The following is a 57,671-nucleotide window of genomic DNA, read 5'->3' as shown; positions in this document are numbered from 1 at the left end:
ATCACCTTGAAGTAATAGTTTTTTGTATTGCTCCTTGTAATCTTGAAGTGGGTTTGAGTTTTGAATAACTTTCTCTTCATTCTTGTAAAATTCTATCGAATCGTTTAGAAACTTTCTCGCAACCTTAGCAATACCCTCTCCAAATGTATCGTTAATAACAGACAAAATGTAGTTCAAACTTATAACATAACTTTCAAAAGATATTCCCAAACTCTTGAACAATTCGAAGACCCATTTTGTGTAGTCTTCGAATAGAGGTTTTGAATCTAAGTTTATCGCTTGAATGAGAAAGGATGTGTGATAGTACACATCCTTTCTACATAACTCAACCTTTTCGTCGTTTAGATTTTCAAAGAGATGCTTTTCATTTTTGTAAAGTTCTTCAAACGCCCGTTTCGACATTTCGAATGCACTATTAAGGTCTAACTTCACACTTTCCATATTATCAGCCTCCATGGACTATCTCCAACTTGCCTTTGATAGTATTTTACCACTTTTTACTTTGAAAAGAGTAACCAATTTTAACACATTTATTTTCTACAGCAAACAAGAAAACAGTTTTCTAAACCTGTGGTTATTGTTTGATCAAAGTATCTTCCACGTAGTTAAAGAGAACGGTAATACATGATGCCGCACCTATCAAGTCACTCCTACTAAGTATCCCATCGATAGTTCTGTACCACTGAATGCTCTAAACTTAATGCTCCAAACCCAGAGAGTGAAAAATGTACTGAAAAAAATCAGCAGGGGCATTCGCCCCTGCTTTTCTAATCTTTCAACACCTTTATTAACTTATCCTTTTCAACAACACAACACTTTCCACATGGTAAGTCTGCGGGAACATATCGAAAGGCTGAACAGAGAGTATTTCATACTTCTCTTTCAGCATAGCAAGGTCTCTTGCAAGTGTTGATGGGTCACAGGAAATGTACACTATCTTTTCTGGACTTATCCTAAGTATCTCTTCGCACACCTTTTTGCCTGCACCGCCTCTTGGCGGATCGAGGACTACAACATCTGCCTTGCCTTCGAAAGAGGATATGAACTCCTCTACATCCGCCTCCTCAAACTTTACATTCCTCAGGTTGTTTATATTCCCATTTGCCCTGCCTGCTTTTACAGAAATGTGAGAACTTTCGACGGCTGTAACGTATTTTGAAAGCATCGCAAGTCGCATTGTAAATGTTCCAACACCAGCGTATAAGTCTAACACATGCTCGTTTCCGTTTAGTTCAAGGCTTTTCGTCACGTATTCAATCATCTTTGAAGCAACATGATAGTTGTTTTGGAAAAACGCTGTTGGCGGAATTTGAAACTTTTCGTAATCCATTTCGACTTCGAGTACGCCAGAACCGTAGAGCGTCTTGTACGGTCCGCGCAAAACAACGTTGTCAGAAGAATTCATAACATGGATTATCGAATTAATCTGAGGAACTCTTTTAAGTAATTCTGAGCGTATGATTTTGCCTTCTTCAAACTTTTCCGTTTTCGTGACAAATATCGCCATTGTTTGATTGTTTGAATGAGAGTATCTCATAACTAAGTGTTTAAGTGTGCCCGTTCTCGACCTCGGATTGTATATCTTCGCTTTGCTGATTTCAACTATCTCAGCTACATTCTCCAATGCTTTATTAAAAGATGCGGGCGAAATCGGACATTCATCGATATCTACAACCTTGTTGCTGTTTCTCATTTTAAGCCCAAGTTCAACCTTTCCTGCATAGTAGAATGCAAACTCCATCTTGTTTCTGTATCCGAATTCAAGGTCACTGCCGATAGCACTTTTTACTTCAACTTCAATCTTTCCAATTCTTCTCAGTTGGTCTTTCACTATCTGCGACTTCAACTCGAGCTGTTTTTCATATACTACGTCCATCATGTGACAACCGCCACATGTACCAAAATACTTGCATTTTGCAGGTCTTCTAATCGGTGATCTTTCAAGAATATTCTCAGCTCTTCCAAACGCCACATCACTCTTTTCTTGCATTATTTCAACTTCTACGAGGTCCCCAGGATACACGCCTTCGACAAGAACGAGCTTACCTCCCGGCAATTTACCAAGTCCGTAGCCACCGTACGCATATCGTTCTATATATACCGTTTGTAAATTCTCTCTGCTTGTCTCCATAGCACTCTCCTCCCTGTGCTCTTTCCAAATTTCGGCACAATTTTACCATAACATGTCACTTCGTGTCGAATTTCTGGATAATGCCAAAATAAATCGCCGCAAGAAGTGTTACAGGAACGACTAAGCTTAAGGAGAGTACTATGTTATTTCCAAAAATGGAATTATACCCAGTCGCTATAAAATCACCTATAGACCACGCAAATCCCATTGCAACAGATGAAGCAAGGGCTTTCCTATTAGGTAGTATTTTTTGAGCCTGAACAACGTTCGCAGACATAAGAAGAAATCCGCAGAAATCAAAGAGGACAAAAGAAGCAAAAATAGAAGGTAAATTTTTTGATGACAATAGCAAGAAGATAGACAAACCCATGCCAATGAAGGCAACAAGGTCTTGTTTTTTCGCACCTATTCTCTCCATCAATATAACACCAATGTAGTTAGCAACAACACCAGCAATCATTCCAGAAGTTATAAGTGCACCTGAGACTGTCAAATCATATCCTCGAACGTTCGTAACAAAAAGAGGGGTGTATGCATGTACAACCGACATTGCAAAACTTCTGACACTAACAACAAACAAAATTGGTAATAGAACGAGTGCCTCTTTTAGTTGAAATTTGTTTCTTTGTACAGTCCGCTCTGGCAGATTAACTCTAAGTAGTAGTATCGCAAGTACAATCGCCGGTAAAGATACTATCCATAAAGCACTTAAGTTGAACCTACTGACATAAAGAGAAACGAAGACAGGACCAAATGCGGCACCGAGCGTACCGGAGATGGAGAAGAAAGCGACAACTCTTCCACTTTTCTCACCAGCCATCGCTGCACCAAGCGGGTGAAACGCAGAGTTCGCTATCCTGATTATAAATATGGACATCACAAGCATCCAAAAGTTCGTCGAAAAACCTATCAATGCTATGCCAATAGCTTCCATTATGTACATCGTAAAAAGCAAACTCTTAGTTTGCTTAATTCTATCAAATAGAAATCCAAAAAATATCTGAAGCAAACTTGCCATGGCTGCTGAAAGTGCTAAAAAAGAGGTGAATAACCTCACCTCAATTCCGAATTTCTGAATCAAGAATGGTCCAAGTGGATTGAAAAACGAAACAAAGAAATCCAATAAGAAGTGCGAAAAAATAGACATTATGCTCATCATTGAACCCAATTTCAGCATCTCCCTTTGTCCGATAATTGTTAGTAACGCGAACATGTTTCTTGGTAATATTTTAGCATATGGACTATATTCTCACAATAGTTATTTTGTGATAAAATAAGTTAAAGTAATCGGGTTATTTTCCTGAAACGGTTAAGGAGGTGGCATAATGCCAAGTCTGCATAAGTTACTCACCGGAGAATGGGTGGATCCAATCACGCGTTTGCCGAATAAAGAATTTGCACAAATGGTATTGCAGGAACTTAAGGAAAACAATGAACTCTTTTATGTTATGCACTTGAAACTTGATTTTCAAGTTTCCAATAACGATATCTGGAATTTTGTTATGTCAAGGGTGTCTTCAGTTATTAAGCATAGCGTGCGAATCCCAAAGGATTTTGTCTGCAAATTGGATAACAACGATTTCTGTATAGTTCTTCACGGTATTCAGGACGCTGAAGTTAAGAAGATTGCAGACAGAATAAGAGACTCTCTACACTATTTACTTCTAACTTACGGCCCAGAAAAGATAAAAATCGATTGTCAAATAGAAATTACAACTGTTGGAGGTGCACAGGATGGAGATAGGAACACGTTATGAACCACAGAATATCGAGATGAAGTGGTACAAGCAATGGTTCGAAAAGAAATATTTCACTCCAAAAGGAGCAGGACCAAAGTACAGTATAGTAATCCCACCGCCAAATATAACTGGAAGAATCCATATGGGACACGCACTCAATATAACTATTCAAGATATACTTAGCAGGTACAAGAGAATGCAGGGTTTTGACGTGCTCTGGCTTCCAGGCGAAGACCACGCAGGTATAGCCACACAAACAGCCGTTGAGAAATACATTGCAACACAAGGTAAGAGCAGAAGGGATTATTCGCGGGAAGAATTCCTCGAAATCGTGTGGGACTGGGCAAATAAGTACAGAAATGAGATTAAAAAGCAGATAATGTCAATCGGTGCTTCTGTTGACTGGACAAGAGAAAGATTCACGTTAGACGAAGGATTATCAAAAGCTGTCAGAAAGGTCTTTGTTGATTTGTACAAGAAAGGGTTAATATACAAAGGCAAATACATAGTGAACTGGTGTCACAGGTGCGGTACGGTGCTTTCGGATGAAGAAGTTGACTATCACGAAGAAGAAGGCGCGCTTTACCACGTCAAGTATCCAATAAAAGGTGAAGATGATTACTTGGTCATAGCCACAACAAGACCAGAAACGATGCTTGGCGATACAGCTGTGGCTGTTCATCCATCAGACGAGAGGTATAAAAAATACATCGGAAAGACCGCAATTCTACCGATCGTTGGCAGAGAACTGCCTATTATCGCGGACAATTACGTTGATCCATCGTTCGGTACCGGTGCTTTGAAGGTCACACCTGCCCACGACCCAAACGACTATCTGATAGGTCAAAGACACAACTTGCCATTTGTTGACATATTCGATGAACACATTGTCATAAACGAAAATGGTGGAAAATTCAAAGGAATGAAAGCAGAGGAAGCACGAAAAGCGGTTGTTGAAGAACTCGAAGCGTTGGGTTATCTTGTGAAAATCGAAAAACTCAAACATTCGGTTGGCAGATGTTACAGATGCGACACAGTTGTCGAACCAAGGCTTATGGATCAGTGGTTCGTGAGCATGAAACCGCTCGCAAAGAGAGCTATCGAAGCGGTTGAAAATGGAGAAGTGAAATTCGTTCCTGAAAGGTGGAAAAAGGTATATCTCAATTGGATGTACGAAATAAGGGACTGGTGTATAAGCAGACAACTATGGTGGGGACACAGGATTCCTGTCTGGAAGTGTGAAGAGTGCGGCCACTACAACGTCTCAGAAGAAGAGGTAAGAGCGTGTGAAAAATGCGGTAGTGCGCATCTTGTTCAGGATGAAGACGTCCTCGATACTTGGTTCAGCTCAGCGCTTTGGCCATTCAGCACTATGGGTTGGCCCGAGAAGACACCTGATCTTGGAAGATACTATCCAACAGATGTCTTGGTAACCGGATTTGACATAATCTTCTTCTGGGTTGCCAGGATGATCATGATGGGATATGAATTCATGGATGACAAGCCGTTTAGCGAAGTGTATATCCACCAACTCGTAAGAGACAAATTTGGTAGGAAGATGAGCAAGTCTCTTGGCAATGGCATTGATCCACTGGAAGTCATAGACGAATACGGGGCAGACCCGATGAGATTCACCCTTGCTATCTTAGCTGCTCAGGGAAGAGATTTGAAACTTGACGTTAGGTTTTTCGACACTTACAAGAAGTTCGCTAATAAGATATGGAACGCAACAAGGTTTGTACTCATGAACCTTGAAGACTTCGAAAAACAGCCGATCGAAGCGAGCCAACTCAAACTTGTCGATAAATGGATTCTTTCAAGATTGCAGAAGGTTATTCAGAAAGTCACAGAAGCTCTTGATAACTACGACTTCAACATAGCTGCGAGCGAAATCTACAACTTCTTCTGGGATGAACTCTGTGATTGGTATATCGAAGCAGTGAAGAGCAGACTTAAGACAGAGGAGAGAAAGACCGTCCAAAACGTACTTGTCTATGTGCTCGATATGAGCTTGAGACTCTTGCATCCATTCATGCCGTTCTTGACAGAAGAACTTTGGACCAAGTTGCCAACTACTACGGAATCGTTGGTCATCGCTGAATGGCCTAAGGTATTTGGTGAGTACATCGACGAAGAATCCGAGAAGAGATTTGAACAGATAATGGAAATTATAAGAGGCGTGAGAAACGTTAGAGCGGAAGTCAACGTTCCTCAGTCTACAAAGGTTAAGACATATGCTAAGGGTAACCTGTCCCAAGAAGAGCAAGAATACATAAAATTCCTTGGAAATGTTGAAGATATTGAATTCGTTCAGGGAAGGCCGCAGATGTGTGCTACCGCGTACGTCTCTCCAAACCTTGAGACCTATGTATCGCTTGGCACACTGATAGATGTCAAAGCTGAGGTTGCAAGGTTGAAGAAAAAGGTCGAAAAACTGAGAACAGACCTTGAGAAATTCGCCAAGAAACTTGAAGACGAAAACTTCTTGAAAAACGCACCAGAAGACATTGTCGAGGAAACAAGGGAAAAACAGAAGATGTTTAACGAGCAAATTTCTAAAATCGAGCAGATAATTCACGACTTGGAGGAAAACAGATGAGCAACTCTGGACTTTTTATAGACACCTTAAAATACTTGTATTTTACTCGTCCATACAACACGATGAAGTTAGGTCTTTTTAGAATAGAAGGTTTGCTTTCCAGAATGGGTAATCCCCATTCTGGAATTAAATTCTTCCACGTAACAGGCTCAAACGGGAAAGGTAGCGTGACAACGTTCCTCGAGTACTTGACTTATCACCACGGCCATAGCGTTACTGGTTTTTATTCACCTCACCTGTCAACTATACTTGAGAGATTTCATTACAACACATCGAACATCGGAGAAGATGAGTTTGTTGAAGCAGCAAATGAAGTAAGAAAACATGCTGAGGAAATGGACAGACTTGGCGAAGAGTTTTCTCCAAGCTTTTTTGAATACATGACAGCTATGTACTTTTACATAACGAAGATGAAAAATGTCGAGTACGGAAGTGTGGAAGTCGGACTCGGTGGCAGGTTCGATTCAACAAATGTGCTAACACCGGAAGTATCGGTCATATGCACTATCTCTCTCGAGCATACGAACGTCTTGGGAAACACAGTGGAAGAGATAGCATTTGAGAAGGCAGGAATTGTTAAGGAAGGAAAACCTGTCGTTTTAGGTATGATGCCAGAAGGAGCATTAAATGTTATAAAGCAGGTAGCAAAGGAAAAGAATTCTAAAGTCTACGAGTTCGGTAAGGATTTTGTTGTAGAGCCTGTAAAATATTCTTTTAATGAAAATGTGTATAATTACTATGGTGAGAATACAATAAAGAACATACCTGTCAAGCTGAACGGAACTCACCAGCTTTACAACGTTGGTATAGCACTAAAATCGTTCGAACTGGCACACAAACTTGATGAAGAAGCTGTAAAAAGTGCATTTGAACGTGCTTTTATTCCCGGCAGATTTGAAATAGTAAACGGAGTTGTACTTGATGGTTCACACAATCCACAAGCTGCTGAAAAGTTTGCTGAAAACATAGAACTTTACTTTCCAAATAAAAGCAGGGCAGGGGTATTCGGTATAGTTGATGACAAGGATAAAGAGAATGTACTCAGAGCGATAGGTCCGAAATTCGACACACTGATAATAACAAGACCACCGTCAAAACGTGCACAGAAATTCCAAGAGACTTACGAAATCGCCAAGAAATACTGTAAGGATGTCATTCTTGAACCCGAACCGTTAATCGCAGTCGATAAGCTTAGAGAACTCAAACATGAAGCCAAGTTCGTCACTGGTTCGTTCTATCTTGTCGGATATGTTAGAGATTACTTAGTAAATGGAAGAATAAACGAAGAACTGAATCTGGGAGGTGCTTAAGAGTTGAGTGAAAAAAGCGTAAAAGAATCTTTCGATTTGACCGAAATCTTAAAAAAATTAATGAATGTACTCGAAAAGAAGGAAGCGATAGATCCAGTTATACTGAACATGTCGAAGACAAGGCTGCTCACTGATTATTTTGTTGTTTGTACCGCAAACAGTAATATACACATGAAGAGCTTAAGAGACGAGGTTGTCGATTTCTTCAATGATATTGGAAAAGATATCATATATTACGATCGCGGTGAAGGATACGACTGGATGTTGATCGATGCAGGTGAAATAGTTGTTCACATATTTACAAAAAGCGCAAGAGAATTCTATGATCTGGAACACCTTTGGTTAGATGCGGAGAGGGTTGTGCTTTAATGGTAATAAAGAACGTTCTTGTTCTAATAAACGGGAAACTTGAAAGATTGGACATTCGTATTTTAAACGGTTACATAAACTCGCTTGGCGAGACAATCATTTCACAAGACAGGGAAGAAACTATAGATTTTTCAGGAAAGATAATCACGCCTGGCTTTGTAAACACTCATACCCACGTTGGTATGTCCGTTCTCAGGGGTTATGCCGAGGATATCCCTTTCAACACCTGGCTTTTTGAAAGAATCCTGCCTGCTGAAGAACGCTTGACACCTGAAGCAATATACTACGGTTCAATAGTGTCCATGATGGAAATGGCATCTCATGGTGTTGTTGCTTTTTGCGATATGTATTTTCACGAGGAAATGGTCGCACAGGCGGTTGCAGATTTTGGCATGAAAGCTGTTATTACAAGAGGACTCGTAGATAGCAATGGCGATGACAACGGCAGGTTAGACGAGAATATTAAGCTGTATGAAAAATGGCATGGGTATGATGACAGAATCTATGTTGGTCTTGGTCCTCACGCACCATACAGCTGCTCGAGAGAATATCTTCTGAGAATATTAGATGTTGCAAAATCAAACGACATGCTGGTAACGATGCACTTTTTTGAGAACGCTTGGGAGTACGAAAGATATTCACCAGAAGAGATTATAAACCTTGGGTTTGATAAAATTCACTTCATACCGGTACATTGTACCCAACTGAGGGATGAGCACTTAGAAATTCTAAAAAATTCATACCCTTCCATCAATACCGTCAGTAACATGAAATTGGGAAACGGTATTCCGCCGATTGTGGAAATGTTGAAGAAAGGTATAAAAATAACAATAGGAACTGACGGTCCCGCGAGTAATAATTCGCAAAACGTTCTTTTTGATTTAAGAACAACGGTACTCTCTCAAAAGGTGAAATCTCCTGAAAATTTCAACATATATGAAGCGTTCAATTCTATTACAAAGAACGGTTACGAGGCTCTAAGACTCTCGGGTGGTGAAATAGCCGTCGACATGCCAGCTGACCTTGTCATTTTCGATAGCAACCATATCCAGCTGCAACCTAAACATAAATTCTTAGAGAATTTAGTTCATTCATTTACAGACAGCGTTTACGCAACGATGGTGAATGGAAAATTCGTCTATATAGATGGTAAATATCCAACAATAGATGCTGAGGAGGTGCTTTCAAGATTTTCGATTTTCTCGAAGAAGGTTACAGGTATAGAAAGCTGAGCATTGAACTGAAGAAGAAATATGGTGAAAAGGTTCAAAGGCTACCAATTAACGCAGGTTTTACGTGTCCAAATAGGACTTACGGAAGGCCCGGATGTTTATTTTGTGACGAAACGGGAAGCGGTTTTACAACTTTCGGGGGGTTTAGTATAAAAGAACAACTCGAAAAAATGAAAGAACGTTACAAGAAGAAGGGCATCAAAAAGTTCATAGCTTATTTTCAGAATTATACCAATACCTACGCACCAATCGATGTTCTGAGAAAAACATATATTCAGGCAATTGATGAAGACATAGTCCAGCTTGATATAGCAACAAGGCCTGATTGTATAGACGAAAACGTGCTGAATCTGGTGGATGAAATAAAGAGAGAATACAATATCGAGATATCTTTCGACATTGGTTTGCAAAGTGCCAATTACCATACGTTGCTGAAAATAAACCGAGGCCACACGTTAGCCGAATACATATATGCCGTCAATTTGATTAAGAAATACAATTTTGAAGTTGTTTCTCACGTGATACTCAATTTACCTGGTGACAACATCGTAGACGTTATAGAGAGTGCAAAACTTTTAAGTGCGCTTAGAGTCGATGGAGTGAAGATACATTCATTGTACATCGTTGAAGGTTCAATCTTTGGTGAAATGTATAAAACCGGGAAACTGGAAGTCGGAACATTGGATAGCTATGTTGAAAGATGCGTCACATTCTTAGAAAATCTATCACCCAAGATTACCATTCACAGACTAGTTGCTGATCCTCCGCATTCGGGAACGTTATTCGGAAATTGGGGTAAGACAAAGACAGAAATAGTAAACCTAATAGAGAACACACTCAAAACGAAAGACACTTACCAAGGAAAGAGAACCAAAATTTCGTAACCTTATATGAATAACTAAAAAAGCCGCTGGTTTCCCAGCGGCTTTTAATTTCATTACTGATTATTGTTGTTTGTAAACTGTGTAGAAGTCCATACCGGGTCTCATTGGGTTGTCAAACCAACCTTTGACCCATGTTCTCTGGACGCGTACTCCAACTGGTTGATAAACTGGTACGCTTATACAGTTGTCAACAACGAACTTTTGAATTTGTGCGTACAACTTGCCTCTGACTGCTGGATCAGTTTCTGCTGCGGCTTCCTCGATAAGTTCATCAAGGCTCTTTCCGCCAAGTTCTTTTCTTGGGGTGCTTACGAATTTTCTGAAGTTCTCACCTTGTCTTGATGAGTAGTCACCGTTGCTGTGGTAGTATGTAAAGATGAAGTTATCTGGGTCTGGGAAGTCAGCAAGCCATCCGAGTATAAACACTGGCAGTTCGCCGCGTTTCGTTGCATCCAAGAATGTTGGCCACTGGAGTGGTTGGACATCGATCTTGACTTTTCCAGGTGCTGCCATTTCCATATACATCTTAACCATTTCAGCGACTCTTTGTCTTGCTGTGTTTCCTTGGTTATAAGCAACGCTGAACTTAATTCCTTTTGTCCATGCTTGACCATTCCATGCTTTCTTAAGGTAGTCTTGGACTGATTTAACGTTGAACTTGTAAAGTGGCAGTGATGGATCAAATCCAAGGAGTCCTTCTGGCAATGCTGTTGGTATTCTCTTACCAAAACCTTTGAGAACGTCTCTGATAAGAGCATCGTAGTTAATTGCCGATGCCACTGCTTTTCTCGCGTTCACATCGTTGAAGAAATCAACCGGTATTCCGTTTCCGTCAAGTTTTCCACTGCCTATGTATTTGCTTGATGGGTTGACTGACCAGTTGAATGCAAGAACCGTAACAGACATTGTTGGAATGTTTTCGATAATTTGTATGTTCTTATTACCTCTCAACTGGTCAAGGTATTCGAGAACGACTGCTATGGAATCTGCGTCGCCTTTCTCAAGCATTGCTTTTCTTGTTGACCATTCATCGATACCCCAAATTATAACTTTCTTTATCTTCGCTGGTTCTCTCCAGTAGTTTTCATTTGCAACGAGTGTAATTTTCTGTTGTTTTCTGTCCCATTCGACGAATTTGTATGGACCTGTACCCATTGCCGTTCCGTAAAGTGGTGATTCTTCTTTTTCCATATCTTTGTACTTCCACCATGTTTCTGCTTTTCCATCCCAGAGTCCAAGTTTTATACAGTACTCTTTGTCAAGTATCGCTGCCCAGTGGGCACTTTGTGCAATGATGTTCATGAATGGTGCGTATGCTCTCTTGAGTTTAATCACAACATTGTCACCTTGAACTTCGATTGCTGGATCAACAACTTGTTTGTAGAAATCGATGAGTTTCTGCTTGTACTCGGGCTTCGGCTCACCGCTCTTGTCATAAATCTCATCAACTGGTTTTCCTACAAACTCTTCAAGAGCTTCATCTCTTGAATGTGTTCCGAAAATCGCGTACCAGAGCACCCACATTGGACCGCCTTCTGGGTCGTAAAGAAGTCCGCGTTCGAATGAGTATTCAACATCTTCTGGTGTAAGCGGGTTACCGTTGTGGAACTTTACTCCTTTTCTGATTGGGAAAACGTATGTCTTCCCACCGTCTTTAATGAGTCCGTTTTTCACAGATGGAACTTCTGTTGCAAGTCTCGGTTCGAACTCGCTAACGCTTCTGCCTTTGTAAGCAATAAGGTTTTCATAAACGTTGTAAAGAACTTCACCGCTGGCTGTGTCGTAAGCAAGGTGTGGGTCGAGTGTGTCAGGTTCGCCAATGGTTGCTTCGACGTAAACCGTAGGATCAAAAGCCGCAAGAGCAAGGACTGCCACAAAAAGACTGACAAGAAGTACTAACCACTTTTTCACAAAAATCCCCCCTTCAAAAGGATGTGATGGTTTGCATTAATAAGTGCTCAGGTACAGATATATTATAACACACTTTACGGAAAAGTTGCAAATGTTTTTTGAACTTTAATTATTACTCCTTAGATGAAAATATTTCGGAATACTTATCATTTTCTGTCTCTAACTATTCATTTTCAACGATAGTAACCATATTAAATGCATGAATGGTTTTCGTTTATAAAAAAGTGTTGACACACAAAATTATATTTGGTATAATTTTATTTGTAAACTGATTTTATACAAAGGAGTGGTTATATGTTAAAAGTTGGAATGGGTACACCAGATTTTGAATTAGTTGATCACGAATTGAACAAGGTTCGGTTGTCATCGATTAAAGGGAAAGTTGTTCTTGTATTTTACCCAGGAGCTTTCACCAGTGTATGTGAGAAAGAACTATGCACTTTTAGGGATATGATTGCAAAGTTTAACAACTTAAACGCTACAATATTCGGAATCAGTATTGATAGTCCTTTTGCAAACAAGGCTTTTGCTGAGAAGAATAGAATTAATTTCAGACTGCTATCAGATTTTGGTGGGTTAGTTTCAAAAGAATACGGCGGAGTACACGAAAATTTTATAGGTATACCGAATTATACAGTCGCAAAGCGTGCTGTGTTTGTCGTTGAAGATGGTAAAGTTCTCTATGCATGGGTAACGGAAGATCCAAGGGTAGAACCACCATATGAAGAAGTTGAAAAAGTTCTTTAATTAGGAAAAGTAAAACTATAGGAGGGATTATGATGAGCGAAAAAGTTTTCAACGCTTTAAACGAACAAGTTGGGAAGGAGATATTTTCTTCTTATCTATATTTATCGATGGCAACATACTTTGATGCAAATGATTTACCCGGATTTGCAAAGTGGATGAAGGTCCAGGCCAAAGAAGAACTTGGACACGCAATGAAGATTTACGAATTCCTTTACGAAAGAGGTTCAAGAGTTGAACTCCCAGCACTTGAGAAACCAAAGTCAGATTGGAAGAGTCCATTAGATGCATTCGAAGCCGCTTACGAGCATGAGAAATTTATAACCAAAAGCATTAATACCATTCTTGAAATTGCCAAAGAAGAGAAAGATTATGCCACGGAACAATTCCTACAATGGTTCATAAAGGAGCAGGTTGAGGAAGAAGCTCAGACTGACTTGATTGTCAGAAAGCTCAAAAAGCTACAAGATTCCCCGACAGGACTTTACATGCTCGATAAAGAGTTGGGAAATAGAGAATAATTCGACAATCTAAAAAATAGAGAAAGCGCCGGTTTTCCGGCGCTTTGTTGTTATCGGTAATCATCTGAGTTTGACGTTATCTTCTTCCAAATCTATGCATCATTAGAGTTGGGAAACATTGAGTTGCCATGCCGAATTGTTGCATAAGATAAGCCCTTGGCTCTAATTTGTATGTTTTCCCATCAATTGTTATACTTTCTTTGACCTCGATTGTTCTTTTTAACCCTGTAAAAGTGATTTTCGTTCCTTGTTTCAAATTCTTCCAGAATGGTATGATGGCAGCCGGTAGTCTGTATTCTTTATTATTCTCATCAACAATAACAATGGTTACTGCCGTTTTTGTAATTTCGATATTCTTTATGGTTCCATTTACAGCCATTGTTTCAACACCTTGAGGTACCTTCCGTCTCAAGATCAATTTGTATCCATCAGCTTCAAGACTTGTTGGAACGAACACTATGTACTTTGTTCCTTTTATGTCTATCTTAGTTCCGACTTTCAAAGTTGATAGATTAAGAAACATCCCTGGTAATTTGACTTCAGTTGCTTCCGTTGTAAGAACCACGTAACCAGCACCACGAGGACCTACAACTATTTCTTTTACTGTTCCAGAGGTTTCATATGATGTCTTATCCAAGATGAAGTTTTTTAGATAGTCTTGCATCTGAAATGGTTTAATAGCTCCAATGGATATAACTGTAAATATCAAGATAAAAACGAGTCCAAGATATCTCTTCATACAAACACCTCCTCTCATAGAATTTGTGGATTTTCATGATGAATTTTATAAAGGTAACCTTAAAAAATCCTTAGAATTTTGTAATATTGTACGGTTGAAGAAAGCAGTCATCATGAAAGGAGAGTTACAATCCAGATTGGAATAATTTATAGATGATAGGATGGTGAGGGGTAATAATTATATTCCTGACTTCAACTTTTGTGAGTAATAATGAGCTAATCGCACCGGTTCAGGTAATTTGTATCCCTTAATCAAGCGCTTGACTATACTCAGTGCAGAATCAGCATCACACTTATGCCCTGGAGAAATAATGATTGGCTTTGTTTTAGGTTTCGACATGTAGCAATAGCCTATTTTTTCTCCTCTCTCATTTCTTAATACTGTCGCTTCGCCAACTTGCTTTGGCTGTTCACAATAACCATGTAGTCTACTTTTTGCGACCCCAATCGTTGGAATACCGAGCAAAACCCCGACATGACTCGCTATTCCAAGACCGCGCGGGTGTGCTATACCTTGTCCGTCGAAGACAGCTAAGTCAGGCAGTTTTTCAAGTTGCTCGAAACATTTCAAAATAACCGGTGCTTCTCTGAATGCCAAGAATCCCGGTATGTATGGAAAGTTAACCCTTTCTCGGTGGGAAAGAACTTGGATGAGGTTAAGTTCTCTATCAAGCAGAACAACTATACCTAAGGCCTCTTCATCGATGTAGCTAACATCGATACCGGCAATAGTCTCAAGTTCATCGAAATCCAAAAAGTTAAGCTCCACTTTTTCGCGGAGCTTGTTTTGTACGTCCATTAAATCCGAAAATTCAAAAGCTTCACTGCACCCGTTCGTGATTCTGTCGATATCAGCTACTTTCCTTTTCATAACCTGCACTAAGTTAAATAATCCTTAGCAAGATTATCGAGTAAATGTTTGAGATGACCAAACTTATGAATACAACAGGTATTGCATATCTTAAGAATTTCCCAAACGTAATTTCAGTATCTTTGTATTTCTTTAAAAGTGTCAAGCCTACAACGTTTGCAGAAGCACCAACCGGTGTCAAATTACCACCAAGACATGCACCAAGTGCCAAAGCATACCACAAAGGTGTTATATTTGAAAAATTAGGATTAATGTTCGGAAGTCCTTTAATAACCGGTATCATAGTTGCTGCAAATGGGATGTTGTCAACAAATCCAGAAACTATTCCAGATGCCCAAACTATAACGGATGAAAGAATTGTCATCGAACCACTTGAAAGTTTCACAAGTAATGTAGCTATATCTTTCATAATGCCAACATGTTCCATTGCTCCAGTTATAATGAAAAGTCCGAAGAAAAAGAATATTACTTCCCATTCAACCTTTTCTAAAAATGGCGTGATCTCCTGGCGTTCGAACAACAATAATCCAAAAAAACCAGCCGTCAAACCTATTATTGAACTTTCCAACTTAAGTTGCTTCTGCAGTAAGAATAATGTTATTATAAGAATCATAAAGACGGCAGAGTTAAAAAATTTCTTTTTACTTGTTACAACCCTTTTTTCGTCAAGCCCTTTTATGAATTCAGCTGGAAATTTCTTCTTGAAATTCTCCCCACCAACTACTATCAAAACCAAGTCAGCTAAAGCTAAGATCAATAAATTTATAGGAACCATGTATTTTGCAAACTCTGTGAACGGTATTCTTGCTGCGGAAGTGATAAGGATATTCGGTGGATCTCCAATAGGCGTCATAGTACCACCGATGTTCGATGCAAATATCTCTCCCACTATGAATGGTACAGGATCTATTTCCAAAATATCAGTAATCGCAAATGTAATAGGAACAAATATCAAGATGGTTGTCACGTTATCTATAAAGGCCGAAACAGCCGCAACGACAAACGTGAGAGCTAAAAAGAGAGAGCGAACATTCTTGCCAGCCAGCTTCACAGTTTTTATACCTATGTATTCAAATATGCCCGAGGTTTCCATTACTCTTACAAAGATCATCATTCCAACAAGGAAGAATATAGTATTAATATCTAAAGATTTCTCTAATCCTTCGAACGGATCCGGAAAAACTCGAATAAACAGCAAAACTAATCCACCGGCCATTGCTGCTATTGTCTTGTTTATTTTATTGGTTATGACAAAATACAAAACGATTGCAAATACAGCGGCAACGACAATTTTCACAACAGCCACCTCCAAGCAAAAGCAAATCAAATACCAAACCACCAGAATACGATCAAAAAGACACTTGAGATTATACCACCAGATAAAACTGGCTTCAACATTCTTTTGGTGAACTCTTTGAATGACAATGTTTCGTTTTTCATATTTCTAAAAAGATTATTGCCTACTATATTACACATAGATGAAATTGGGGTGAGGTTTCCACCGACACCAATCCCGAGTGCAAGAGCCCAGTAGAGTTCATTACCAGCTCCTAACCTTATTAAAGTTTTTATCAACGAGAGGTAAAGAAGTGTAACAGGAAGTGCGCTGAGGAATCCGCTCACAAACATGGAAGACCAGAGAATAAACAAAGGAAGAAATACTGAATTAGCAAGAGGAGAAAGCACAGCTAATAAAGGTTTTGTTATGTTAATTTGCTCGATTGAATAGTTGAGAAGATACAACCCTGATATGAGAAATATAGAATCCCACTCGATATCATCACCTATAGAGTGGATATTCATGTCTTCAACAAACAAGATTGTGAAAGCATAAATTATAGAAATAACTCCAAGTTCCAATCCAAGCGCTTCGTGAAATGCCATGAATAAAACGACACCTGTGAAGGCAATAAAATAGTAAAGCCATTTCTGATTTTCAGAACGCTTGGATGCTTCGATATTTATACCAATACCGGTTCTTGGGTACCTGACATTTTTGCCGAGAAAATATAACTGAAAAAGCATGATAAGTATCCCAGGGGGCATGAGGTGAGTTATGAAAGAAATAAAACTTAACTTAGAAACGCTGTATATTACTATATTCGGTGGGTCACCTATCGCTGTTGTCATACCGCCTAAGTTTGAAAAAAGGATTGCGTTTGTTAAAAGTGGTTTTGGGTCCAATTCCAATGATTCAGCAGTATAAAACAATATAGGTACAAAGATGATAATTGTTGTCACGTTATCTAAGAAAGCGGATAAAAAGAATATACCAATATAGATTAACATTGTAAGCACCAGAAAATTTCCTTTACTCATCTTGATAAGAATACGTGAAATTTCGCTAAAAACACCCCTTCTTTTCAATACAGAAACCATTATCATCATACCGATAAGTATGAAGAGAGTATTAAAATCAACTATTTTTGAGACGCTTTCAAAATCAAAAGCTCCCAACAAGAGTACGGATAGCAAACCAAATATAAAGGTAGTTATAGAAGCGGTCTCGCTTTTAAAAATTATGTACAAATATGCAACCACATACACAGCTAATATAAAGAAGATCAATTATTTCCACCCCTGTGTAATTCAATAAGCTTTCTGACAAGAATCTTTGTTTCATCTTCCGTTATTTTCTCTATTTCATCAAATTCTTCGAAATCTTTTTGAATACTTTCAAACTCTTCAACGGTAATGTTCTTTTGTTCTTCTAATTTGTCTGAAATCTCTCTCAGTCGCTCAAGTAGAAACATTTCCTGGTCTTCTAGGTCAATATGCTCTTCTGATATTCCTTTCTCTTCGCTCAAAATATTTTCTACATTAAGCTTTTCTTCCTCGATACTCTCAACAAGCTCTCTCGATTCGTCCAATATTTCGTGTATTAGTTTTTCACGTTCATCCGTAGTTTCAACATCTTTGTCCAGTTCTGCCTGCTCACCGTAAATCATCGGCTCTTTGCTCTCTTCTGTACCTGTTGATGGGATATTTTGAGATTGAATTTGTTCGAGAATGTCCTTAAAGACGTCTATTTCGCTGTTCATAAGAGATTCGAAATCTATTACTTTGGCATCTTTCGGAAGCAATTGTAATTCTTCAGATATAATTGCTTCTTCCATCTTTTCAGCTTCGACAACTATTGGCTGTTCTACTGGCTGTGCTTCAGGTCTCACCGGCAGCTCAACAACTTTTCTCAGCCGATAAATCCTGAACTCTGCAAATATGAGAACGGAAAAAGTAATTGCGAATATTAACACCGTAAGCAAAAAGTAATTGTTCTTCCCTTTTGTTTGCGTTTCAGGAACCTGTGAAGAAACTTCCGGCATTTCAGAAGTTACCGGTCTATTTTTAACAATCCATTTTTTCCATTCATCTTGAGCCTTTCTTTGAGCAATAGATTCGAGGAGCGCGTTAACAAAATCGTTATGATACCCAGACAAGTAACTTTTGGCTTTGTCATAGTCGCCTATCATGTATGCGGATATGCCCATCTTAAATTTGAGTTGAGAGTCATATCCTTCTATTGTTGAATCGACAGACAATGCAAGTTCATAATTTCGGAGCGCCGTAGCGTAATCTCCTGCTTTATACGACAATTCAGCAGCTGAATAATACTCAATGGCTTGATTTGAAATACCAAAAACAGCTGACAGAAGAACAAAAAGAACAACGAAAACCGAAGTACATCTTAGAATTTTCATTCGTTCACCTCAGTAGATTAATGCTTAGAATCTCGGAAGCATTCCAAGATACATCGGTGAGACTCAGAAATTAGATTCTTAGGCATTCTTCTGTGCATCGATCAGGGCCAAGAATTCTTCGTTAGATTTCGTTGTTTTCATCTTGCTGAGTAAGAGTTTTAAACCATCTTCTTCTGACATTGAATCAAGCATACGTCTCAAGAGCCAAATTTTCTTTAAACTATTTTGGTCTAATAGTAGTTCTTCTTTCCTTGTTCCAGAGAGCGTTATATTTATAGCTGGGAATATCCTTTTATTCGCAAGCTGCCGTGAAAGAACTAACTCCATATTACCAGTTCCTTTGAACTCCTCAAAAATAACTTCATCCATCTTCGAACCGGTTTCTACAAGTGCGGTAGCTATTATCGTCAGACTACCACCTTCTCGCGTATTCCGAGCCGCGCCGAAAAATTGTTTCGGCTTGTGCAATGCTGCAGGGTCAACTCCTCCAGTTAGTAATTTGCCACTCGGTGGTACAGTAACATTATACACCCTTGCAAGTCTTGTTAAACTATCCAAAAGAACGACAACGTGGTTTCCGTACTCTACAAGTCTTTTGCACATTTCCAGTGTAAGCTCGGCTATTTTTATCTGTTTTTCGGACGGCATATCGAATGGAGCAGCTATAACTTTTGCATCTACGGACTCTTTTATATCAGTTACTTCTTCAGGTCTTTCATCTATTAGGAGGACAATTCGCACAGTATCAGGATGGTTTTCCGCAATTCCATTGGCTATTTCCTTAAGTATGGTGGTCTTTCCCGCTTTTGGAGGAGCAACAATCATTCCTCTCTGCCCTTTGCCCACTGGTGCAAACAAGTCTATGATTCTTGTAGAGAAAACATCGCTCTTTGTTTCAAGAATGTATTTTTCTTTTGGATAATCAGGCGTGAGATTTTCAAAATTAACCCTTTCATTCGCAAATTCAGGTGGTTTATAATTTATCGCTTCGATCTTTATCATTGCATTAAAACGTTCGCCTTCCTTCGGCGGGCGTATAACACCGGAAACAATGTCCCCTGTATTAAGATTGAATTTTCTTATCTGTGATTGTGATAAGTATATGTCCTTGGGACCCGTCAGCATAGTCTCAAGACTACGCAAAAAGCCATAACCATCCGGGGCTATTTCCAAGACGCCTTCTCCAAAGAAATAGCCCTCCGCTTTTGCTTTTGCCTCTAAGATTTCAAATATCAGATCCTGCTTTCTCATGCTTGTGTATCGCGGTATGTCGTACTTTCGGGCCAGTTCGTACAATTCTTTCATGTTCATTTCTTCCAATTGCCTCATGCTTATACCTTCACTCAAGCGGTAAACACCTCCGTTTTCGAGTCAAAAAAATCATTTCGTTCTAAACAATCTGTCCCCAGCGTCGCCAAGTCCTGGCAATATATATCCGTGGTTGTTCAATTCTCTGTCAAGTGAAGCAGTGTAGATATCAACATCTGGATGAGCATCCTCGAGTGCTTTCACACCTTCAGGGGATGAGATTAAAGAAATGAAAGTGATTTGCTTACCTCCCAATTCTTTAACTTTCGTTATCGCATCGATTGCAGATACACCTGTCGCAAGCATCGGATCCAAGATAAATATCTCACTCTTATCGTTGAGCTTAGGTGTCTTAAAATAATAATCAACAGCTTTCAACGTCTGCGGGTCTCTGTAAATACCGATGTGGCCAACCGATGCGTTCGGAAGTAGTTGAAGTATCCCATCAACCATTCCAAGCCCAGCTCTTAATATAGGTATTATGACTATATCTTTATCGTTTATGTAGTAACCCTTCGTCTTTTCTAAAGGTGTTTCAACATCCATTTCGAACACTTCAATGTGCCTTGTCGCTTCGTAAGCGATGAGTAAAGTTATCTCTCTGAGCAATTCTCTGAATTCCTTTGGTCCTGTGTCCCTTTTTCGCATTATGGTAAGTTTATGTTTTACCAAAGGATGGTCAACAACGTATAGCATCATTCTCCCTCCACTTCTTGAATTATGCCAAGACCTTTCAACTGTTCTTCTATGTCATACTGCATTAGTTTTGGAATAATCAAATCAAGGTTGCCGTCAAGCACAGCCTGAAGGTTATAGATTGTAAGGTTAATTCTATGATCAGTAACCCTGTTTTGCGGGAAGTTGTACGTACGTATCTTTTCGCTTCTCTCTCCGCTTCCAATCTGGTTCTTCCTTTCAGAAGACATCTTCTCCTCTTGCTCTCTTCTTGCTAATTCGTAAAGTTTTGCCCTTAAAACCATCATCGCTCTTTCTTTATTCTGCAGCTGGGACCTTTCAGATTGACATGTAACAACAATACCCGTTGGGATATGAGTAATTCTAATTGCAGACTCGGTTTTATTAACATACTGTCCTCCCGCACCACTTGCTCTATAGGTATCTATTCTCAAATCCTTTGGGTCTATATACACATCTACATCTTTAATTTCTGGTAAAACTGCGACGGTGGCAGTTGATGTGTGAATCCTCCCACCAGATTCTGTAACCGGTACTCTTTGAACTCTGTGAACACCTCGTTCATATTTCATATACGTCCCACTATTTTTTCCTTTTATTCTAATCACCACTTCCTTGTATCCACCAAGGTCGGATTTGCTTTCATCAAGTATCTCGGTATCCCAGCCTTTTGATTCTGCATACCTAAGGTACATCCTTAGCAGGTCACCAGCAAAAAGCGCAGCCTCTTCGCCTCCCGTTCCCGCTCTGATTTCTAAGAAGACATTTCTGTCTCTAAATTCATCATCTGGAAGCAAGAGAGCAAGAATTTCATTTGAAAGTCCCTCGATTTTTCTCTCAAGTTTTGATATCTCATCTTCACTACCAGGCTCTTCTCTCCACAATTCTATTTCATCCAAGAGATTAAAATACTCGTTTATGAGTTCACCGAGCTCTTTATACTTAGTAAAATCCGATGAAACCTTAATCATATCCTTCAGCTCGAGGTTTTCCATGAGCTTCTTCTCTAATTCACTTAGAGTCTCGTTTACCCAATTCCTTATGCTCTCCATCAAACTCCTGTCCATCCTACTTTTTTAGCCACCTCCTCTGGATTCCTTGCAAATCCCACAACTACTTCTTTGCTTATCTCGCCTGAGAAATATGCTTTGAGAAGCGCATCATCGAAAAGTATGTTTCCTAATTTTTGAGCTGTCTGCATTATGCTCTCTATCTGGTGTATTTTTCCTTCTCTTATTAGATTCTTCACAGCACTGTTCGCGACTAAGACCTCGACGATAGGCATCATACCTGATGTCTTTTTAGGTACTAACCTTTGATATACAACGCCTACCAATGTATTTGCTAGCTGTAATGATACCTGCTTTTGTTGATGAGCAGGAAATACATCAACTATTCTTTCTGGAGCTGTTGCTGCTGAGTTTGTATGCAAAGTTGCGAAAACGAGATGCCCTGTTTCGGCAGCTGTCAATGCCAAAGAAATCGTCTCCAAATCTCTCATTTCTCCAACGAGTATGATATCTGGGTCTTGCCTGAGTGCGTACTTCAAGCCGTCAGCAAAAGATTCCGTATCTCTACCAATTTCTCTTTGGTGAATCAAGGAATTCTTATTTTCGAAGACGTATTCTATCGGGTCTTCAATTGTTATTATATGATATGCGTACTTTGAATTTATGTAGTCTATCATAGCTGCTAATGTTGTCGATTTACCACTACCAGTTGGACCTGTTACGATAACTAATCCAGTATCTCTATCGCAAAAGTCCCTTAAAATGCTCGGTAATCCCAGTTCTTCGAATGTTCGAATTCGCTTTGTGATAATTCTCAGTGCAAGTGCAGGATTCCCGCGCTCGTAATAAAGGTTGGCCCTTATTCTAACATCTTGGAAGCCGAAAGAGAAATCAGTCTCTTTGGAATCAGCTATAACGTCTTCAGACTCTAAGAGAGATTTAACCGCATAAGAAACATCCTCGGCACTCAATGGTTGATATCCTTGCATTCTCGACAAAAAACCGTCTACGCGTATGATAGGTGGATTACCAGCTGATATATGTATGTCCGTAGCTCTTGCTGACTTTGCCTTATTAATAACATCATATATATCGAGCATACCCATTCCCCCCTCTTTTTGTAAATCAGCTAAGTAACATTTTCAATTTTTCCAAGACAGGATCATGATCATCGTCTGAGAGCTCAATTTTCACTTCTCTTTTCTTGCCAGATTTTTGATAATACAAAATTTCTATCTGTTCTTTCTTTTCCTTCAATATTTCATAACTGAACTGCTTGGATTTATCAAATACAATTCTGACAACATCATCGAGTTCATAAACAGTTGCAAGAGATAAACCAACATAAATCGAAAGATCTCCGTTAAGCTTTAAGTCATCTAAAATTTCTTTAGTAACTAACTTCATTTTTGAGCTGGAAATTTCGTTCGTAGCAGCAGGTATGAAACTTACACTTTCCTGTTCTTGTCCCGTTTCAGAGCGTTTGATCTCTTCCTTATTCCCATGGGCAACATCGCCATCAACGATATTTTCAGCAACTTCATTCACATTTATGAGCTTATCAATGCTTGGTTTAATCTCTTTCGTTTCAGGCTTAGCACTTTTAATTAAGTTTTCTTTACTCTTTGAAGTCTCCAAGGTTGGGACTCTTGATTCTTTGGGCTTTTCGATATTTCTTGTTTCAGCGACGAGATTTAAAAATAGCAACTTTGCGACTATCAACTTTTCTTCAGCGTTCTTAAGCTCTTTTTGAATGTCGTAAATCTTGGTTGCTATTTTTATATGTTCGTAATCCTTCTTTTCGACAGCATATTCAACAAGCTGCGTTAAAAATGTATCAAAATCACCGCGTTCTATATATACTTCATCGAGCACATTTTCTACAGTATGACCATCCCCGCTAAACAAAGCATCCAAAAACCTCATCAAAACATCTTCGCTAACGTAACCCAAAGCTTCTTCTACTACTTCTGAAGTTACTTCGCCACCTGCATAGCGTACTACCTGTTCTAAGATAGACAGAGCATCACGCAAACCGCCAGCTGCCTTTTTACTAATCTTTTCCAAAGCTTCTTCGGTAACGTCAAATCCTTCGCTTTCACACACTTCCTTTAACCTTTGCACAATGTCTTCTTTTGAAATATTTCTAAATTCCAAAACGTGGCATCTGGAGATAATCGTTGGCGGGATCTTCTCAGGATTTGTCGTTGCAAGTACAAAGAGGATGTGCTCAGGTGGTTCTTCCAAAGTCTTTAATAGCGCATTGAAAGCTTCACGTGTCAGCATGTGGACTTCATCGATTATATAAACTTTATACTTTCCCATTACTGGAGTAAAGTTGACCCCGTCTCTAATCTTTCTAATCTCATCAATGCCTCTGTTTGAAGCTGCGTCAAGTTCAACGACATCAAGATGAGAACCGTTGTCTATTGATTTACACGATGCGCACTCGTTACACGGTTCACCAAATTGGTTCTTCTCACAGTTCAGTGACTTTGCGAGAATCCTCGCTGTTGTTGTCTTTCCAGTACCTCGCGGTCCTGCGAAGATGTAAGCGTGGCTAAGAGTCCTCTTTTCCAACGCATTTTTCAACAGCTTTTTTATATGTCCTTGGCCAACAATTTCCCGGAAGGTTGAAGGTCTGTACTTCCTGTAAAGCGATTCCATGTCTTTCACCTCTGTCGTTTTTTCAGTCCTACTTGAGGATCGCTCCAATGTCGAGGATTGATTGAAGAAAAGCCTTAAAGAGTGTATTCTTTCCTGATTATGTTCTCGATATTTTCCACAGTGTCTTTGTCTGGCTCAATCCAAATAGCATTGTTGAACCTTCTCAAATATATTATTTGGCGCCTCGCATAATGTCTTGTGTTGCGTTTTATTAAATGAATAGCTGTTTCAAGACTGTAAACACCGTTGAGGTAATCGATAATTTCTCGATATCCGATTGTTTTGAAAGATTCGAGGTTATCACCGTACTTTTCCACCAAGTTCTTAACCTCATCGATAAGACCATGCTCTATCATTTTCTCAGCACGGTGATTAATTCTCTCGTAGAGCTCCTCCCTTTTTGGATTTAGCACTAATAAAATAAAATCCTCTGTTGGTTGCTGTTTCTGGAGTTCGGAAATTCTCTTACCAGTCTTCAAGTAAACCTCGAGTGCTCGTATAGTCCTTTTTATATCTTGAGGATGTATGTGTGATGCAGCTTGAGGGTCAAATTCTTCGAGCATTTTTCTTAATATACCGGGTTCTTGTTCATTTAGTTTGCTCAACTCTTTACGTATGTTCTCATCGCGTGATACACCCTCAAAAAAGCCTTTTACTAATGCATCAATATAAAGTCCAGTACCACCAACATAAATTGGAATTTTTCCTCGCTCCAAAATCTCCTTTTCTATCTCTTTAGCTTCCTTTTGATACAAAAATGCATTAAAATACTCATTTGGCTCTATTATATCTATCATGTGATGTTTAACAAGGGTTAATTGATAAGGATCAGGCTTTGCCGTCCCAATGTCCATATATTTGTAAATTTGCCTCGAATCCATAGAAATAACTTCGATTGGAATCCTTTTAGACAGTTCAACAACTATATCTGTCTTTCCAGATGCCGTTGGGCCAGATATTATAATTCTCTTCACGCTCATCCCTCATCTTTGAGTTTGTGGAAACAATTCAATCAACCTAATCGACTTTAAGTTCGATGTTTGCGTTGTTAGCCTTCATATCGTTTTTCTCTGTGTAGATGACCGCATCTGAAGCTGTCATCTTTACGCCTTTCTTAGGATCGTTTATGACAACTGCTCCGAACAGAGAAAGTTCGCCTTTCTTTTTATCGTACTCAAATCTATCGGCAACAGCGGTTATATCACCCTTTGTTATGCTTACGCCCCCTTTTTTAGTTCCGTTGTACCGATCGTTTTCCAAATCATAGTTAAGCGTATCGGTAATTATTATTATCTTTTCGTTGCTTTTCGAATCCACTATTGTAACTGTCGAATTTGTCAAAGTTCCAGTGCGATTATCCAAATCGTAAGTCATTTTTTCTGTGGTAGCACTTCCGCCATCGAAGGAAAATTCCGCTTTTACAGGTATCTCGACGGTCTTCCACTTGTCTCCTACCTTCTTTACATACATCTCTGTCGTTTTTACGCTCACTTTGTCTTCATCGATATTGACAAAGACTCTTCCCTTGTAGTAGATTACATCGCTTTTTGGTTCAACGTAATCCGCGGATACCCTAACGGTTTTTGATTTTTTCTGTGTCGTTGTGGTGATTGTCGTCGTTGTTTGAGCTGTAAGGACTGCTACTATAACAATGCTTACAACAATTAAGGAAACAATTCTAAAAAGCCTTTTCATATGTCCACCTCCCAATTAAACGTTTTTGATAGCTCCTGCCAATTCCTGTCCTATCTGATAAAACTTTAGGCTGATTATTCTGAAATCGTCCTTCGAATTTGATAAGCGAATTCTGTAGGGAAATCTTGCCCTCTGTAACTTCTCATTTACAAGGGCTGATGTTCTTGCGAATGTTGCGAGAAGGAGATAATCAGTGGCTCGCTTAGGCGTATTTCTTTCAATCCAATCGAGATATATTATACCATCACCTTCCGAAATACCAAATACCCAACTTGAAGAAATGAAATTTTCCACAGGAGCAAAATCTAAAGGGTATGGTAAGGCTTTCAGCAAGAGGTCTTTTGAATTTCCATAAAGAATCACGTCCTTATTTGTTGAAACATCGAATGCGTGAACCTTAACATTGTCACTTTCTGCTATCTCACAGGATGGGACAAACTTTTCGACAAATTCTTGAATTCTCTTCTTTGATGACTCTTTATTGATAACTGTACTCATCTTATAAAGCAATAGGATATTCTTAGAAAGCTCATCTAAAGAAGTTAAAGCTGCATTTTTGAAAACCTTTTGCGCTTCTGCCCAAGCATTTGAAAGAATGTTGTATGATGATTGTGGTTTGGTGAGGTAGACAATGGCAGGAATACAGGAGAAACCACTACAATGGATCTCTACGTTGTTTAAGATATTTGATTCGTCGAGAGCTCTAAAGAACCCCACAGCTCCGAGGTAATGTATCACATCACCGCCCAAGGAAACTCTGAAACTCATCTTTCACACTCCTTGCAACATTAAGAGCATCATAGTAAACCTTATCACATTTGTCAAAATCCCTCCAACCAACTGAAATTGGATATTTGAAACAGAAGTCCACGTAGTTCACTGCATTGTTTATAATTTGTCTTTCTTTTAACCAGTCAACAACAAGCATCAAATCGGCATATGTCGTATAATTAGGAACGTTCTCTTCAAAAACGCTCGCAACTATTTTATCAGCACCGTAGTACTTCAACTCCTTAGCAGGAACAGGTGATAGCACACCGCCATCAAGCATTTTGTTACCTGCAACATAAGTTGGCTCGAAAACTCCAGGAACTGTGCAGCTTGCAAGAACAGCGTCAACAAGAAAACCTTCGTCAATTATCATACTCTTCATTTCTGATAAATCGAAAGCAATTACTAACAATTTAATCTTTAGCTCCGAAAACTTAGTCTTTCCAAAGAGTTCTTTAAAGAATTCATAATATTCATCCAATGAATAGAGAGATTCTTTAATTGTCATTTCCAAGTTCATAATCGGTTCAGGCTTAGTCTTCTGCCTTCTCAGAAATTTCTTCACTGTCTTTGCAAATATATCGTATACTGCATCAGCATTCGTGTAAATTGCGTACAGACCACCAACTATTGAACCGGCTGATGAACCAGATATAACATCTGGCCGTGCTCGACATTCTTCAAAAATCTTTAAGGTGGCTATATGAGAAAAGCCTTTAACTCCACCCGCTTGAAGTGCAAGTCCCAGCACTCGTTATCACCTTTACGTTTGCTATTTCAATAAAATAACTATACCGAGGACTGCAGCAAGTACAACAGCACTTATCGCTATTATTCTTGTAGTTTCAAGTTCGCTCTTAATTTTTGACAATTCCAAACTCATTGAATCAACTCTTTGTGTTGATTCGATGGCTATCTTTTCGGCATTTTGCACCCTATTATCCATATTTTGCAATTTGTCAGTACTTGAAGATACCTTTGCTATTTCACTCATTACGTACTGCTGTTCGACAGAAATCTCAGATATCTTATTTTCCAGTTTCGTATACCTATCTTCGATTTGGTCAAACCTGTTGTAAAGCACTTGAACCGTTGAAAACATATTAACAAGAGTTAATGCATCTATCGCATCAAGTCTTCTTAAAAAATCGTCACCTTTATTTATCACTTCTTCCAGTTTTTGAACCCTGAGTCTCAGTTTTTCCATCTCGGCAAGTTGCTGTTGATAATTACTGTCAATTTTCGTCGAAACATTTTCTATCTCAGTCTTGATTTCGCTTCTGATTTCAGTTTTGAGTCCAGCTATTTCATCGTTAGCCCGGTTAATTAAATTGTTCAGGTTATTTATTCTTTCATTTAGCTGCTGAATATCTTTCGGTTGAGGTAGACTGCTGGTTATTTTCTCAAGATTTGTAATTCTTGAATTTATAGACTCTATATCCTTAGAATAATCTTTCGGTTGAGGAAGTGTATTGACTTTATTTTCGAGACTCGTCAACCTCTTAGTAAGGTTGGATAAATCATTTTGAACAGGGGTCAGTGACTGTTCAATGCTTTTTGAAACGTTTGTAGAACTTACCGAAGTGTTCTCTAAATTTGCAATCTTTTTCTTTAAGTCACTTATTTCATTTTGTAAAGCTGTAATCTGGGGGATACTCACACCAGCTGAACTCGTTTTAGGTATGTTTTCCATTTGCTTCTCAAGAGCTGAGATTCTTGCCTCAAGTCTCTTAATAGAATCACTGTAGTCTTCTGTGCGTCCAATTAGATTATACCTATTCACGAGTGCATAAAGATATCTTGCCAAATCAAGTTTGGTAACTAGCAGAGATGGTTTGAAATTACTGTTTGCGTCAACGTCCATAATCTTCTCATCGACAAGAAAATTTACAGCCTTATAATCAGCAGCGGAAGGCGATAGATCTTTAATCGTCGCGGGAAAGACCGAATTTAGAAAAATGAGAACAGCTGTTATAATCAAAAACTTTCTTAGTATCATAGAGACTCACCTCGGCTTTTTGTTTTTCTCTATTTTTGCAAGACAATTTCATTCAGGACACCAGAGTCAATGTTTATTACTTTATTCTCAATCGTTATCCCATTCTTTACAAAAGAAATCTTGTGTTCGCCCGCTGTTGTCACGAATAAGTATATCGGTGTTTTTCCAATGAATACATTATCCCAGTAAACATCGCACGTTTGTTCAGAATAAATATTAACCAAACATCTCGTACCATCATCTATAACTGTCAGTTTTTCAGCTTTAAATTGTCTGCCTTCCAAAACACCCTTTGCGTCACTAAAACGTACAACGCTACCCTTTTCAACCTGTATAATTCCAGGTCCTTGGAAGACGATGCTATCGTAATAGAGATTTATCTTCGAAGTTATGACTATTGGGACAGTATTTGGTAACCTCTTTAAGGAACCATCACTGAATCCAACCCAGATAAGTTCCCTTTTATCGGTTCTTCTTTCTCTAATTGATGTTAACCAAGACCTTTTCTGTAATAACTTCCGCTCATATCCGTCAAATAGAACCTCATATAAATCGTAAAAAAGAGCGTCGCTCGCAATTTCACTCATCGCGATCTCTTGTACTGGTTGGAGACTGTAAAAGAGGGTGTAGTCGTTTTTTAAATTAACAACGGTCTTATACGGAAAGAAGCCTTCTGCAAATATCTCTAAAGCATAAACACCTTCTGGTAATAACTTCTCCAGTGGTAGCTTAAATATATCATTTCCAATCTTTACGTAAGCTTTCTCTGGCTTTCCACTCAAAGAAAGTTTTCGAAATTCAGAAGTGTCTATATTCACTGAGTATTCATCATAAGCTGGAACTTCTATCTCTTGTATACTTTTTACGAAATTCTGTGGTAAGTAGAGCTTGTACTTACCTGGCAGTACCTCAATCTGAGCCGGCAAGTCTAAAATCATGTTGTTTATGATTGCACCTTTAACTGGTTTATCCGAAGTGAGTTTTAAAGTTACAGTCCTTTTTAAAGATATATCAAGATACTTCTCCTCATACGGCGAAAGTTCCACTTTAAGAGATTTTTGCATAAAATCCGGGGCAATGACCTTTATTTCATGTACCCCGGGCGTTATTTGAAGGCGCAAGCTTGTTGAATCGCTTTCAGTTTTCAGCATTTCGTTGTCGATGAAAACTAAAGAATTCTGTGGGCTTAACGTAATGTTCAGAAATGCTGGCAGTTGTAAATTCACAGTTATTGTACCGTCTTCCGTTATTATCTTTTCAAAGGTAACGTATCCAGGCTTTACTACTTTCAGCTCTCCCGGAAATGTTGCTTGAAAGGATATACTTTTTTCTTTTATTGTACCTATCAACTTTCCATTGTAGTAGACCATACTACCACTCGGAGCTTCAATCGTTAAAGAAAAAGCACTGAATTGAAATGTCAAAATAAGTAGTAAAATGATCCTGAGAATCCTCAAAGATTCTAACCTCCTTAACGCACATTAAAAATTAAAAATCAACAATTATTCCTCCTCTTGCATAAGTTTGTATAAAATCTCCAGAGATTCTCTTATTTCTTCTCTCTTCTTTTCTGGAAGTTTGCGTATTATCGTCCCAATATATTCTTCCCTCTTCTTAATGACAGCCTTAATCACTTCTTCACCAAGAACAGTTATCTCAACTTTGAAAATTCTCTTGTCCTTTTGGTCTCTTGTTCTGTTCAAAAATCCATCTCTCACCAACCTCATGACCAAACCACTTGTAGTACTCTTAGCTATTCCAAGCATTTGGCTCAGCTTAGTCATAGTCTGCGGACCGTTGAAATACACTCTCTGAAGTAGATCAAATTGTGCAGAGGTTATGCTATAATTCTTCAAAGCTTCTCGGCCGTGGACACGGATTCTAAAGCAAATTGCTCTCAGCAACTCCTCTAAATTTTTTTCTTCTGTGAACGCCTTTCCTTCCATGCTTTCACCCCTGCGTGCCTGTTATAACTCTTCTATAAGTACTTTGAATGCTAAGTACGTTTCATACAAATCAGCTTTTGATACAAGCTCGAATGGTGCGTGCATGCTCATCAGTCCAGGACCTATATCGATTGTATTAAATCCTTCTTGCGCTAAGAATTTCGCAACTGTACCACCACCGCCAACATCTACTTTTCCGAGCAAACTTACTTGCCACGAAATACCATTCTTGTTAAGAATACCCCTGACCCTTGCTACTAATTCAGCGTGAGCTTCACTTGCTCCACCTTTTCCACCTCTGCCCGTATATTTCACCAATGCAACACCATAGCCTGCTTTTGCAACGTTAAGTTTATCATGTACGTCTGGGAAAGAAGGATCAAAGAGTGTTGTTACATCTGCTGACAAAACTGTCGAATTCTTTATCACGTCATCGAGTGCGCTTTCAGTGTCTCTGACACCTTTCAACACCAACAACTTTCTCAAAAAAGCCTTATAAAAACGTGCCTGAGCTCCAGAATCACCTTCGCTGCCGATTTCCTCCCTATCAAACAGAATTACCCCCAATGCCTTCTCTTTTGGTTCAGCAGCCAAAAGTGCCATTACAGCTTGATAAGCACATATCCTATCATCATGTCCATATGCCCCAACAAAGCTTGCATCTATACCGACATCTCTTGGCTTTAAAGCTGGAACCAATTCAAGATCCGCACTGACAAAGTCCTCATCATCTATGTTGTATTTCTCTTTCAAGAGTTTAAGCACGTATTTCTTTACAGGCTCCTTTTCTTCACCATCAAGTGGTATCGAGCCGAGAATTACGTTCATCTTATCGGCTCTAAACTGTTCACTGACTTTTTTATCTTCCTTGTCAAGGTGCGGGAGAAGGTCGGGGATAACCAAGACAGGATCTTTCTCGTCGCAACCTATACATACATCTATTTTTTCTCCACTTTCCTTGACAACAACTCCAACCAATGCCAGTGGTAAACTGAACCATTGGTACTTCTTTACGCCACCATAGTAATGTGTTTTTGCTAAAGCGATCGAACTATCTTCATACAGAGGATATGTCCTCAAATCGATGCGAGGAGCATCGACATGAGCTGCGATAAAGTTGACACCTTTTGAAATGTCTCCTTTTATTGCGACAAGTGACTTGCCACGGTTGATATAAAAAACCTTATCAAAATTGCTTGCCGTTTCTTCCATCGATACAAAACCGTTCTGCTGCAAGAGTTTCTCAAAATACTCAATTGCAAGACGCTCTGTCTTCGCAAATTCGATAAATCTTTTGTAGTCATCAGAAAAATGCTCAATCTCTTCTCGGGTTCTCTTTTTCCAAACAAGTTCGTTCATTCCCATATCAACACCTCCAAGATTATTAAAATCACATATTAATCCCATATTTCCACTTCTGTTTCAAGCTCTACGTTGTAGTGTTCTTTTACTTTTGTTTTTATGAAATCTATGAGTTTCAAAACATCCGAAGCGGTTGCATTGTTCTTGTTTATTATAAATCCCGCATGCTTTTCAGAAACTTGAGCTCCACCGATTTGATAGCCTTTCAACCCCAAAGACTCTATCGCAGTGCCGACGTAAAAATCTGGTCTCGGTCTCTTGAATACACTGCCTGCACTCGGATATTCTAACGGTTGCTTCTCATATCGTTTCCTCATCGTTTCAGTCATCAATTCCAAAATCTCATCTTTCTTACCGTGAGCGAGTCTGAATTTAGCCCCAAGAATTATCAGTGATCTCTCATTCTTAAATACACTATTTCTGTACCCAAATTTCGCCTCGTCGGGTTTCATTTCAAATATCTCATTTCCATCAAAGACTTCTATGCTGACAACATTTTCTGCGGTTTCCCAACCATAGCATCCTGCGTTCATATAAATAGCACCGCCGACGCTTCCAGGTAAACCGTAAGCTTTTTCTAACCCAGATAATGAATTCTCCGATGCAGCCAAACATAGTGATTTAAAAGATACGCCAGCTGAGGCGTATACAATTCCTTCTTTTATTCTAACTTCATTAATCCTTTCAGTTGAAATTACGGCAAAATCTTTGCTCTTGTCCGTTGGGATGATATTTGTACCATTGCCAAGTATTCTATAATCAAATTCTTCGCACTTCAATAGCTTTAACGTTTCGATGAGTCCAATCTTATTGTTCGGAACGATTAAAAGAGGAACATTGCCCCCTAATCTGAAATTGACATGGTGCGCTAAGCTTTCCTCAAAATACAGATCACATCCTAAGTCCCAAAGCTTATAGACTATCTTTTTATCTATTCTTCTAACTTTCTCAAAATCATGCGTGTAATCCACCTGTCATTCCCTCCGTATAAACAACTATTTTATTCTTTCCAGTATTCTTTGCGTTGTACAGCGCGATGTCAGCCTTTTGTATTAACTCTTCAGATTTAAAGACTTGACATTTTGGATAATTCGCAACACCAAAACTAAGCGATATATTAAATGGGAATCCCGCAATTTCTCTAATATGACGTCTCAATCTTTCAACAATGTTTATAGCATCTTCTAATCCTGTTGAGGGGAACAAGATTATAAACTCTTCACCGCCGAATCTTCCAACCACATCTGTGGTTCTTACGTGCTCTCTCAGCACTTTTGCAATCTCTTTTAGTACTTCATCACCCGTCAAATGTCCGTAAGTATCGTTTATTTTCTTAAAATTATCTATATCGCACATTACAACGGTAAGTTCACCCTTTTCGTTAAATGCTTTTTCAAAGTAATAAAGCAATACATCTGAAAAATAGTACCTTGTGTAAAGCTTTGTAAGTGGATCTATCAAACTTCTCAAACGAGATAGAGTACCCTTGAGCACGGCTGTCATAGCATACTCTATAAGCTCTAAGATTGGAAGAATCTGCAATCTATAATCATCTGGCAGTTTAACATTCTTATTCTGAATAATGAATGTGTATCGAGCGTTCTTATCGATATAATCTTCAATCTGAACTTTCAAAGGTGCCGTTTGTATATATTCTCCGTTTTGACTTTCATCAACCTCACCTATACTAACCTCATACGTCTTATCCAAGACGTTGTCGGAAAGAGTGACTCTTAAATCTTTCACAGGCAACACGTTAATAATTTTCGACGCAAAGTAGCCAAGAAGCTTTTCGGGATCAGTCTTTGGATCAACCGCTTTTAAGCTTGAGAGCAGCTCGTAAGCGAATTTTTGAAAATCTTTATTTTCGAAATAGCCTTCACCTATATCATACCTTACTTGGTACATCTCTCTGAGTTTTTTTGAAGCGTTCAGCAGACCTATGTCTTTATAAATAGTAACTGCTTTTGAATAATATGCTCTCGCCTTGTACTCACTACCTCTGACAAAGTAGTAATGTCCATACCCTTCGTAAGTCATTGCTAACGACAAAAGTGATCCATCAAGCGTGAAAGTACTTTCCAAATACTCAAGTTCCCTTTTAAAAGCTTCCGGTACTTCCTGGGCGAGTTTTCTACCGAAAATTGCGACGATTTCTTCTCTGAAGACCTTTCCACCTGCGTTCACATACTTCTCCCAGTTAGCAGTGAAATCTTGAGTTTCAAGTGAAAATATCACTTCCATAGCTTTACGCACTTCTTCCTCTGTCTCATCGCTGTTGATAACATCGAGTATCGTGTCTTTAAGTTTGTCAAATTGTCTGGTAATCATATATATTGAACATTCATCTGCCTTCATTTCCAATTTATACTTCTCTCGGCATACTTTGAGATGTTCGAGAGCCTCTTCTAATTCAAAATTGTAAGCGTGATAATAAGCTTCTAAGGAATTCGCGTATATGAATTCGTTTCGTAAATTCAACATTTCAATTTTCTTTCTAATTTCGATTATGCCTTCAACAAATTCTCTTATTCTTCCAGCATAAAGCGCGCTGTATAACATATTAAGTCGTGCCATATAACTTCTTGCAGGTAATCCTATATTTTCCGCTGCTTTGACTGCACGTTCCAAGTATTCCATCGTTATAGAGGTGTTTGACATCTGAACAGCAAGATTATTGTATATAGTGGGCAGTCGGTGAGCAATATTAAAATCAAGCGCAATTCTTTCAGCCTTTCTGAGGTTTTCTATAGCTTTTGGAGAATTACCAACGAAGAGTAATCCCAAAAAAATGTGGTAGTCGACAAGAATTTTGGCATATTCTGAATTCTTTGGCTCTAAACCATTGACCAATTCCTTCAGCTTTTCATAAAAATCTCTTCGCCTATGGTCTTTTTCAAACTCTGATTTGAGCTTCAGCATGTTTCTCTTTATGTAACCTATCTTTCCATAACCATTTGAATTGGTACCTGTATTAAGAACATCAATAGCTCTATCGTATTCATAGTCGCTGTAATATCTCAAAGCTAAGTAATATGCATACAACTTTGTATTAGGAATCTCCAAATCTGCGCAATAAGAGGTGTCTTCTACTCTTTCACTCAATTCAACTGCGTATTTTATTAGAGCATAAGAATTCTTATTTCCAATAAGCTTTTTAACCTTTTTCAAGATGCTGTAAATTACAGATGGTGATGCGTAGTACATCATCATTTCTCTTATGTATTCCAAGTACATTCTCGCTGCACTAATTTTTCTACCAACAGCTTCCAAATGCATCGCTCTTTTCTCATAATCGTTGAGAATACTTGAAAGTTTTTCGTGCAGTTGCTTCTTTTCAGCATCAGGAATGCTTTCGTACAAGACCTCCCAATATTGCTTCAATGTAAAGCGAATTTTATCGTATTCTCTATACAGGATACCGCTTTTGTAGAGAACACTTAAATCTATTTCCGAACCAATTAAGCTCTCAAGTTTCCTTACCTCTTCTTCAACAAACTTCTGCCCCAGTATAGCAACATATCTTTCTTTTGTGTTCTTGAAACTTTCGGCTCGATCAGAAACAAAAGTACCAAGGTTCACTTCTGATAACCTGTCAATATCGACAACATATTTTCCTTGCTCTCTTTTCAAAATATCGATTTCATATAAGTATCTGAGGTATTCAACTATAACTCCAGGTAACCCTTTGGTTGAGTGATATAGCCACTCTGCAAATACGTCTTCTTTTTCAATCTCACCCAAGGAATTTTCTAACAATTTCGAAATTAACTCCTTGGTGAACGGATTCAAAAACACTCTTGTATTAAAATCTTCTGAGTCTTCAACAGAAAATGCCAATATCTTTATATTTCCGGTTTTGTTTATCTGAGCTATCTTTCTCAAGAATGCTTTCAAACGTTCAGGAGCTTCCTGATAATCATCGACAAATATAGCTACTCTTTCGAGATATTGGAGCGCCTCAACAATATCCAAGCTTATCGTATCAATAGTACAGATATTTTCCAGGCAGTATGAAATTCTCTCCAATAATTTTTCCGGAATCTTTTCTGAAACCAATTGCAAAGTCTGTACGACAATGTCTGAACCAGATGCTACATGCATAAATGGTATGTTCAGTTGCCTAAATTGATTTTGAATATTTTCAATCATAGTTGTTTTACCTACGCGTTGTGGACCTATAAAGCCAATAAATTTCGTTTCTGGATCGTTTTGCAAGACTAAATTTATCACTTCGTATTCTTCATCTCTCCTAATTCTTCTAACTGATAATGTTTTCTTTGACTCTGGTATATACTGAAATGGAACATCTTCACTGAAAACCCTTTCAGCCGGCTCGTCCCCTAACATTGGTTTTATCATTTCTCTAATCTCTTCACTTTTAACAAACTCAGAGAGCAATCTACCAAAAACATAGATAGTAGATTTATCAGATACTTCTCCCTTCGAAACTTCCGGTGCTTCAAAGAATTTGTACTTGCTTTTTTCATTAAATAGAGATTGCAAGTTTTGAGCTAAAGGCAGAAAAACCTTTATTTCACCGTCAACAACTACTAAGTCGTCAGTTCCAAGGAACGGGATGTACAAACCAGGAATGTGGAGCAGACTTCTCAGGGTTGAAATAATGGACGAAAAGACCAGCCTCTCATCTTCTTGATATTCCGCATAACGAGTATAATAAGGTATAGAATACACAAATATGTACTCCGACTCTTGTTCAAAGTCAAACATATCAGGCACAAGTAGTCCTCTTACATTCCTTCCAAGCTCTGATTTCAAGATAACTTCTGAAGTTCTCGGTATTAACTTTTTATCAACGAACTTAGCTATTTTCTTGAATCCATCGATTTCCACAATGTAGTCCTTGCTCCAATAACCTTCATGCAAAAACTCAATGATATCCACACTTCCCACCTCGAATGAATTGTCAGTCATAGCAAACTCTGTTCTTTCCTATTTCTTTTGCTTTATAAAGCCTTTGGTCAGCAAGGCCAAGTATCTCCGATTTTGTTTCTTTCTCTCTACAAGAAGAGATCCCAAAACTCATAGTGACCTTGAAACCAAGTAACTCTGCAGATTTATCCTCGATTATCCTTCTCACATTCTCACATAGTGTTACACATTTGTCTTTGTCACCTTTTAAAATTCCAACGAATTCTTCTCCGCCGTACCTTGCCACTATACCAGCGCTTTCAATGTTCTCCTCGAGAATTTTTGCCAAAACTCTCAACACTTCATCGCCTTTTAAATGGCCATAAGTATCGTTGATTTTTTTGAAAGAGTCCACATCGCACAGAAAAACGCTGAATTCTTCGCCTGAAGTCTTTGAATTTTGCATATACTCGTCGAATATGCTGTTAAATTTCCACCTGTTATACAAACCAGTTAACGGATCCATTGTAGCGCGCTCTCTATATATCAGCCCTCTCAGCTGTCCTGAGAACAACTCTTCGAGCAAAATTACATTGTTCATAAGTTTCTGTTGTTCAGTGACATCGTGAACGTGTCTTTCGGAAGACATATAAATAGCATATTCGCAATCTTTGTCTATTTTCTCTTTTATGTACACCTCCACAGGTTCGAAGTTCAGATAAGATTTTTCACCAAACTTTGGTAATAAACCTACTGATATATCAAAGTTGTATTTTTTATCCAAAACCGAAACATAAAGTCTGTTAGGTTTAAAAACATTAACCATAACATTTGAAGTTATTCGCACAACATCCTCCAAACTCACGTCAGAATCAACGGATTTTAAAACGTAAAGCATATCAGCGATTGGATAAAGTTCATTTGAAGGTATTCTTTCCGAATATTTGTCAAAGCTATATTCTGAAAAACTTTCACGGATCCCCATTTCCGATAACAACCTTGATATTTCAAGCTTTGTAAGTTCAAACTTTACGCTGTTATTGAGAGCCTTATAATAATTTGCTTTAGCAAGCAACACATACAAAAGAGAGAGTTTAACCAGCTGGGAACCGAACAACCTTTCCCATTTTGTAATTTCATCCACAAATCCTTTTGGGTCAAGTCTTGTTAGCTGTTCAGAGAATATGAAAAGCATCTCCTCTCTCAACAAATTGTACGGTGAATTTTTGTATGCCAGCCAATTCTGTAAAAACTCATTATCATCTTTGGCTAACACCAGTTTTATAAGGAACTCGAATCCACGAACATGAATTGCTTGATCGTCGTAATTTTCAATGATTATTGTCTTTGCGTTTTCGTAATTTCCACAAATTAATTCGTGCAGTATGCGGGCTCTTAAAGAAGCATGTGGCAAATTATGTTGCTTTTCAATCTCGTAAGCTTCTTCAAAGTATTTCAGTCCATCTTCATATTTTCTCAAATAAGTATATATCATTCCTCTTAATCTGTTAAAATAGGCCCTATCTGACGGGGAGAGCTCATTTGACAAACTTAGCGACACTCCAGATAGTTCTCTTTCCAAGTCGTCAAACTTTCCAAAATACAAAAGCTCACGTACCAAATTAAGCCGCGGAACTAAAGCTCGTTTTGTGTAGCCAATCTTTTGTGCAGTGCGTATGGCTTCTTGAAAATACATCGTTGAAAGCAAAGTGCCATCATACACAATTCCAAGAGTGTTGTAGATATCGATTAATATGTGTTCGAGATTATGCTCCTTTGCAATGGGCTCCGCCATCTGCAGATAATCTCTTGCTTTCCTCGAATCCGAATACGATTTTGAGTTTCCCAAAAGCCAAAACATCTTTGCTTTAAGTTCCATCCAAGGTAGATTGACAGCGCTTATATTTTGAGCAATATCCGAAATTTGCTTTTCATCTTCCAATCTGTCGTGTAAGACCAAGTAGGCCCTCTCTTTGAGGAAGATTAAATTATAACGCACATAGTCAGTGCAACTTTCCGAATTGAGCAAGCCATCGATAAACTCTATACATTCAGTGTATTTTTCGTTCACAAATAATTCGTATGCTCTCAAATAGGCATAAATTCCCTTTTCCTTTTTTGGGACGACAGCATCAAAAACTTTCTTATTTGTTCTATATTCGAATTCCAACCTCAGCTTGTGAAAGGCATAGAGATCAGTACGGTTGATATCCTGCAATATATTCCATAGCGTTTCGAAAACGTTTAAAATTACAGTTTGAGAAAAGTTATAATTGCTCATGGCATTTCTGATAAACATTAAATACGTAACCACAGCCGATGTTTTAGAACCAGCATACTCGTAGTGCTCGGCCGCCTTTTTCAAATTTAATGTGTAAGGCGAAATACTCTTGCTGTACTCTTTAGCAAGCTTGAGGTGAATTTCTCTTACCTCTTTTTCATCAATTTCGCTGAGAACTTTTTTGAGGTTTTCTGAAACTATGTATTCGCCGTCGTCCGTTCTTAAAAGCCCTGAAGCCTGCAATCTATAAACATTACTCTCAAGACTCTTACCCAAAACTTTTTCAAGAACTGCCAAGTCATGTTTATTAAATCTATAACCGAGCAAAGCTATGTACAAATCATCGCGTTCTAAGGTTGCTTCTTCAATATGTGTTTCATATCTTGAAAAGTCCTGTGCTGCATTACTTCTATCGACATCTAAATTATAAACAACATCTGCACGACTCGATTTAAAAGCTAATACTCCTGCTTCCATTTTTAAATCATCCAGTATTCCTAAAAATCTACTTATTAACGGGCTACAATTATCCAAGTCCTTGATGATGAGTATCATTTTTTTAAATCTCTTCAGTATTGGGATTAGTTCCTCGACTACACTATCAAATTTGCAAACATTATAAAGACACTTAGTTAAGCTAATCTTTTCCTCATCGGCTATAAGACTCGAATACTTAGATAGAAGCTGTCTAAGAATATTTGTAAAATCATTACCAAGGTACAGAACAGCATACTGTGTAGATTTTCTAATGTGGTATTCAACGACTGAAATATAGTCTTTAAAGATTTTGTACACATCTTTTGTGTCTATACAAAAAACTTCTCTTAAAGAACTCTCGGAAGCTATCTTTTCCACAATGTTCCGAGCAAATTCTATCTCATTCCCATGATAGATGAAATCTTCCTCACCAATTTCGAAAGCCCTCATCTTACTGCTAATCTGTGTAAATTCTTTTTTCAGGTCAAAAAAGTCTATCAGATCTGCCAAAATTCTCATCGTGCTTGCCTTATTAAAACGACCTGTTGTTAGGAATTCCTCATCTATGAAAATATAATCACCCACAACATGTGGATTCTCAATTACCTGTCTCCACACTTCATTGTTAAGTACAAATGGTGGCGAAAAGAAGAATTCTGTAGCATAAGCGTATATATCGTACAGAGTATACGCAGGAAATGGAGGGATATTATCAAAAAATACGAACTTAGCAATCCTGAGGAGTGAGTTAATTAGATTCGTTCGTTCTAATTCCGACAAACTTATCACATGTTGATTGCCGGTCAAAATAGGTTTTTCACCAAAATGGTTGAAAAAGACCGAGCATGAATCATTCTTTCTTGAAATCTCTATAGTTGTGGGAATTAAAAATCTACTTGAAAATGTGTATGAATTTATACTAATAACAAAATCATCAAAGTTCTCAACAAAAACGCTCGGAAAACTTCTTATCAGCTTGGGGTGCTCTGATTTCGCGTCAACCACTTCATGTCCAACATGTATTTCTCTGACCAAATTACTTGAAAAATCATAACCATTATCGAAAAGAGGTTTCGTAATTTTCCCCCCTTGCGTTTGAACTATTTCAATTAAAGTATTTCTTAATAAAGACCTATCTACCTATTTTTTCTATCTCCTTGTTCTGTGCGGCAAACATCGTTTTAGCTTCCCTAATAACTTGTTCTACAATCACAAACAAATCTCCTTTTAAAGTACAACCAGCTGCCCTTGGATGCCCCCCTCCACCAAGGAGTACAGCGAGTTTACTACAGTCAAACCAATCTTTCGACCTGAAACTTATGTGCACTTCGCTATTTTCGTATTCCGAAAAAAAGATCGCTAATTCAGTTCCTTGAATTGATCTAAGTTCTCCAACAAACCCTCCACTGTCGTCCTCAGTGCAATTGTTAGTTTCATAATCCTCCTTAGACAGGTATGAGTAAACGATCTTTCCATTAGCTTCCATCTTCAAGTGTTCTATCATCGTCGAAAGCAATTTAAACTGCTCGATTCTCTTATTCTCAAACAATCTGGAGACAAGGTACACCTTTCCGCCCAAAAAAACAAGTTTTGTAGCATCGCTGAATACTATTTCATCAGCATTCGAGTACCTAAAGAAACCCGTATCTGTTGCTATTCCCATCAAATTTATCGTTGCCAATCTCTCATCGTACTCAACGCCAAGCTCGGTATTTAGTCTGTAAACCATTTGTGCCGTTGAGCCAAATTTCGTATCAACCCAGTTGATATTTCCAAAAAGCGTATTCGTTCCGTGGTGGTCTATTACCATCAACGGCACGCTACCAAGGAATTCTTGAAATCTACCTATCCTATCTGGGCTGGAAGCATCAACAACCAAAACTACATCAGGAACAAATCCAGAAGACTTTATATCATCAAAAGTTTTAATTATATTGGTCTCTTCAAATTCATAGAAATACCATGGAATCCTCCAGTCAATTCCAGCGAAGACTTCTTTACCAAGTTTTTTCAACCCAAGAGTTACGCTAAGCACGGAGCTTATATCATCACCGTCCGGCATTATATGTCCAACAACAAGAACCTTATTTGCTGAGTTTAATTCAGCAACTATTGTTAGAAAATCTCTATTCATCAAAGCACCTCCAAAGCTTTCTGAACTATCTCTGTGAACCTGCCTTTTACCATATTTGCAACTTCGACAACTTCTTCATGAGACAGAGGCTGGTCCAATACGCCAGCTGCCATATTTGTCGCACACGAAAGCACAAGTGCCTTTATACCAACATGTGCACAGACAATTAGCTCAGGCACTGTTGACATACCAACCAAATCCGCCCCAAGCTTTCTAAATGCTCTTATTTCGGCTGGCGTCTCGTATGTTGGACCTGTAACAGCTAAGTATACTCCTTCTCTCAGTCCCTCAGCATTTTTGAGTTTTTCCATCCACTCTCTATCGAATGCACCAAGCATATCGGGAAACCTTGGTCCCATGTCATTATCATTTGGTCCTCTAAGAGGGTTCCTGAACATTAAGTTGATTATATCCTTCACCAAAATTATGTCACCCGGGCTGTAAGATGTATTTATCGCACCAGCGGCATTTGTAATCAAAATCCTTTCCACACCAATCATCTTCAACGTGTGAATAACCAACTTAATATCAGAAGGATTCCAACCTTCGTATATATGGAACCTTCCGTTCAACACAACAACCTCTCTTCCAAAGAGCTCTCCGAAAACCAACTTTCCCTCATGTCCCGGTGCGGTAGAATACGGAAAATTTGGAATGTCTTTGTAAGCTATTGAGCGAGCGTTGTTCACTTTGTCTGCCAAAAATCCCAATCCTGAGCCAAGTATTAAAGCAATCTTTGGCTTGTTATTGATATTTGACGTAATGTATTCACAAGCCTCTTTTACTCTCGTATCCACTTTTATCCCTCCTGATTTCTTCATTTACACTTTAACATACTTAGTTTAAAATATTACAAGTGAACTTGAACTATCCTCGTCCTAATTCGGTTTTCAAACAATTATATCATAATTTCCATTCATATAAAACACCGAAAAGGGGGATTTTATGGATTACCCAAGGCTTATTATAGACACCTCCGTATTAAAGAACAACGTTCAGAAGCTATCAGAAATATGTCATTCTAACGGTATTGAACTTGTTGGCGTGACAAAACTCACGCTCGGGAATCCTCAAATAGGTAAAATCATGCGCTTGAATGGTGTCGACAAAATTGGGGAATCTCGTCTCAAGAACATCGTAAACCTGTACAAAAATGGAGTTCCTGGTCCATACCAACTGTTGAGGATACCTATGCCATCGGAAATTCCGTTTGCTGTAGGAATTGTAGATGAATTCTTAGTGTCGATGCCAGAGACTGCATACCTCATAGACAGACACGCTCAAGAAATAGACAGAAATGTCAGTCTGATATACATGATCGATGTCGGCGATTTAAGAGAGGGTGTTTGGTTTGAAAAGGCTAAAGAGGAAATAATCGAAGTAGCAAATAATCTCAGATTCGTTCATCTTCGTGGCATCGGCACTAACGTAGGTTGTTACGGTGGAGTCTTGCCCACCGAAGAAAACATGAGTATGCTACTGAGAATAAAAGATGAACTCGAGAAAGAACTCGGTCGCCAATTAATTGTTAGTGGTGGCAGTACAGTGACGTTGAAATTGCTCGAGGATAGAAAATTGCCAAAAGGCATAAACCAATTCAGGGTTGGAGAAGGCATAATACTCGGAACCGATGCTACTGGTGATAGGGATATACCATACCTAAGACAAGATACCGTGATATTAGAGGCAGAAGTTATCGAGGTGGATTACAAGCCATCAGTCCCAGTAGGAGAAATAGGAAAAGACGCGTTTGGAAGAACGCCACACTTTGAAGATAGAGGATACAGAAAAAGAGTAATACTTGCTGTCGGCGAACAAGATGTTAAACCAGATGGATTAAAACCTCTTGAAGATGGGCTTCAAATACTCCACGCTTCAAGCGACCACCTTATAGTTGACACAACCGAGAGCAATAGAGAATTCAAAGTAGGGGACATAGTAAGGTTTAGAATGAGTTATGGCTGCGCACTAAGAGCGTTTACAAGTCCATACGTTGAGAAAGTTTTCATTTAAGAAATCATCATTTTCTTAGGTTAATAATATTCTCTTTGTACAAATTTCTGTTCTTCTCGCTCTTTTCTACATAAACACTTTCCCCAGTGAACGGATCGAAACCAGTATAATACATGGTCGTGCTGAGCGTTCCTGGGGTTGGTGTAAATATCTGAACTTGCTGTGGTATGTAACCCAGGTTTCTCTTGATAAACTCGCGAAGGTATTTATTTTCTTCTGGTCCTTCACCGGGATGTGCGACGATGAAATAGCCTATCACATACTTTTTTTGTCCTTTTCGTCTTGCATCATCTTCAAAGCGTTTTTTGAAATCCAAGAACAGTTCTGCTGAAGGTTTGTGCATGAATTTTAATACCTTTGGATGTGCATGCTCTGGTGCTAGTTTTAGCTGACCTGAAGTGAATTCCACAAGCTCATTTATTATGTAATCAGCCTTTGAAGATGCAAGTATCAAATCGTGTCTCAAACCCGAACCTATGAAGACGTGTTTTACACCCGGCACCGATTTGACTGACTTGAGCAGCGATATGAACGCATCCGCACTATCGAATTGTTCGCCAGAAATAGACAGTTTACAAACGCTTGGATGCAGACAACCTTTTTCACACTGACCTTTTGAATTCCTGACTTGGCAAGATAACCCATACATATTTGCTGTGGGACCACCAACATCAACAATCGTGCCCCGAAAATCAGGCAGTCTTGTGAGTATTTTAGCTTCCTCGATTATGGAATCAACAGACCTTGATACAACATGGGTCGACTGGTGATTCGTGATTGCACAGAACGAGCAATTACCAAAACAACCTCTAACCGCTGTTATTGAAAATTTCACCGTTTCTATAGCCTTTACTTCGCCTTTGGAAAGGTAAAATGGATGCACGTGCCTTGTATAAGGGAGTAAATACAGCTCATCGAGTTCTTCCTGTGTTAATGGCAAAGCAGGCGGATATTGGATTACGTACCTGTTATCCTGCTTTTGTACTAAAACGTAATTTTTGTATGGATCTGTGAAGAACACTGCTTTCTTATAAGCTTCACCGTAGAGTTTCTTATCAACCGAAACCTCTTCGAACGTAGGCAAGAAAATTGCGTTTTGTATATTCTGCGGTATTGAACTTTTCCAAACCATCGTGCCGCGTATGTTATCGAGGTCTTTTCCGTTCTCCAGACGCTTTGCGATTTCGAGTATTGCGCGTTCCCCCATGCCGTACACAAGAATATCAGCTTTTGAATCGATTAATATCGATTTCCTAACCTTATCACTCCACCAATCATAATGTGCGAATCTACGTAAGCTTGCCTCTATACCACCGATAACAACTTTGACATCTTTGAAAACCTGTTTTATCCAGTTCACATACTGTATTACAGCTCTATCAGGTCTTTTGTTATTGACACCGCCTGGTGTATAATCATCGCTCTTTCTCTTTTTCCTTGATGCGGTATAATTAGCCACCATGGAATCGACATTACCCGAAGTGACACCAAAGAACAGATTAGGCTTTCCAAGTCGCTCTATATCTTGAGGATTCTCAGGTTGTGCGATGATTCCAACCTTATAGCCGTGAGATTCGAGATACCTCCCAAGTAATGCAGCGCCAAAAGACGGGTGATCCACGTAGGCATCACCCGTCACTAAGATGATATCTAAGTTTTTTATTCTTAACTCTTCAGGTGTTGTTGGCAGAAAACTGCCGAGACTATATGTTTTCGTACCTCTTCCTCTCCCATTCAGAAACGTTTGTTGAATATTCCCACCATTCTCTTTCTTTTAATGTCAGGAACTTCTCCCACACATGCTCTCCCAATACTTCCCTTACTAACTTGCTCTTTTCTGCTTCGATCAGTGCCTCTTTAAGATTTGCTGGAAGTTTGTTGATACCTCTTTTTTGCTTTTCCGCTTCTGTCATCTTGTATATATTCTCCTCAACTGCCATAGGTGCCTCTATTTTATTCTCTATACCGTTTAATCCTGCTGCTAAAATAACTGCGAATGCGAGATAAGGGTTACATGACGGATCCGGTGCACGGTACTCGAGCCTTGTAGCCTTTCCCCTTGCCTTAGGAATCCTTATTAAAGCGGTTCTGTTACCTTTACTCCATGCTATGTTTACAGGTGCCTCGTATCCAGGAACCAATCTCTTGTAGCTGTTAACAGTTGGATTTGTGACAGCGGTTATCTCACGTGCGTGTGCAATTAATCCACCAATAAAGTACTTCATAGTTTGAGAAATACCATCAGGCGCAGTCTCATCGTAAAAAGCGTTCTTCCCATCGAGTGTGAAAAGACTCATATGAACGTGCATACCGCTTCCATTTACGCCAAAGAATGGTTTAGGCATGAAGGTTGCATAAAGATTATTCCTAATTGCAAGTGTCTTGATAACAAGTTTAACGGTTTGGACATTATCAGCAGCAACAATAGGCTCTGCGTATCTGAAATCAACTTCGTGCTGAGATGGAGCAACCTCGTGGTGAGTTGTTTCGACATCAATTCCCATCTCTTCAAGGTGCACTGAGACTTCCGTTCTTATGTCCTCGGCTATATCTACCGGTAACAAATCGAAGTAGCTTCCATTATCGAGAAATTCGAAAACCGGTCTTCCATTCGCTCTTGGAAGGATAAAGAACTCCACCTCTGGACCTGCGTATGGAATGAACCCCATCTTCCTCGCTTTCTCTTCCACAAGTCTCAATCTGTATCTCGGGTCACCCTCGAACGGTGTTTCAGGATTGTTGTACACATCGCAGATAATCCTTGCACTCCTTCGTCCGTCGAATGTCCACGGCAGCATTGCAACGGTTCTCAAGTCTGGTTTAAGATACATATCTGATTCGTGTAGCCTTGCAAAACCCTCAACTGATGAGCCATCGAACATAATACCTGAAGACAATGCACTGTCAATCTCATCGGCAGGTATTTCAACGTTCTTCATCGTCCCGTTGATATCCGTGAACTGTAACCTAATAAATCCTACCTTGTTCTTTTCAATAAATTCGTACAACTTCTCCTTACTCATCTCCATACTCTTCCCCCCACTTCGTATAAATTGACTTACACTTGTGAAACTTTAAAACACCTTCTGTAATTAGCAACAGGACACAATAACGCTCATGCAAAAGTATACTGTTATTTTAGCACTATAACTTCCCGTGGTCAACAATACTTTTTATTAGAATGGATTTGAGAAAAAATTCTCAAAAATTATTGACATCATTACACTCTTAATGTATCATATTATTGAGATTGATTCTCAATTTCTTTAATGATAATTGAAAGTGGGGGTGAATTATGAGATTATCAGAAGTACCTGTTGGTGCAGAAGCGATTGTTGAAAAGGTTGGTGAATCTGAAATTTCTCCAAGACTGAGAGCTATAGGTATCTTGCCTGGAGTGAGCATAACAGTTATCAGGAGTGCACCGATGGGTGACCCACGCATGTACAAAGTGTTCAACAAGATAATAACACTTAGGCAATCAGAAGCTGAGCTGATTGAGGTGAAGCTCCAGCAGGAGAGCTCTTTACCACTTTCGTACGTTGCCCCCGGAGAATACATCGTCAAAGAACTGAGAGCCGGGATTATGGCAAGAAGATTCTTTGAAAAATGTGGTATAGTTGAAAATTCAAAGCTCTTGTTACTACCAGACAGAAGGGTGAAGACACCTACTGGTCTTTATGACATAGGACTTGGGAAACTCTCAAAGATCTATGTTGTACCAGTCAAAGATTACAAGATGACAGAATCTCTACAGGTTGAAAAACGTCAGGAGTGTGGTAAGTAATGGTCATAACAGTAGGACTACTCGGAAATCCAAACGTAGGAAAAACAAGCCTTTTCAACAGGTTGGTTGGCGCGAGGCAGTACGTCGCCAACTGGCCCGGTGTTACGGTATCGAGGATAGAAGGTGCCACAACGTATGAAGGCTACACTCTTCATTTTGTTGATTTGCCTGGCGTATACACACTGACAGCCACGTCGATAGATGAAAAAGTGACGAGAGATTATCTGCTCTTTTCTCCGCCAAATGTGACGGTAGTAATAATCGATAGTATGAGCCCTGAACAGGGATTGTTTTTACTCCTCGAAGCATTAGAATTGGAACTCAACGTCGTTGCGGTGTTTAATGCGATTGACGAGGCAAGAAAGGGCGGATACAAAATAGATAAAGCCGTACTCGAGACATTTCTGCGAGTGCCCGTTATCCTTACGTCAGCTCACACCGGGGAAGGTATTGATGAACTTAAACAGAAGATCGTATCTGCGTTTAAAAAACCCACAAGACCTTTATTAATAGACTACGGAAAAGAGGTCGAAGAAAGGATCTCTGAAGTAGAAAAGTGCGTGATGGAAGGTTTCAATAAAAGATTCACTGCCATAAAAGTTATCGAAGGGGACAAGTTCGTATCTGAGTTTTTGAGCAAAGATTGTCAAAAACAGGGCCAGTCTGAAGAACTTCAGAGTTCAAATATGAATAGCAATCCTGAAAAGTCAGATGACTCACTTGCTACAAAAATACCTTCGATCAAGTACGAGTACATAAACGACGTCTTGCAAAAGGCTTTCCAGAAAACCGACAGCGCATTAACGGTTACTGAGGCTCTGGATCACGTACTGACTCATAGATTCATTGGTATCCCGATATTCCTCGCGCTTATGTACCTTGCATTTAATTTTACCTTCAAAGTCTCCGAACCCCTTGTCGGACTTCTTGAATTCTTATTCGGAAAACTTTCAGAAATGATTGGCTCGGAAACGATGCTTTCGTCGCTTATTTCTCAAGGCATAATAAATGGCGTAGGAAGTGTTCTCGCGTTTGTCCCGAGTATCTTCGCACTCTTCTTCGCACTTGGAATAATGGAGGAGAGTGGGTATCTACCAAGGATCGCATTTTTGATGGACAGAATTATGTATTCGCTGAGGCTCACGGGCCGTTCGTTCATGACTCTCTTACTTGGTTTTGGTTGTAACGTTAGTACAGTTATGGCAGCTCGCGGGCTTTCTGACGAAAGAGAAAGAGTTACAACAATTTTAGTTTCGCCATTCATCAGTTGCAGTGCGCGAATTCCCGTATACCTTTTAATCATAAGCGTCGCGTTCCCGAACCATAAAGCTGAGGCATTCTTTGCTATATACGTACTGAGCCTCGTTTTGACAGCTCTCTCGTCAAGAATCATAAACAAGGTTGTACTAAAAGGACAAAACGTTCCGCTTGTCATGGAGTTGCCAAGGTACAGATTTCCAAAGATTTCGAACGTTGCTACGTACATGTGGAACAGAGGAAGGCACTTCTTGGAGAAAGCAGGAACGATAATATTCGTATCAAGTGTTGTAATTTGGGCACTTAGTTACTTCCCTGATCCAGCAAACATAGAAAACAGCTACGTTTCGATGCTTGGTAAGTTTTTGCAACCTATATTCGCACCTCTTAACTACACTTGGCAAATAGTTTCAGCGCTCATATTTGGCGGTGTTGCTAAAGAAGTCATTGTATCTTCTCTGTCTCAGTTTTACGAGAATGCGTCTAATATTCACTTAAATCCGGTCGTTGCTGCTTCGTTAATGGTATTCGTCCTCGGATACATGCCGTGCTTTGCAACACTGGCTGCAATAAAAGGTGAAACGAACAGCTGGAAATATACAGCGTTTGCAGTGATATATAGCCTAAGCATATCTTACATCTTAGCTTTCATCACATACACGATCGGAAGGGTGATCATATGAGAAGCCTGAACAGGATGTTGTTAACGATGCTTGTGTTATCACTCATCACCTTCATATCGTATCTTCTTAGTGACGAGATAATATTCTCACTCGTTATACTCAGCTTTTCAATGGTCTTTTTCTTCGGATTTCGCGAGTATGGCACGGCGAATTACTCATTCAGAGTCGCACATCTTTACGTAGGGAGCATTTTGTTTTCAATCGCCGCAGGTTATGTTCTGCTCGCGTACTTGATATCTTTTTCGAATCTGATAATAGGCGATGAAGTATACAAGCTCAGCCTTGCCGACGCTATACTTTTCATCACAGGCATATACAGCGTGATAAACGTCATATACATAAAAAAGACAGCTTTAAGAACAGACGTTGGGATACAGAAGAACGAAAAGGGCAGTTGCTGTAGCTAAAAGGGTGTAGTATAATACGAAATAAGAATAACCTCCCTTTACACACTCAAGGGAAGACCGGTGAAAATCCGGCACGGGGCCGCCACCGTAAGTGGGGACGAAACCTGCAAAGTGCCACTGGCTAATTCTTAAAAGGCTGGGAAGGCGCAGGGAGTAGGATGATCCACAAGTCGGGAGACCTGATGTGTAGAGGAAGGTATGCCATCCACCACGACGCCTGGGGATGGCAACAAATTTTTGCAAAGAGGGAGGGTTTTGCTATGTTTAGGTCTGGAACACTGAGAAGGTTTTTAGCACTTTTTGTACTCTTAAGCACTGTCTTATCCTTAGCGATAGCAGTCGTAGACGATGCTGGACGTATCGTTAACATCCCGATGCCACCAAGAAGGGTAGTATCCGCAGCACCGAGCGCAACAAGATACTTGCAGGCCCTTGGACTTGAAAACAGAATAGTTGGAGTCACAGCATGGGATAATTACAGAAAGGCTGAAAACATCGGAAACATGGTACCACTGAACATTGAAAAGATTTACTCGCTAAAACCAGATATTGTGTTCACATTTGGCGGATTCCAATTTCCAGAAGTTGAGAAACTTGAGAAAGCAAATCTTACTGCATACGTTCTCAATGCAAACACATTGACTGATATCATAAAGGCCGTTGGACAACTCGGCGCAGTTTTTAACATTAAGGCTAAAGCTGACAAAATATCACAAGAGTTAAGAGACAAGATGGCTGAAATGGGACAAAAGACATCAAAAATACCATTAGAAAACAGGCCAACTGTATTCTTCACGATAACAATTCCAGATGAAAAAGCCAAAGAGCTCTGGACCGCTGGTACTGGTTCATATGTGAACGAGCTCATCGTTATCGCTGGTGGAAGGAACATAGCGGCTCCTTATTCAGGAAACAACGGCTGGCTTTCAGTCAGCTGGGAATGGCTTGTTAAACAAGATCCTGATGTTATTGTCATTGGCGGTTATGGAGATCCAAAAGAAATTGAAAAAACAGTGAAGAACCATTCAATAATGAAAAACCTGAAAGCAGTTAAGAATGGAAAGGTCTTTGTAATTGACGGAGACGAAATTAGTCAGGCAGCACCTCATGTTTTTAAATACTTGGATATATTCTACAACTTCTTCTACGGAGGAAAATAATATTGACTAAGTTAAGGGTTCTCTTAATCAAGACAGGGAGATATCTTCTCCCTGTCCTTTTCTTATTTGTTTTTCTCATCAATATCTCTTTTGGGACGGTATATGTTAGCCCAATCAAAGCCATAAAATTAATAAACTCAGACTCTCCAGAAAGCTACATGCTCTGGCACTTAAGACTTCCGAGGGTCTTAATGGCAACGCTCACAGGTTCAGCACTGGCACTTGTAGGTAACATATTTCAAGCGATAATGAAAAACCCACTTGTTGACCCATATCTTATCGGAACGTCTGCTGGTGCAAGTTTCGGTGCTCTTTTAGGCATATACTTCATTGTCAACTCTATCGCTCACGTGAGTATACCAACAATGAGTTTCATATTCGCAGTAGTAGCATCTATGCTGGCTATAGCACTTGCGAGAAAGGGCAACATAGTCCCTACCGTACATTTAGTCCTAAGCGGTGTACTCGTGAGCACTATGTTCTCGGCAGGGAGCATGCTCCTTTTGAATATAGCGAATAGATCACTCGTAACAGGCCACGTCTGGCTTTTTGGTTCTTTTTCCGGAATCACATTTACTGATATTGTGCTACCAGCAATTTCTTTAACAACTCTTGCCGTACTATCGATGATGATGAGCAGACAGCTCGATGCAATGGTACTTGGCGAGAAAGAAGCGAAGAGTTTGGGAGTCAATGTTGAGCTTCTAAAATGGCTCTTTTACTTGCTTGGTGCGTTCGTTACCGCAGCTTTCGTTTCAAAAACAGGAATTATAGGATTTGTTGGATTGATAGTCCCGCACATGGCACGAACGTTAGCTGGTCCGAAACACAGGAACAACATCGTTGCTACCATTCTCTTAGGTGGCATGCTCATGTCAATCTGCGATACATTAGCCCGTACATTGCTCAACCCCGTTGAAATCCCTGTTGGAATAATCACCTCCCTCATAGGTGCACCGTTCATGTTCGTTCTGCTCAAATTGAAGAACGGCAATAAGAATTTCTGAGCGTTCTTCAAGAGTCTTTCACACCTGCTTTTTTCCAAATGCGTGGTATAATGATTTTGAACATACAAATAGAGAGGTGACAAACATGAGCACCAAAAGAAGTACTATCTTGCTAACTATTTTAATCGTACTTGTAGTTATTTATTTTGGTACGGGGGTCTATCAAGTTGGTCCTTCAGAAGTTGCTTTAATCAAGACCTTTGGAAAGTACTCACATACCACAGGACCTGGTATACACGCACACGCACCTTATCCATTCCAGTCGCACGTCATAGTCGACGTTCAGACTGTGAGGAAACAGGAAATTGGATTCAGAACGGTGAGACCAGGTCAATATGCCAGCGAAGAGGAAGAAGCCCTGGCTCTAACAGAAGATGGAAATATTGTCTCAGTTGAGGCAGTAGTTCAGTTCCGAGTAAGTGATCCTATCAAATTCGCATTCAAGGTTGATAATCCTGAAGCGCTTGTCAAATTCTCTACAGAATCCGCGTTAAGAGAGCGCATCGCAAGAAGGACCGTTGATGAAATATTGACTGCTGAAAGGGATACAGTCTCTTCGGAGGTCCGAGAAATAGTCCAAAAACTTCTCGACAGTTATGACGTAGGAATCTATGTGATTAATGTACTGCTCCAGGAAGTTGTTCCGCCTGCTCCAGTGATTTCTGCTTTCGATGATGTAAACAACGCCAAGCAAGATAAGGAAAGATACATCAACGAAGCTTTAAAATACGCAAACAACCTCATTCCTAAGGTCGAAGGTGAGGCTAAGAAGATAATCCTTGAAGCGGAAGCATATGCACAAGAGAAGATTCTCCAAGCCACCGGTGAAACACAAAGATTCTTGAGCATCCTCAACGAGTACAAGAAAGCTCCAAAAATCACAGAAACAAGGCTCAGAATAGAAACACTCGAACAGGTATTGCCAAAAGCGAGAACTATAATAACATTGGATGATTCTCAAAAAATCACGTTCCTCAATCTCGACAACCTGTTAGGTGGTGGTTCAAAATGAAAAGGATTACGACAATAATTTCTGTAAGCATTTTCGCAGTAGTGATATTAATTCTGGCAGCTTTATCGCTGTTCATCGTAGATCAAACTCAATATGCCATAGTGTTGCGATTTGGAGAGATAAGACGCGTTATTTCCGAACCAGGCATATACTTTCGTTCTCCATTCATCGACAACGTCGTTAGGCTGAGTAAAAGATACTACATCTACGATATTCCTGTTGAAAAGATAATATCGCTCGATAAGAAAACAATGCTTGTAGATTCATATGCGATATGGAAGATCTCAGACCCCAAGAAATTCATCGAATCGGTCAAAACACCAAACTTAGCACTATCAAGAATAGACGATGTTATCTACTCTGGCCTGAGGAACATACTCGCGAAGCTCAATTTCGACGATATAGTGACGGGCGAAAGGCAGTACTTGTCGGCTATAACTAATTTTGCCCGAAAGAACCTCTCCGAATTTGGCATTGAAGTATTGGACGTGCGAATTAAACACACAGACCTTCCAAAAGAAAACCAGCAAGCGGTTTTTGAGAGAATGAAGTCGGAAAGGCAGAGCATAGCCGAACTTATCAGAGCAGAAGGACAAAAAGAAGCTCAGAGGATTAGGGCGGAAGCCGAGAAGCAGGCAACAATAATTAAGGCACAAGCAATAAGCGAAGCAGAAAAGATAAAAGGAACAGGTGAAGCCAGTGCAACACAAATCTATGCTGAGTCATTCGCACGAGATAGTGAATTCTACCAACTGTTGAGAACCTTGGAGAGCTATAAGAAGATAATTCCAGGAAGTGTAGTAATAGTAGGACAAGATCTAAGAATACTTGAGGAGATGCAGTAATGTGCAAAACGAATTTTAAAATCTCACACAATATACTATGTGATTTTTTTAATTTGACATTCTGACCTTTTGAGGTAGAATTTTATTAACTTAATATTTCGCACATAAGGGGGTACAAATACTATATGTCCGGGTTAGCAATACGTGCTGCTGGTCTTGTAAAAAAGTTCGGGGATTTCACCGCTGTAGATGGTGTAAATCTTCAGGTCAAACATGGCGAGATATTTGGTTTCCTTGGTCCTAATGGTGCAGGTAAGACAACTACTATAAAGATGCTCACTGGAACACTCAAGCCAACAAGTGGTAAAGTGGAAATACTTGGACTTGATATGAAGGATTATGATGTTGAGATAAAGCGGAGAATCGGTATTGTGCCAGATGAACCGAAGATTTACGAACATCTCAAAGGATACGAGTTCCTTGATTTCATAATTGCGATATATCGATTAGACAAAAAGCAGCTCGAAGAAAGGATAGATGAGCTATGCGGTGCGTTCGGGGTAGATTATCTTTCAAAACTTGTCGGCGAAATGTCGCACGGTATGAAGCAAAAACTCATGCTCATCTCTGTTTTGATGAGAAAACCAGAAGTGCTGTTTTTAGATGAACCAACTGTAGGTCTTGACGCAAAGAGTGCTCGAATACTTAAAGAACTGCTTAGAAAATACGCGAGTGAAGGAATGACAATCTTCATGACAACACACATACTTGAAATAGCCGAAAAGATGTGCGATAGAGTTGCGATAATAAACAAAGGGCAAGTAATCGCCGAAAGTTCTGTCGCGGAACTGAAAGAGAGCTACGGCAAGTCATTGGAAGATATCTTCCTATCGCTCACCGCCACTGACGATATACAAGAAATTGTTGAAAACCTCTGATTTCGTAGCGAGCGAAGGTGAAACATATGCGAGAATTGAGTATATTGTTCAGATACGTTGGACTTAACCTTATGCAGCAAAATGCACAACGAAAATCAAAAAGAAAGGAATCTAACACGTCAAGAAGCCAAGGGTCAAGATATATCATTCTCCTTCTATTTTCCACTCTTCCAATGGCTATATTTATTTATTTATCAAATTATCAGATTTACAAAGCACTATCAGCATTTCCTGATGTTGCTAAGGCTTTCTATTTTCTAACGATATCGATGTTCTCGCTCTTCTACGTCGTAGGGTTTGTTGGAACAGGGATGTACGCATTCTCGAGAAACGAAGATGTGGAATTCCTCCTCACTTTACCGATAAGAAGGAACGTAATCACTCTGTACTATTTACTTGTCACTCTTTCTAGTCAAGCCTTCACGCTTGGTTTTTTTGTAGCGTCAGCCCTGGCATATGGTATCGCAGTTAAACAGAATGTCTTGGCTTTCATACTCCAAACGTTGCTCCATTTAATATTTCTCTCAAGTGTCTCTGCCCTATTTGCAGTTCTCTTTGGTGGGGTAACATCGAAGAGGTATCTCAGAATACTTAACACGGTGATGATACTGTTGCTCGTATTCATATACCTTGTTTTTGTGAGTTTGCAAGACGTGGACTTTTCAACTTTAGGTGAGAACCAGAATATAGTAAAATTACTATCTTTTGCAAATTCCAAATACAACGTCCTAACATGGTCATATTCTGAAAACTTCTCAATCGTACTCGCAGTTGGCATTCTTTCTGTAGGCTCTCTATTCCTATTTTGGAAGTTGGCAGGAAAGGTCGGATTTGAGAATATACGCAAAAAGAGTAAAGAGAAAAAAGAATATTTCAAAAAGAGCTCTTACTCTTCCAGAATGGGCGGTGTACTTTGGAAAGATACTAAATTACTTGTCAGAAATGAGCAGTTCATCTTCTTGATTCTCTACCCTGCAATCTTTTCACTTTTCATGTTCTTCACATCGAGCTCTTCAATAAGTGCGCTCACGCCATACATCGTAATAGCTGTGCTTTATTGTGCAATAGAAGCAGGTATACTGACATCGAACGAAATCCAATACAAATCTGTAGTCAAGGCATTCCCAATTAGGCCTAAGAACCTCATATTGCCAAAGCTCATCATACCTGTATTCATTAACATCTCGGTGTTTGTAGCTATCACTATCATCGCATCGATAATCAGAAAATTCTCAGTTCAATCTCTGATTTACGTAGCCATATCTGTGCTTTTATTCATGCTCAGTGCATTGATAGGTTCTTACTACAGTATCAAAAGTCCAGGTAAGGCGAAGAACCAGCCGTTCTCGGTTGGTGCGACGTTCCTAATAGAAGGAATAACCCTCGGCCTTGCGTTTGGCATCATCTTCCCGCTGAACTTAATCATAATGAGGGCTAAACTTGAAGGAATTAAGATGGTTTTAAATTGGCTACTCTTAACTGGCTCAGGAATTGCATTGGCAGTCTTGTTTGCTGTGTACTATAAGAAACTCAAAAATATACTTCTAAGCGAAGAGTGAGTGTAAATTTAAAAATAAAAAGCCCAGCGATATGTGCGCTGGGCTTTAATTTTTGCATTTTTTATTTCTTGATTGTCAGATGGAGTTCCGTGTATGCAGTATCATCCCCATGCTCAAACGTCGTCGATGTCGCCTCATTAACTGTGAAAGTGACATCTGTTCCTTCGTAAGTAAAATCAATATACCAAACAACAGCCGTATAAGTACCTTTTTCATGCTTTCCGAGGTAGAACTTTCCTTCATTTCTTGTCGGAATCATCTTCAACACAACAGGTGTTGCCGATGTATCGGTTCCTTCGTACAATCCTATCAACAAAGGTTCCGTTGGGGTTGAGTCGTTAATTTTCACATCTCCATAGATTGCCCACAACTGTTTCAATGTACCTCTCCATCTGTAAGCAATCCTTGGAACAAGCATATAATCTCCGCCAGATGCTTTTACAATGCTCCTTGTCCAGTCAATGCTGAGGACAATTTGGGATTCATCGTTGACAACTTGCCAGTTCAAGTTCTTGAGAACTATCCTTTTTCTTTCGGCTGGAATTTCAACTGGATAGTCTGTATCATTTACAGTAACCGTTGCCTCGGTGATTTCAAATCCAAGAGCTAATATAACAGAACCCTTTGGCACGTCAAATGTTAACCAGCTCAGCTCAGTAGCGTCAAGCATTGTAAGGTCAACAACTTTGTCCACAGCCGTAGGTGTAGCCCACTTGTTCTCACCTGGGTTTGTTGAGTATCTATACGAGAACTTGGAGACTTTCACGTAAAGGTGCTCGATGTTCTTAACCCATGGTGCTTCTTGCCTTGACTGGGTACCAAGGATTTCCACTCCGCTGAATTTTTGAGGTTTGACTGTATCTCCACTTTCCTCAATACCAGATGATAAGACGACAGAAACTTTCGATGTTCTTGGTTCAAAAAGATTCAAAGGATTACAACTGAAAAGCACAAGCATTGTTAATACTATGCCAAAAACAAAAATCAACCTTTTCATCCGTTCCACCTCCTCTTCAAAGAAATATTTTTGATTAGCCTCCTGAAATACGTTTTTTCTTATTTTTTCAAAAAATTCTTACTTCCCTTTCTTTTCCAAAA

At 39.3% G+C, this 57,671-nt stretch carries 48 protein-coding genes and 1 riboswitch (1 of these 49 running past the window's edge); of the genes, 18 read left to right on the top strand and 30 right to left on the bottom strand.

Features of this window, described 5'->3' with window-relative positions; genetic code table 11:
- The 3 genes from BUA11_RS03540 to BUA11_RS03530 form a co-directional block, all read right to left on the bottom strand.
- Positions 1–441 carry the 5' portion of a cobalamin B12-binding domain-containing protein gene (locus BUA11_RS03540; RefSeq protein WP_072758447.1) on the bottom strand. 582 nt of this gene lie to the left of the window's left edge, so 441 of the gene's 1,023 nt are visible here — the first part of the coding sequence; the start codon lies at positions 439–441; its stop codon lies off the left edge, out of view.
- Positions 442–787: 346 nt separating this feature from the next.
- The gene (gene rlmD, locus BUA11_RS03535) at positions 788–2,131 is read right to left on the bottom strand and encodes a 23S rRNA (uracil(1939)-C(5))-methyltransferase RlmD (RefSeq protein WP_072758445.1); all 1,344 of its coding nucleotides are present in this window, start codon (positions 2,129–2,131) and stop codon (positions 788–790) included.
- 55 nt (positions 2,132–2,186) lie between these two features.
- Entirely contained in the window at positions 2,187–3,290 is a 1,104-nt protein-coding gene (locus tag BUA11_RS03530; RefSeq protein WP_245789512.1) for an MFS transporter, read from the bottom strand.
- A 166-nt stretch (positions 3,291–3,456) separates the two neighbouring features.
- Here BUA11_RS03530 and BUA11_RS03525 point away from each other — a divergent pair, with 166 nt between their 5' ends.
- Genes BUA11_RS03525 through mnmL form a run of 6 tightly spaced genes read left to right on the top strand, consistent with a single transcriptional unit; the run spans position 3,457 to position 10,264 of the window.
- Positions 3,457–3,888, top strand: coding sequence for a diguanylate cyclase domain-containing protein (locus tag BUA11_RS03525; RefSeq protein ID WP_072758443.1), 432 nt, complete (start codon positions 3,457–3,459; stop codon positions 3,886–3,888).
- Positions 3,866–6,469 (top strand): valine--tRNA ligase, encoded by a 2,604-nt coding sequence (locus BUA11_RS03520; RefSeq protein ID WP_072758441.1) that lies wholly within the window; start codon positions 3,866–3,868, stop codon positions 6,467–6,469. The genes BUA11_RS03525 and BUA11_RS03520 overlap by 23 nt, the downstream gene beginning before the upstream one ends.
- On the top strand, positions 6,466–7,779 hold the full coding sequence (locus tag BUA11_RS03515) for a bifunctional folylpolyglutamate synthase/dihydrofolate synthase (protein WP_072758439.1): 1,314 nt from the start codon (positions 6,466–6,468) through the stop codon (positions 7,777–7,779). The genes BUA11_RS03520 and BUA11_RS03515 overlap by 4 nt, the downstream gene beginning before the upstream one ends.
- A gap of 60 nt (positions 7,780–7,839) precedes the next feature.
- Positions 7,840–8,148, top strand: a complete 309-nt coding sequence (gene rsfS, locus BUA11_RS03510) for a ribosome silencing factor (RefSeq protein WP_084634357.1) — start codon at positions 7,840–7,842, stop codon at positions 8,146–8,148.
- The gene (locus tag BUA11_RS03505; protein ID WP_072758437.1) at positions 8,148–9,380 is read left to right on the top strand and encodes an amidohydrolase; all 1,233 of its coding nucleotides are present in this window, start codon (positions 8,148–8,150) and stop codon (positions 9,378–9,380) included. The genes rsfS and BUA11_RS03505 overlap by 1 nt, the downstream gene beginning before the upstream one ends.
- Positions 9,338–10,264, top strand: a complete 927-nt coding sequence (gene mnmL / locus BUA11_RS03500; protein WP_072758435.1) for a tRNA modification radical SAM protein MnmL/YtqA — start codon at positions 9,338–9,340, stop codon at positions 10,262–10,264. The genes BUA11_RS03505 and mnmL overlap by 43 nt, the downstream gene beginning before the upstream one ends.
- 60 nt (positions 10,265–10,324) lie before the next feature.
- Here mnmL and BUA11_RS03495 read toward each other — a convergent pair whose 3' ends face one another.
- Positions 10,325–12,175 carry an ABC transporter substrate-binding protein gene (locus tag BUA11_RS03495; protein ID WP_072758433.1) on the bottom strand — a complete coding sequence of 617 codons (1,851 nt, stop codon included), beginning with the start codon at positions 12,173–12,175 and terminating at the stop codon, positions 10,325–10,327.
- 294 nt (positions 12,176–12,469) lie between these two features.
- On the opposite strand from BUA11_RS03495, the gene BUA11_RS03490 reads away from it, so the two are divergent.
- Positions 12,470–12,922, top strand: a complete 453-nt coding sequence (locus BUA11_RS03490) for a peroxiredoxin (protein ID WP_072758431.1) — start codon at positions 12,470–12,472, stop codon at positions 12,920–12,922.
- Positions 12,923–12,951: 29 nt separating this feature from the next.
- Positions 12,952–13,440 (top strand): ferritin, encoded by a 489-nt coding sequence (locus BUA11_RS03485; RefSeq protein WP_072758430.1) that lies wholly within the window; start codon positions 12,952–12,954, stop codon positions 13,438–13,440.
- A gap of 76 nt (positions 13,441–13,516) precedes the next feature.
- Here the strand turns inward: BUA11_RS03485 and BUA11_RS03480 are convergent, their stop codons facing one another.
- The 23 genes from BUA11_RS03480 to BUA11_RS03370 form a co-directional block, all read right to left on the bottom strand.
- Positions 13,517–14,179 carry a hypothetical protein gene (locus BUA11_RS03480; protein WP_072758428.1) on the bottom strand — a complete coding sequence of 221 codons (663 nt, stop codon included), beginning with the start codon at positions 14,177–14,179 and terminating at the stop codon, positions 13,517–13,519.
- A gap of 177 nt (positions 14,180–14,356) precedes the next feature.
- Positions 14,357–15,049, bottom strand: coding sequence for an endonuclease V (locus BUA11_RS03475; protein WP_245789496.1), 693 nt, complete (start codon positions 15,047–15,049; stop codon positions 14,357–14,359).
- A 13-nt stretch (positions 15,050–15,062) separates the two neighbouring features.
- Entirely contained in the window at positions 15,063–16,346 is a 1,284-nt protein-coding gene (locus BUA11_RS03470; protein ID WP_084634338.1) for an ArsB/NhaD family transporter, read from the bottom strand.
- 26 nt (positions 16,347–16,372) lie between these two features.
- The gene (locus BUA11_RS03465) at positions 16,373–17,617 is read right to left on the bottom strand and encodes an ArsB/NhaD family transporter (protein WP_072758426.1); all 1,245 of its coding nucleotides are present in this window, start codon (positions 17,615–17,617) and stop codon (positions 16,373–16,375) included.
- A complete protein-coding gene (locus BUA11_RS03460) occupies positions 17,614–18,747 on the bottom strand; it encodes a tetratricopeptide repeat protein (RefSeq protein ID WP_072758413.1) in 1,134 nt (377 codons plus the stop codon). The genes BUA11_RS03465 and BUA11_RS03460 overlap by 4 nt, the downstream gene beginning before the upstream one ends.
- 78 nt (positions 18,748–18,825) lie before the next feature.
- Positions 18,826–20,076: a transcription termination factor Rho gene (rho, locus tag BUA11_RS03455; protein WP_178137741.1), complete on the bottom strand. Its 1,251-nt coding sequence runs from the start codon at positions 20,074–20,076 to the stop codon at positions 18,826–18,828.
- 51 nt (positions 20,077–20,127) lie between these two features.
- A complete protein-coding gene (upp, locus tag BUA11_RS03450) occupies positions 20,128–20,751 on the bottom strand; it encodes a uracil phosphoribosyltransferase (RefSeq protein WP_084634337.1) in 624 nt (207 codons plus the stop codon).
- Entirely contained in the window at positions 20,751–21,803 is a 1,053-nt protein-coding gene (gene prfA / locus BUA11_RS03445; protein WP_178137743.1) for a peptide chain release factor 1, read from the bottom strand. Before prfA ends, upp begins: the two co-directional genes overlap by 1 nt.
- On the bottom strand, positions 21,803–22,861 hold the full coding sequence (locus tag BUA11_RS03440; protein WP_072758405.1) for a type IV pilus twitching motility protein PilT: 1,059 nt from the start codon (positions 22,859–22,861) through the stop codon (positions 21,803–21,805). The genes prfA and BUA11_RS03440 overlap by 1 nt, the downstream gene beginning before the upstream one ends.
- Positions 22,862–22,886: 25 nt before the next feature.
- Positions 22,887–24,428, bottom strand: a complete 1,542-nt coding sequence (dnaX, locus tag BUA11_RS03435) for a DNA polymerase III subunit gamma/tau (RefSeq protein WP_072758403.1) — start codon at positions 24,426–24,428, stop codon at positions 22,887–22,889.
- Between the two features lie 74 nt (positions 24,429–24,502).
- Positions 24,503–25,402 (bottom strand): tRNA (adenosine(37)-N6)-dimethylallyltransferase MiaA, encoded by a 900-nt coding sequence (miaA, locus tag BUA11_RS03430; RefSeq protein ID WP_072758401.1) that lies wholly within the window; start codon positions 25,400–25,402, stop codon positions 24,503–24,505.
- A 43-nt stretch (positions 25,403–25,445) separates the two neighbouring features.
- The gene (locus BUA11_RS03425) at positions 25,446–26,123 is read right to left on the bottom strand and encodes an organic solvent tolerance protein OstA (protein WP_072758399.1); all 678 of its coding nucleotides are present in this window, start codon (positions 26,121–26,123) and stop codon (positions 25,446–25,448) included.
- 15 nt (positions 26,124–26,138) lie between these two features.
- On the bottom strand, positions 26,139–26,891 hold the full coding sequence (locus BUA11_RS03420) for a hypothetical protein (protein ID WP_072758397.1): 753 nt from the start codon (positions 26,889–26,891) through the stop codon (positions 26,139–26,141).
- Positions 26,863–27,645 carry a patatin-like phospholipase family protein gene (locus BUA11_RS03415; protein ID WP_072758395.1) on the bottom strand — a complete coding sequence of 261 codons (783 nt, stop codon included), beginning with the start codon at positions 27,643–27,645 and terminating at the stop codon, positions 26,863–26,865. Before BUA11_RS03415 ends, BUA11_RS03420 begins: the two co-directional genes overlap by 29 nt.
- A 21-nt stretch (positions 27,646–27,666) precedes the next feature.
- Entirely contained in the window at positions 27,667–28,893 is a 1,227-nt protein-coding gene (locus tag BUA11_RS03410; protein ID WP_072758393.1) for an S-layer homology domain-containing protein, read from the bottom strand.
- A 29-nt stretch (positions 28,894–28,922) separates the two neighbouring features.
- Complete coding sequence (locus BUA11_RS03405) at positions 28,923–30,350, bottom strand: peptidase associated/transthyretin-like domain-containing protein (RefSeq protein ID WP_072758391.1); 1,428 nt, start codon at positions 30,348–30,350, stop codon at positions 28,923–28,925.
- 45 nt (positions 30,351–30,395) lie between these two features.
- Positions 30,396–30,839 carry a MarR family winged helix-turn-helix transcriptional regulator gene (locus BUA11_RS03400; protein WP_072758389.1) on the bottom strand — a complete coding sequence of 148 codons (444 nt, stop codon included), beginning with the start codon at positions 30,837–30,839 and terminating at the stop codon, positions 30,396–30,398.
- A 21-nt stretch (positions 30,840–30,860) separates the two neighbouring features.
- On the bottom strand, positions 30,861–32,204 hold the full coding sequence (locus BUA11_RS03395; RefSeq protein ID WP_072758387.1) for an aminopeptidase: 1,344 nt from the start codon (positions 32,202–32,204) through the stop codon (positions 30,861–30,863).
- Positions 32,205–32,236: 32 nt separating this feature from the next.
- Positions 32,237–33,172, bottom strand: a complete 936-nt coding sequence (murB, locus tag BUA11_RS03390) for a UDP-N-acetylmuramate dehydrogenase (protein WP_084634336.1) — start codon at positions 33,170–33,172, stop codon at positions 32,237–32,239.
- A complete protein-coding gene (locus BUA11_RS03385) occupies positions 33,156–37,106 on the bottom strand; it encodes a GGDEF domain-containing protein (RefSeq protein ID WP_072758386.1) in 3,951 nt (1,316 codons plus the stop codon). Before BUA11_RS03385 ends, murB begins: the two co-directional genes overlap by 17 nt.
- Positions 37,107–37,128: 22 nt before the next feature.
- A complete protein-coding gene (locus tag BUA11_RS03380) occupies positions 37,129–40,836 on the bottom strand; it encodes a GGDEF domain-containing protein (RefSeq protein WP_072758384.1) in 3,708 nt (1,235 codons plus the stop codon).
- Between the two features lie 127 nt (positions 40,837–40,963).
- Positions 40,964–41,965 (bottom strand): DHH family phosphoesterase, encoded by a 1,002-nt coding sequence (locus BUA11_RS03375; RefSeq protein ID WP_072758372.1) that lies wholly within the window; start codon positions 41,963–41,965, stop codon positions 40,964–40,966.
- The gene (locus tag BUA11_RS03370) at positions 41,965–42,762 is read right to left on the bottom strand and encodes a purine-nucleoside phosphorylase (protein WP_084634334.1); all 798 of its coding nucleotides are present in this window, start codon (positions 42,760–42,762) and stop codon (positions 41,965–41,967) included. Before BUA11_RS03370 ends, BUA11_RS03375 begins: the two co-directional genes overlap by 1 nt.
- A 148-nt stretch (positions 42,763–42,910) precedes the next feature.
- On the opposite strand from BUA11_RS03370, the gene BUA11_RS03365 reads away from it, so the two are divergent.
- Positions 42,911–43,978 carry an alanine/ornithine racemase family PLP-dependent enzyme gene (locus tag BUA11_RS03365; protein ID WP_072758368.1) on the top strand — a complete coding sequence of 356 codons (1,068 nt, stop codon included), beginning with the start codon at positions 42,911–42,913 and terminating at the stop codon, positions 43,976–43,978.
- A 7-nt stretch (positions 43,979–43,985) separates the two neighbouring features.
- Here BUA11_RS03365 and BUA11_RS03360 read toward each other — a convergent pair whose 3' ends face one another.
- Entirely contained in the window at positions 43,986–45,716 is a 1,731-nt protein-coding gene (locus tag BUA11_RS03360) for a YgiQ family radical SAM protein (RefSeq protein WP_072758366.1), read from the bottom strand.
- Positions 45,682–47,001 (bottom strand): type I glutamate--ammonia ligase, encoded by a 1,320-nt coding sequence (gene glnA, locus BUA11_RS03355; RefSeq protein ID WP_072758691.1) that lies wholly within the window; start codon positions 46,999–47,001, stop codon positions 45,682–45,684. The genes BUA11_RS03360 and glnA overlap by 35 nt, the downstream gene beginning before the upstream one ends.
- A 272-nt stretch (positions 47,002–47,273) precedes the next feature.
- Here glnA and BUA11_RS03350 point away from each other — a divergent pair, with 272 nt between their 5' ends.
- The 9 genes from BUA11_RS03350 to BUA11_RS03310 all read left to right on the top strand — a co-directional run bounded on the left by BUA11_RS03350 (position 47,274) and on the right by BUA11_RS03310 (position 56,573).
- The gene (locus tag BUA11_RS03350) at positions 47,274–47,765 is read left to right on the top strand and encodes a FeoA family protein (RefSeq protein ID WP_072758364.1); all 492 of its coding nucleotides are present in this window, start codon (positions 47,274–47,276) and stop codon (positions 47,763–47,765) included.
- Positions 47,765–49,705, top strand: a complete 1,941-nt coding sequence (gene feoB / locus BUA11_RS03345; RefSeq protein WP_072758362.1) for a ferrous iron transport protein B — start codon at positions 47,765–47,767, stop codon at positions 49,703–49,705. Before BUA11_RS03350 ends, feoB begins: the two co-directional genes overlap by 1 nt.
- Entirely contained in the window at positions 49,702–50,112 is a 411-nt protein-coding gene (locus BUA11_RS03340) for a hypothetical protein (RefSeq protein WP_072758360.1), read from the top strand. Before feoB ends, BUA11_RS03340 begins: the two co-directional genes overlap by 4 nt.
- 26 nt (positions 50,113–50,138) lie before the next feature.
- A riboswitch (cobalamin riboswitch) is annotated at positions 50,139–50,313 on the top strand.
- Positions 50,314–50,372: 59 nt separating this feature from the next.
- Positions 50,373–51,272 (top strand): ABC transporter substrate-binding protein, encoded by a 900-nt coding sequence (locus tag BUA11_RS03335; protein ID WP_072758358.1) that lies wholly within the window; start codon positions 50,373–50,375, stop codon positions 51,270–51,272.
- A 2-nt stretch (positions 51,273–51,274) separates the two neighbouring features.
- Positions 51,275–52,279, top strand: coding sequence for a FecCD family ABC transporter permease (locus BUA11_RS03330; protein WP_072758356.1), 1,005 nt, complete (start codon positions 51,275–51,277; stop codon positions 52,277–52,279).
- An 85-nt stretch (positions 52,280–52,364) separates the two neighbouring features.
- A complete protein-coding gene (gene hflK, locus BUA11_RS03325) occupies positions 52,365–53,291 on the top strand; it encodes an FtsH protease activity modulator HflK (RefSeq protein ID WP_072758354.1) in 927 nt (308 codons plus the stop codon).
- The gene (gene hflC, locus BUA11_RS03320; RefSeq protein WP_072758352.1) at positions 53,288–54,136 is read left to right on the top strand and encodes a protease modulator HflC; all 849 of its coding nucleotides are present in this window, start codon (positions 53,288–53,290) and stop codon (positions 54,134–54,136) included. Before hflK ends, hflC begins: the two co-directional genes overlap by 4 nt.
- A 125-nt stretch (positions 54,137–54,261) precedes the next feature.
- Complete coding sequence (locus BUA11_RS03315; RefSeq protein ID WP_072758350.1) at positions 54,262–55,014, top strand: ABC transporter ATP-binding protein; 753 nt, start codon at positions 54,262–54,264, stop codon at positions 55,012–55,014.
- A gap of 26 nt (positions 55,015–55,040) precedes the next feature.
- Positions 55,041–56,573, top strand: coding sequence for a hypothetical protein (locus tag BUA11_RS03310; RefSeq protein ID WP_072758348.1), 1,533 nt, complete (start codon positions 55,041–55,043; stop codon positions 56,571–56,573).
- 61 nt (positions 56,574–56,634) lie between these two features.
- Here BUA11_RS03310 and BUA11_RS03305 read toward each other — a convergent pair whose 3' ends face one another.
- Entirely contained in the window at positions 56,635–57,570 is a 936-nt protein-coding gene (locus BUA11_RS03305; protein ID WP_072758346.1) for a DUF4382 domain-containing protein, read from the bottom strand.
- Positions 57,571–57,671: the final 101 nt, after the last annotated feature.

Source organism: Fervidobacterium gondwanense DSM 13020, from assembly GCF_900143265.1.
In the GTDB taxonomy this organism is placed as follows: Bacteria; Thermotogota; Thermotogae; order Thermotogales; family Fervidobacteriaceae; genus Fervidobacterium; species Fervidobacterium gondwanense.
The sequence above is the reverse complement of the archived record's forward strand: the minus strand, read 5'-3'. Positions and strand labels throughout refer to the sequence as shown.

What these genes read in the sequence shown, in the direction of transcription:
- BUA11_RS03315 (WP_072758350.1), top strand. Translation starts at nt 54,262, where the DNA reads ATGTCCGGGTTAGCAATACGTGCTGCTGGTCTTGTAAAAAAGTTCGGG.
- BUA11_RS03475 (WP_245789496.1), bottom strand. Translation starts at nt 15,049, where the DNA reads ATGAAAAGGAAAGTAGCTGATATCGACAGAATCACGAACGGGTGCAGT.
- BUA11_RS03350 (WP_072758364.1), top strand. Translation starts at nt 47,274, where the DNA reads ATGAGATTATCAGAAGTACCTGTTGGTGCAGAAGCGATTGTTGAAAAG.
- BUA11_RS03375 (WP_072758372.1), bottom strand. Translation starts at nt 41,965, where the DNA reads ATGAATAGAGATTTTCTAACAATAGTTGCTGAATTAAACTCAGCAAAT.
- upp (WP_084634337.1), bottom strand. Translation starts at nt 20,751, where the DNA reads ATGCTATACGTTGTTGACCATCCTTTGGTAAAACATAAACTTACCATA.
- BUA11_RS03440 (WP_072758405.1), bottom strand. Translation starts at nt 22,861, where the DNA reads ATGCTCGATATATATGATGTTATTAATAAGGCAAAGTCAGCAAGAGCT.
- BUA11_RS03425 (WP_072758399.1), bottom strand. Translation starts at nt 26,123, where the DNA reads ATGAAAAGGCTTTTTAGAATTGTTTCCTTAATTGTTGTAAGCATTGTT.
- BUA11_RS03505 (WP_072758437.1), top strand. Translation starts at nt 8,148, where the DNA reads ATGGTAATAAAGAACGTTCTTGTTCTAATAAACGGGAAACTTGAAAGA.
- hflC (WP_072758352.1), top strand. Translation starts at nt 53,288, where the DNA reads ATGAAAAGGATTACGACAATAATTTCTGTAAGCATTTTCGCAGTAGTG.
- BUA11_RS03410 (WP_072758393.1), bottom strand. Translation starts at nt 28,893, where the DNA reads ATGATACTAAGAAAGTTTTTGATTATAACAGCTGTTCTCATTTTTCTA.
- rho (WP_178137741.1), bottom strand. Translation starts at nt 20,076, where the DNA reads ATGAGGCAATTGGAAGAAATGAACATGAAAGAATTGTACGAACTGGCC.
- BUA11_RS03480 (WP_072758428.1), bottom strand. Translation starts at nt 14,179, where the DNA reads ATGAAGAGATATCTTGGACTCGTTTTTATCTTGATATTTACAGTTATA.
- BUA11_RS03515 (WP_072758439.1), top strand. Translation starts at nt 6,466, where the DNA reads ATGAGCAACTCTGGACTTTTTATAGACACCTTAAAATACTTGTATTTT.
- prfA (WP_178137743.1), bottom strand. Translation starts at nt 21,803, where the DNA reads ATGGAGAGCATAAGGAATTGGGTAAACGAGACTCTAAGTGAATTAGAG.
- glnA (WP_072758691.1), bottom strand. Translation starts at nt 47,001, where the DNA reads ATGAGTAAGGAGAAGTTGTACGAATTTATTGAAAAGAACAAGGTAGGA.
- BUA11_RS03525 (WP_072758443.1), top strand. Translation starts at nt 3,457, where the DNA reads ATGCCAAGTCTGCATAAGTTACTCACCGGAGAATGGGTGGATCCAATC.
- dnaX (WP_072758403.1), bottom strand. Translation starts at nt 24,428, where the DNA reads ATGGAATCGCTTTACAGGAAGTACAGACCTTCAACCTTCCGGGAAATT.
- BUA11_RS03460 (WP_072758413.1), bottom strand. Translation starts at nt 18,747, where the DNA reads ATGAAAATTCTAAGATGTACTTCGGTTTTCGTTGTTCTTTTTGTTCTT.
- BUA11_RS03395 (WP_072758387.1), bottom strand. Translation starts at nt 32,204, where the DNA reads ATGGGAATGAACGAACTTGTTTGGAAAAAGAGAACCCGAGAAGAGATT.
- BUA11_RS03400 (WP_072758389.1), bottom strand. Translation starts at nt 30,839, where the DNA reads ATGGAAGGAAAGGCGTTCACAGAAGAAAAAAATTTAGAGGAGTTGCTG.
- BUA11_RS03485 (WP_072758430.1), top strand. Translation starts at nt 12,952, where the DNA reads ATGATGAGCGAAAAAGTTTTCAACGCTTTAAACGAACAAGTTGGGAAG.
- BUA11_RS03340 (WP_072758360.1), top strand. Translation starts at nt 49,702, where the DNA reads ATGAGAAGCCTGAACAGGATGTTGTTAACGATGCTTGTGTTATCACTC.
- BUA11_RS03365 (WP_072758368.1), top strand. Translation starts at nt 42,911, where the DNA reads ATGGATTACCCAAGGCTTATTATAGACACCTCCGTATTAAAGAACAAC.
- BUA11_RS03520 (WP_072758441.1), top strand. Translation starts at nt 3,866, where the DNA reads ATGGAGATAGGAACACGTTATGAACCACAGAATATCGAGATGAAGTGG.
- BUA11_RS03420 (WP_072758397.1), bottom strand. Translation starts at nt 26,891, where the DNA reads ATGAGTTTCAGAGTTTCCTTGGGCGGTGATGTGATACATTACCTCGGA.
- rsfS (WP_084634357.1), top strand. Translation starts at nt 7,840, where the DNA reads ATGAATGTACTCGAAAAGAAGGAAGCGATAGATCCAGTTATACTGAAC.
- rlmD (WP_072758445.1), bottom strand. Translation starts at nt 2,131, where the DNA reads ATGGAGACAAGCAGAGAGAATTTACAAACGGTATATATAGAACGATAT.
- BUA11_RS03310 (WP_072758348.1), top strand. Translation starts at nt 55,041, where the DNA reads ATGCGAGAATTGAGTATATTGTTCAGATACGTTGGACTTAACCTTATG.
- feoB (WP_072758362.1), top strand. Translation starts at nt 47,765, where the DNA reads ATGGTCATAACAGTAGGACTACTCGGAAATCCAAACGTAGGAAAAACA.
- BUA11_RS03305 (WP_072758346.1), bottom strand. Translation starts at nt 57,570, where the DNA reads ATGAAAAGGTTGATTTTTGTTTTTGGCATAGTATTAACAATGCTTGTG.
- BUA11_RS03335 (WP_072758358.1), top strand. Translation starts at nt 50,373, where the DNA reads ATGTTTAGGTCTGGAACACTGAGAAGGTTTTTAGCACTTTTTGTACTC.
- hflK (WP_072758354.1), top strand. Translation starts at nt 52,365, where the DNA reads ATGAGCACCAAAAGAAGTACTATCTTGCTAACTATTTTAATCGTACTT.
- BUA11_RS03530 (WP_245789512.1), bottom strand. Translation starts at nt 3,290, where the DNA reads ATGATGAGCATAATGTCTATTTTTTCGCACTTCTTATTGGATTTCTTT.
- BUA11_RS03490 (WP_072758431.1), top strand. Translation starts at nt 12,470, where the DNA reads ATGTTAAAAGTTGGAATGGGTACACCAGATTTTGAATTAGTTGATCAC.